The sequence below is a fragment of the Dactylosporangium sp. NBC_01737 genome, assembly GCF_035963215.1.
In the GTDB taxonomy this organism is placed as follows: Bacteria; Actinomycetota; Actinomycetes; order Mycobacteriales; family Micromonosporaceae; genus Dactylosporangium.
Map to the genome: position 1 here is coordinate 574234 of NZ_CP109153.1, position 56445 is coordinate 630678.

Here is a 56445-nt window from a genome sequence, read left to right on the forward strand (position 1 = left end):
CGTCGGGCTGGCCCCCGGGCCGCACAGCCTGGAGGAGATGATCGCCTCGACCGCCGACGGCGTGCTGATGGACTTCAACCGGTCCTGGTCGATCGACGACAAACGGCTCAACTTCCAGTTCGGCTGCGAGATCGGCTGGGAGATCAAGGACGGCAAGCTGGGCCGGATGCTGCGCAACCCGACCTACACGGGCATCGGGCCACGGTTCTGGGGGTCGATGGACATGCTGGGCTCCGAGATCACGGCGTGGGGCACGCCCAACTGCGGCAAGGGCCAGCCCGGCCAGATCGGGCACACCGGCCACCCGGCCGCCGCGGCCCGCTTCCAGAACGTGCGGGTGGGGGTCCGAGGATGACCGCCCTGGACCGTATCGGAGGTGGCGGCATGAGCGGCCCGCAGCGCAGCGCAGGGACCGCTCATCAGGGGCGCAGTGTTGGCTCAGGCCGACGCCGGAGCGAAGCGGAGGGGGCGGCATGAGCGGCCCGCAGCGCAGCGCAGGGACCGCTCATCAGGGGCGCAGTGTTGGCTCAGGCCGACGCCGGAGCGAAGCGGAGGGGGCGGCATGAGCGGCCCGCAGCGCAGCGCAGGGACCGCTCATCAGGGGCACAGTGTTGGCTCAGGCCGACGCCGGAGCGAAGCGGAGGGGCGGCATGAGCGGCCCGCAGCGCAGCGCAGGGACCGCTCATCAGGGGCACAGTGTTGGCTCAGGCCGACGCCGGAGCGAAGCGGAGGGGCGGCATGAGCGGCCCGCAGCCAGCGCAGGGACCGCTCATCAGGGGCACAGTGTTGGCTCAGGCCGACGCCGGAGCGAAGCGGAGGGGCGGCATGAGCGGCCCGCAGCGCAGCGCAGGGACCGCTCATCAGGGGCACAGTGTTGGCTCAGGCCGACGCCGGAGCGAAGCGGAGGGGGCGGCATGAGCGGCCCGCAGCGCAGCGCAGGGACCGCTCATCAGGGGCACAGTGTTGGCTCAGGCCGACGCCGGAGCGAAGCGGAGGGGGCGGCATGAGCGGGACCGATCTCGCGGCGCAGGTGTTGAAGCTGGTCGACGACGGGGTCGAGGCGGAGGTGGTGGTCGAGCGGGCGGCGCTGTCGCTGACGCGGTTCGCCAACTCCTACATCCACCAGAACGTCGCCGACGAGACCACCACCGTGCGGCTGCGGCTGCACGCCGACGGCAGGACCGCGACCGCGTCCACCACCGTGACCGACGGGGTGGAGGAGTTCGTGCGCCGCACGGTGGCCTCGATGCGCCTCGCGCCGGCCGACCCGACGTGGCCGGGGCTGGCGCCGAAGGCGCCCATGTCGTTCGAGGGCAACGCCGACGAGGCGACCGCGGCGGCGGCACCCGACGAACGGGCCGCCAGGGTGCGGGCGTTCGTCGAGCAGGCGGCGGGGCTGGAGGTCGCGGGCTACTGCCGGACCTCGGCGACCCGGGTCGTCTACCTCAACTCCGCCGGCCAGCAGGTGCGCGGGGTCCGGACCGCCGCGGCGATGGACGGCATCGCGCGCACCGCCACGTCCGACGGCCTCGCGAGGCTGGCCTCGACACGGCTCGCGGACATCGACGGCGCGGTGCTGGGGGCGCGGGCGGCGGCGAAGGCGCGGGCCGGGGCCGATCCGGTGGAGCTGCCGCCGGGGCGCTATGAGGTGGTCCTGGAGCCGACCGCGGTCGCGGACGTGCTGCAGATGCTCGCCGTCTACGGCTTCAACGCCAAGATGGTGCAGGACCGGCAGTCGTTCCTGGAGCTGGGCGCGGCGCAGTTCGACCCGGCGGTGACGCTGGTCGAGGACGCCACCGCGGCGGACTCGACGGCGCTGCCGTTCGACGTTGAGGGCACCCCGCGGCAGCGGGTGGTGCTGGTCGACGCGGGCGTGTCCAGCGCGGTGGTGCACGACCGCCGGACCGCGGCGAAGGCACAGGCGGCCTCGACGGGGCACGCGATCGCGGGCGGGGCGAGCTTCGGCGCGGTGCCGGCCAGCCTGCGGCTGCTCGCGCACGACGGGCCGGCGCCGGTCGAGGTCGACGGCCCGGCCGCCGACTCGGGGGTGGCGGCGCTGGTCGCCGGGGTCGAGCGGGGCCTGCTGGTGACCGACAACCACTACACCCGGGTCCTGGACCCGCGCACGCTGGTCGTGACCGGGCTGACCCGCAACGGGGTGTGGCTCATCGAGGACGGCGTGGTGACCACGCCGGTGCGCAATTTCCGCTTCACCCAGTCGTATCCGCAGGCCCTGGCACCTGGCGCGGTGCTCGGTGTCGGACCGCGTGCCGTCGAGCTGCCAGGTCCCTGGGCGGAGTCCGGCACATGCGCCCCGGCACTGCGTCTCGCCTCGTGGAACTACACGGGTGGCGCGTCTGGGTGAGGGCGATCACCGGGCGGGCCGGGGCCGCGCGTAACGTGTGCACCGACCACAGATCGGTACATCGGCCCGTCCCTCAGCGCCAACAGGGAGCAATCACCATGACGACCACGCCGGCCCGGCTTCGGTCAGCCTCGGGCGCGGGGCCCCGCGCAGCGATCAGCGAGAAAACGTTGCGGACGGACAGGTGGTGGCTGCAGCCACTGCTGGTGTTCCTCGGTCTCGGGGCCTTCGTGGTCTACGGCCTGGTCCGCGCCATCATGAACAAGTACTACTGGGCCGACGCCGAGCACTATCTGGCGCCGTTCTACTCCCCATGTCTGACGAAGAGCTGCGTCGAGGGGTCGAGCCACTTCCTCGGCCAGCCGATCCCGCAGCTGCCGTCCTGGCTGTCACCGGCGATGATCATCCTGGTGCTGCCCGGCGGGTTCCGTCTGACCTGCTACTACTACCGCAAGGCGTACTACCGCTCGTTCTGGCTGTCGCCGCCGGCGTGCGCGGTCCCGGACGGTCACAAGACCTACTCCGGTGAGACCCGCTTCCCGCTGATCTTCCAGAACATCCACCGGTACTTCTTCTACGCCGCGATCCTGGTCGGCTCGGTCCTGACGTATGACGCGGTCCTCGCCTGGCACGGCAAGGACGGCGGCATCGGCATGGGGCTCGGCACGCTGATCCTCGCCGTCAACGCGGTGCTGATCTGGGCGTACACGCTGGGCTGCCACTCCTGCCGCAACATCGTCGGCGGGCGGCTCAAGCACTTCTCGAAGCACCCGGTGCGCTACCGCGCGTGGGGGCTGGTGTCGAAGCTCAACGCCAAGCACCAGCAGTACGCGTGGGCATCACTCTTCTCGGTGATCATCGCTGACGCCTATGTCATGGCGGTCTCGGCCGAATGGATCACCGACTTCCGGTTCTTCAACTAGGGACACATCCGATGACGAACATCGAGCGACACACCTACGACGTCGTGGTCATCGGCGCCGGCGGCGCCGGGCTGCGCGCCGCGATCGAGGCTCGGCTCGCCGGCAAGAAGACCGCCATCATCTCCAAGTCCCTGTTCGGCAAGGCGCACACCGTCATGGCCGAGGGCGGCGCCGCCGCGGCGATGGGCAACGTCAACTCGAAGGACAACTGGCAGGTCCACTTCCGCGACACGATGCGCGGCGGGAAGTTCCTCAACAACTTCCGGATGGCGGAGCTGCACGCCAAGGAGGCCCCGGACCGCATCTGGGAGCTGGAGACCTACGGCGCGCTGTTCGACCGCACCAAGGACGGCAAGATCAGCCAGCGCAACTTCGGCGGGCACGAGTACCCGCGGCTCGCGCACGTCGGCGACCGCACCGGCCTGGAGCTGATCCGCACGCTGCAGCAGAAGATCGTGTCGCTGCAGCAGGAGGACTTCGCCACGCACGGCGACTACGAGGCGCGGATCCGGGTCTTCCAGGAGTGCACGATCACGGAGCTGTTCGTCGAGGACGGCGCGGTGTCCGGCGCGTTCGGCTACTACCGCGAGTCGGGCGACTTCGTGCTCTTCGAGAGCGCCGCGATCGTGCTCGCGACGGGTGGCGTCGGCAAGTCCTACAAGGTGACCTCCAACTCCTGGGAGTACACCGGCGACGGCCACGCCCTCGCCCTGCGCACCGGCGCGACGCTGATCAACATGGAGTTCCTGCAGTTCCACCCCACGGGCATGGTCTGGCCGCCGTCGGTCAAGGGCATCCTGGTCACCGAGTCGGTCCGCGGTGACGGCGGCGTGCTGCGCAACACCGAGGGCAAGCGGTTCATGTTCGACTATGTCCCCGACGTCTTCCGCAAGCAGTACGCGGAGACCGAGGAGGAGGCCGACCGCTGGTACTCCGACCCGGACAACAACCGGCGCCCCCCGGAGCTGCTGCCCCGCGACGAGGTCGCCCGCGCGATCAACAGCGAGGTCAAGGCGGGCCGGGGCACGAAGGCGGGCGGCGTGCTGCTCGACATCGCCAGCCGGCTGCCGGCCGAGCAGATCCGCAAGCGGCTGCCGTCGATGTACCACCAGTTCAAGGAGCTGGCGGACGTCGACATCACCGCCGCTCCGATGGAGGTCGGGCCGACCTGCCACTACGTGATGGGTGGCATCGAGGTCGACGCCGACACGACCGCCGCCGCGGTCGCCGGGCTGTTCGCGGCCGGTGAGGTCTCCGGCGGCATGCACGGCTCCAACCGGCTCGGCGGCAACTCGCTGTCGGACCTGCTGGTGTTCGGCAAGCGGGCCGGCGAGCACGCGGCCGCGCACGCCGAGCGGATCGGCCGGCGCAAGCCGACCGCCGCGGCCGTCGACGCGGCCGTCGAGACGGCCCTCGCGCCGCTGGCCCGTGCGGACGCCGGGGAGAACCCGTACACCCTGCACCACGAGCTGCAGGAGATCATGGGCGTCCTGGTCGGCATCATCCGGCGCGACGGCGAGCTGCGGGAGTCGATCACGCGGCTGGCCGAGCTCAAGGAGCGGATCAAGAAGGTCGGCGTGGGCGGCGGGCGCAAGTACAACCCGGGCTGGCACCTCGCACTGGACCTGCGCAACATGCTCGTCGTGTCCGAGTGCACCGCGAAGGCGGCACTGGAGCGCACCGAGTCGCGCGGCGGGCACACCCGCGAGGACTTCCCGAAGATGGACCCGAAGTGGCGCAAGGTCAACCTGGTCTGCTCGCTGGACGGTGAGGACGTCCGCCTGGAGCACAAGCCGCTGCCGGTCATGCGTCCGGAGCTGCAGGGCCTGTTCGACCAGAGCGAGCTCGCCAAGTACATGACCGACGAGGAGCTGTGATGGGCACCAAACGCCACTTCCGCGTCTGGCGCGGCGACGACACCGGTGGCTCGCTGGAGGACTTCCAGGTGGAGGTCAACGAGGGCGAGGTCGTGCTCGACGTCATCCACCGGCTGCAGGCCACGCAGACCCCGGACCTGGCCGTGCGGTGGAACTGCAAGGCCGGCAAGTGCGGCTCCTGCTCGATGGAGATCAACGGCAAGCCGCGGCTGGGCTGCATGACCCGGATGTCGACGTTCGAGGAGACGGAGACCGTGACGGTCACGCCGCTGCGGACGTTCCCGGTGATCCGTGACCTGGTCACCAACGTCAACTTCAACTACCAGAAGGCCCGCGAGCTGCCCGCGTTCGCACCGCCGCCCGGCGTGGCACCCGGTGAGTACCGGATGCAGCAGGTCGACGTGGAGCGCTCGCAGGAGTTCCGCAAGTGCATCGAGTGCTTCCTGTGCCAGAACGTGTGCCACGTGATCCGTGACCACGACGAGAACAAGGCCGCGTTCTCCGGTCCCCGGTTCTTCATCCGGGCCGCCGAGCTGGACATGCACCCCCTCGACGCCCGCGACGACCGCAAGGAGCTCGCGCAGGCGGAGCAGGGTCTGGGCTACTGCAACATCACCAAGTGCTGCACCGAGGTCTGCCCCGAACACATCAAAATCACAGACAATGCGATCATCCCGATGAAGGAACGTGTTGTCGATCGGAGGTACGACCCGGTGACCTGGCTCGGACGCAAGATCTTCCGTCGTGACCAGCTGGACGAGCCGGTTCCGGCGCACGCCACGGCCACGGCAAAGGGTGACCTGGCGGTCGCGGACACCAGCAGCAACTGGCACCAGGAGGGCCCCGTGCCGCAGGAGGCGCCCGTCGGCACCGACGGCAAGCTCGTGGTGGCCGAGCTCACCCTGGACCGGGCGGCGGCAGGCTCGCCGTTCGGCGACGACCAGGTGTTCCCGCTGCCGCCGGAGCAGCTGCGTTACCAGCACCCGTCGGACCCGCACGGCGACGGCCACTAGGACCGGCCTCGGCCGGCAACGGCCACCAGGACCACCCAGAACCAGGAAAGCACCAGAAGGCGCCCCGGCTACGGCAGGGGCGCCTTCTGCATGGCCCTGGCGTAGCGGTCGGTGACCCGCGCCTGCACCAGCTTCGCGACCGGGTTGCCCAGGCGCACCCACCAGGTCGCCGGACGGCTGAACGCCCTGATGTCGAACCACACCTCGCCGCCCGGCTCGACGGTCAGCAGGAACGACTCCTCGCCCGTCTCCACGTGCCCGGGCAGCGTGCCGAAGCCGAACCCGTACCGCTCCGGCTCGTCGACGACCCACACGATCAGGCACGGCACCCACAGCCGCAGCGGCCCGACGCCGATCCCGGTCGAGAACCGCCCGCCGAGCGTGACCGTGTCGGCGTCGCTGCGCAGCCGCAGTCCCGCGCCGCGCTGCGGGTGCCAGCGGGCCAGGGCGGCCGCTGCGGCCGCGAACGCCTCGTGCCCTTGCCCGACCCTCACCCTGCGCGTCACGTGCAGGTAGCCGGGCGGCAGGGGGCCTTCGCGGGTCGCCCCGACCTCGGGGTAGGTGACCGTCACGCCGTCGAAGGTAGCAACGGCATGAGCGCCACCACGATCGGCGCGTCGGCCGGCAGCCAGGGGACGGTGTCGAGCTCGTCACCGGCGAGCCATCTGATGTCGCTGTGTTCCAGGGGTACGGGCATCGCCCCGTTCACCAGTCGCGCAAGGTAGACCTTGAGAATCGCGGCGCCGTCGAGCATCGTGATGTCGTCACCGACACGGACACCCACCTCGACGTCGACGCCGAGCTCCTCCTGGCACTCACGGATCAGCGCCTGCTCCTCGGTCTCCCCTGGGTCCACCTTCCCCCCAGGAAACTCCCATCTACCGGCCATTTCGGGCGGCAACGCGCGCTCACAGGCCAGCACGCGACCATCCGAGATGATCGCGGCGCCGACGATGATCCTTGGCATCAACCGTTCGGTCTGCACGGGCAACCAGGGTGCCAGATCGAAATGAAGTTCCGGTGGCGGGCTCTGCCCTGTTGTTCACCAGACGAGGGAAATGTGGCCGTGGACAGATCCACCAGTCGCACAGGAGACTTGCAGTCACCGTTGATGACGGGCAGGCTTCGAAACGGCCACAAGCCGGCAACGATGCCGCGGGAGGGTAGGTCGTTATGCGGGCCCGGCGGAGCGAACAGCACCGTGATTATCTCAGCGATGCGCTGGCCTTATTGCAAGGCTGGACGCACGACGGCGAAGAAATTCGCCGGACGCTGCATCTGGACGATTCCCAGCATGCGGCACTCACCGAGCGTATGAAGATCGTCGCCGACGCGCTCCAGGTGCGTCCGGACGTGCGCCGCCTCGACGGCCGCACCCAGATCCGCCTGAGAGTGCCCGGCATGTCGGACCTGTCCCCTGGCGAGGTCACCTTGGCCGCCCGGATCGAGGACCTCTACCGCACCATCATCGCCGGCGCCGCTTAGCCCCCACCCGCGAGCGGCGCACAGTCCGCGCTTACGGCTCATTGGTTTTCAGAACCGCACAAATCACCCAAATCGGCACGGCGTCACCCTCCCGCACCAAGACCGCACTCGATCAAAGGACGATCGCTGCCCGGGACGTGGTGCTCCCCGGTCCAGCGATCGACCTGGACGGGCCGCTGCGCGCCTAGACGTTGAAGCGGAACTCGACGACGTCGCCGTCCTGCATGACGTAGTCCTTGCCCTCGATGCGGACCTTGCCCGCGGCCTTCGCGGCGTTCTGCGAGCCGGCGGCCATCAGGTCGTCGAAGCTGACCACCTCGGCCTTGATGAAGCCGCGCTGGAAGTCCGAGTGGATGACGCCCGCGGCCTCCGGGGCGGTCGCGCCGGTCGGGATCGTCCAGGCCCTGGTCTCCTTCGGGCCGGCGGTGAGGTAGGTCTGCAGGCCCAGGGTGCGGAACCCGACCCGGATCAGCTGGTGCAGGCCCGGCTCCGGCTGCCCGATCGAGGCCAGGAGCTCCAGGGCCTCCTCCTCGTCCAGGTCGGTGAGCTCGGACTCGATCTTCGCGTCGAGGAAGATCGCCTCGGCGGGGGCGACCAGGGCGCGCAGCTCGTCCAGGAACGCCGGGTCGGCGAGGCCGGCCTCGTCGACGTTGAAGACGTACAGGAAGGGCTTCGCGGTGAGCAGGTGCAGCTCCTGCAGCTCCGCGACGTCGATGCCGGCCTTGGCGGCGCCGGCGTAGAGGGTGGTGCCGCCGTTGAGCAGCTCGGCGGCGGCCTTCGCGGCGGCCGCGGCACCGGCGCGGTCCTTGCGGACCTTCGCCTCCTTCTCCAGGCGGGGCAGGGCCTTCTCGATCGTCTGGAGGTCGGCGAGCAGCAGCTCGGTGTTGATGGTCTCGATGTCGTCGGCCGGGGAGATCTTGCCGTCGACGTGGACCACGTTGGGGTCGGCGAAGGCGCGCACGACCTGGCAGATCGCGGAGGCGTCGCGGATGTTGGCGAGGAACGCGTTGCCGCGGCCCTGGCCCTTGGACGCGCCGCGCACCAGGCCCGCGATGTCGACGAAGGACACCGGCGCCGGGAGGATCTTCTGCGAGCCGTGCAGCTCGGCGAGCTTGCCGAGGCGCTGGTCGGGGAGGCCGACGACGCCGACGTTGGGCTCGATCGTCGCGAACGGGTAGTTCGCGGCGAGCGCGTCGCCCTTGGTGAGCGCGTTGAACAGGGTGCTCTTGCCGACGTTGGGCAGGCCGACGATCCCGATGCTGAGTGCCACGCGTAAAAGCTACAGGTCAACCTCGACCCAGACCGCACCGTGGTCGGACGCGGCGTGCCGGGCGCTGGTGATCTCGGGGTACGCGTCCCACAGCTTCGGCCGTCTGACGTTGGACGGTGTGCCCCACAGGCCGCGCCGGAAGACCCCGCCGTCGGTGACCCGCCCGGCCAGCTCGGGTGAGAGCAGGATGTAGTCGAGGCGGTTGCCGATCGTGCACGACTGGAAGCTGCCGGGGCGCTCGCGGTCGTGGTCGAGCGGGTCGAACAGGCCGGAGAACGCGTCCAGGGAGTAGGCGTCGACCAGCGGCGAGTCCGGGCCGAGCAGCGGCCGCAGGGAGGGGTGGTCGGGGCGCTTGTTGAAGTCGCCGACGACCGCGACGAACTCGGCGCCGGCGGCGCGCAGCCGGTCGTAGACGGCGCGGACCTCGGTGGCCTGGCGGGTCCGCAGCGGGTCCGGGTCGCCGCTGGTGAAGGACTGGCTCTTCAGGTGGTTCAGCACCATGTACAGCTCTGCGCCGCCGGGCAGGAGCAGCCGGTACACGGGGCAGTCGCGGCTGAACAGGCGCTTGCCGTCGATCAGCGGGTCGGGCACGTCGACGTGGCTGCGGACCCAGTCGATCTCGATACCGGCGACGCAGAAGAGGCCCACGTCGATGCCGCGGGGGTCGTTGCCGTCCACGAGCATGGCATGGTCGTACCGGCGGCCGAGCAGTTCGTCGTTGAACTTGACCAATGACGGGCGGCTCTCGGCCTCCACGACGCAGAGCACGTCGGCGCCGACGTCGGCGACGACCCGGGCGGTCATGCGGGTGGACAGCTCGTCGACGGGGTCGACGATGAGGTCGACCCAGCCGTTCCAGGACGCCCGCCCGGTGGCGACGATGCGGGGCTCGGCGTCGGCGGGCACGGCCAGGAAGTCGCCCTTGTTCTCCCGGAGCACCGCGAACGCGTCGCCGAACAGGTCGGGGTTGGCCCGCCGGCCGGCGGGGGTCCGGACGAACACCCGCAGGGTCTCCAGCGCCGCCAGCATCGTGGCCTTGTCCTCATCGGAGTAGACCGGGTGGGCCGCGATCCGGTTGAACTCCTCGTACGCGGACAGCGCCGGCTGTCCCTTCGCCGGGTCGACCGGGTCGAGGGCCCGGGCCCGGGCGAACAGGTTCTCCACGTTGTATGTCGCCAGCCGCATGACTACGGACCGTAGCAACGACCTTGCAGGCCCGCAGTCGGCTAACCGCCAGTGGGCAACCCGCGACGCCTTCTTCGTCGTCGTCCTGGATATGGAGGCCGAGTTCCGTGCGTTCGTCGCCGCGCAAGGCGACCAGCTGCGCCGGACCGCGTATCTGCTGTGCCGCGACTGGCACGCCGCCGACGACCTCGTGTCGATCACGCTGACGAAGCTGTTCCGGCACTGGCGGCGGGTGAGCGCGGCGGACAACCCGGCCGCCTACGCCCGCGGGGTGCTGACCAACGCCTGGCTCGACGAGCGGCGGCGGCCGTGGCACCGCGAGGACCCGTTCGACGTGCTGCCGGACGGGGTCCACGTCGACACGTCCGGGGTCGAGGACCGGCAGGACCTCATCGACCTGCTGCAGCGCCTGCCGGCGGGGCGACGCGCGGTCGTGGTGCTGCGGTACTACTGCGACCTGTCCGTGGAGCAGACCGCGGAACTGCTCGGCATCACCACCGTGCCGGTGGTGATGCCGAGCAGTTCCGCGGTCTGCTCCGGCATCACCACCGGCACGGTGAAGAGCCAGGCCGCCAAGGGCCTGACGGCACTGCGCGCGGTGAAGGAGGAGGCATGAGCGGTCCGGAGCGCGGCGGAGGTGACGGCGTGAGCATGCGGGCGCGGTTCGACGCGGCGATCGACGCCGAGACCGGCCCGCCGTCAGGGCTCGACGTCGACCGGATCGTGCGTGGCGGACAGGCCAGGCGCCGGCTGGTCACGGCGGGCGCGGGGCTGGCCGTCGCGGCGGCGCTGACCGTGGTCGCGATCCTGGTGGGCACGGCACCGCCGAACCGGGCCGGCATCCCCGACCCGCCGGCCAGCCGGAAGCCACCGCTCGGCACGGCGACGGCGGCACCGAGCGTCGTGGAGATGTCGCCGATGCCGGGCTACGGCACCACCGCGACCCCCGGCGTCCCGGCCGAGACGTGGAACGCCGTGCAGATCGCCAGGCTCAGCGCCGCGTTCGAGCAGCACCTGCGGTCGGTCGCGCCGAAGGGCAGCACGTACCTCGACACGCCGGTCAACGGCACGGTCACCGGCCCCTTCCAGTTCAACGTGTCGCCCGGGCCGGACAGCCGGTACTCCGGCTACTTCTCCGTCGGGCCGGACCTGCAGGACGCCCAGGGCGTCAGCAGCATCGTCATCAGCGTGGGAAAGCCGGTCGGCACCGTCGACGTGAACGGCCTGCCGTTGCGGGCCGGCTCCGGCATCGGCCAGTTCCAGGAGTGTCCCGGCGAGGCCGTCGACAAGGCCGAGTGCGAGACCCGGACCGGGCCTCACGGGGAGAAGATCGTCGCCATGCCGCGCTTCCAGGTCGACGGTGCCAAGAAGATCGCCCGGATCGACGTCACCACGGCCGACGGCACGGGCATGACCATCGAGGTGCGCAACTTCAGCGTCTTCCGCTCGGGCAGCCGTGCCGAGCTGCCGATCACGGTCGAGCAGATGATCCAGATCGCGGTGGACCCGGACTTCGTCATCAGCACAACGTGACGCCCGCGCGGGCGGTCAGGGCCGCGAACGCCCGCGCGGCCCGGCCGAAGCCCGCGGGGCCGGTCCTGGCCGGGTCGGTGGGGTCGGCGAGGTGCGGTTCGAGCGACGCGTACCCGGTCCAGCCGTCCTCGCGCAGCGCCGTCACCGTCTGGAGCAGCTCGCCGTCGCCCTCCCCGGCCGGCACGACCGCACCGTCGGCGAACCTGGCGTCCTTGACCTGGAGGTACTCCAGGTGCGGCCGCAGCATCGCGTAGCCGTCGCTGAACGGGCGGACGCCGACCTGGACGAAGTTGGCGTTGTCCCAGGCGACCCGCAGCGCCGGCGAGCCGACGGACTCGATCAGGTCCAGCACGCGGGCGGGCACGTCGCCGTAGATGTCCTTCTCGTTCTCGTGGACCAGCACCACCTGCTCGCGTTCGGCGAGATCGGCGAACGCCCGCAGGCGCCGCAACACCGTGTCGCGGGTCGCCGCCACGTCCACGCCCGGCGGCCGGTAGAAGGAGAAGATCCGCACGTAGCGGCTGTTCAGCCGCTGCGCGAGCGTGACGACCGCGCGCAGCCGGGCCAGCTCGGCGTCCGCGTCGCCGTAGACGTCGGTCTTGCCGATCGGGGACGCGACCGCCGACACCGCCATGCCACGGTCGGTGAGCACCGTGGCCAGGCGAGTGGTCAGGTCCGCGTCGAAGTCGGCCACGTTGACGCCCCAGGCGCTGCGGACCTCGACGTGCGAGGCGCCGAGCGCCCGCAGCACCGCCAGCTGCACCCGTGGATCATCGTCGATCTCGTCGCCGAACCCGGACAGTACCCACTCAACCATGGCGAACAGTATTCACCGGCTAGAGTTTCCGGTTGTGGAGAAGGACGCCGTCGCCAGGGCGGCCGTGCCGGGCACCGTCCGCGGCATGGTCGCGCAGCTGGCCACCCTCGGCCTGCCGACCGGCGCGACCGTCATCGTCCACGCGTCGCTGTCGCGGCTCGGCTGGGTCGCCGGTGGCGCGCAGGCGGTCGTGACCGCGCTGCTGGAGGCGGTCGGCCCGGCCGGCACGCTGGTCATGCCGACGCACTCGCGGCAGCTCACCGAGCCGTCCGACTGGGGCAACCCGGCGGTGCCGCAGTCGTGGTGGGACGTCATCCGTGCCGAGACACCGGCCTTCGACCCACGGACCACGCCGACCTATTTCATGGGTGCCGTCGTCGAGTGTTTCCGCGATTTTCCAGGTGTACGGCGCAGCCTGCACCCGACGGTGTCGTTCGCCGCGTGCGGGCCGGACGCCGAGCGCATCATCGCGGGTCACACCCTCGACGACGGGCTCGGCGAGGGTTCACCGCTGGCGCGGCTCTACGAGGCGGACGCCTGGGTGCTGCTGCTGGGCGTCGGGCACGACAACAACACGTCGCTGCACCTGGCGGAGTACCGCGCCGACGGGCCGAAGACGCAGCTGCGGCAGGGCTCGCCGATGCTGGTCGACGGCGTGCGGCGCTGGGTCGAATACGTGGAGCTGGCCGACGACACGTCGCTGTTCGAGCCGCTCGGCAAGGACTTCGCGGCGATCACGGGGCTGGAGCGGGTCGGGCCGGTCGGGTCGGGCACGGCGCGGCTGATGCGCCAGCGCGCGCTGGTCGACTTCGGCGCGGCCTGGCTGTCCCGCCGCCACCAGCACTGATGCCGCTCGCACCGACGCCCGGCCCATGACAGGCGCGGGCCCGGCGGCCCTCGGTGAGGGCGGCCGGGCCCGGTCCGTGCGGTGCGGCGCGGGTCAGGCCTGCGCGAGCGGGTTGGTGGTCGGGTCGTCGTAGCGGACCGTCTCGAACGTGCCGTCGCCGTCGGTGTCGGTGACGGTCACGTCGCTGTCGCCGTCCGCGTCCGTGTCCTGGGAGACGGAGTCCGCGACGCCGTCGAAGTTCGCGTCCCGCACGTCGGTGTCGATGATGCCGTCGCCGTCGGTGTCGGCGACCACGCGGTCGATGATGCCGTCGCCGTTGGCGTCCAGGGCGGCGACGTCGGTGACGCCGTCGCCGTCGGTGTCGGTGAGCACGGCGTCGAACGTGCCGTCGCCGTCCAGGTCGACCATCCTGGTCTCGAGGGTGCCGTCGTTGTCGGTGTCCAGCGCGATCTCCTCGAGCTGGCCGTCGTTGTCCTTGTCGTACCCGGCGGCCTCGGCGTCACCGTCGTGGTCGACGTCGACGGCGTAGATCGTCGAGCCGTCCTGGCCCTGCAGCGTGATGATCTCGGACTCGCCGTAGCCGGCGTCGGCGCCCTGGTCGGCGTAGTCGGCTTCGCTGGTGCCGGCGGTCGCGTCGGTGTCGTACTCACTCATGGTGCTATCTCCATCTCGGCTGGGGGCCGTTTGTTTCTCGCTGGCATGACCAACTTAGACAACCCCCCGATCGGCTGAATCCCGCAAACGTGCCAGTGGCCGGTCCGGAACCGGACACCGCCGCCACCGCGCCGACACCGAGGTCCGAAAGCCGCCAGCCGAGGGGCGGACCTGCGAGGCAGGATAGGTGGCATGGAACTGGACTTCGATACCTGCCGCAGGGCGGCGACCAGCCGCGACGCGCGGTTCGACGGGGTCTTCGTCACCGCGGTCAGGTCGACGAGGATCTATTGCCGGCCGTCGTGCCCGGCGATCGTGCCGAAGGCGGAGAACGTGCGCTTCCTGCCGACTGCGGCCGCGGCGCAGCGGGAGGGCTTCCGGGCCTGCCTGCGCTGCCGGCCCGACGCGGCGCCGGGCTCGCCGGCGTGGGACGTGCGCGGTGACGTGGTCGGCCGTGCGATGCGGCTGATCGCCGACGGGGTCGTCGACCGCGACGGCGTTCCGGGGCTGGCCGGGCGGCTCGGGTACACCGAACGCCACCTGCACCGCATGCTCACCGCGGAGGTCGGCGCCGGCCCCCTTGCCCTGGCGAGGGCGCAGCGCGCGCAGACGGCCCGGGTGCTGATCGAGACGACCCGCCTCGGGCTCGCCGAGATCGCGTTCGCGGCCGGGTTCGGCAGCGTCCGCCAGTTCAACGACACGATCCGGGAGATCTACGCCCGCACGCCGTCGGACCTGCGGATCCGGCGCACGCAACCGGAGCAGGACCCCGGGGTGGTGTCGGTGCGGCTGCCGTTCCGCGCGCCGCTGCACGCCGAGGCGCTGCTGTCGTTCCTCGGTGATCGGGCGATCGAGGGCATCGACGGGCGCGACGGCGACTCGTACCACCGCAACCTCCGCCTGCCACACGGTGCCGGGACGGTCGTCCTGCGCCCCGGTGACGGTCACGTCGCGGCCACCCTGCGCCTGGCGGACCTGCGCGACCTGGCGCCCGCGGTGGCCCGCTGCCGGCGGCTGTTCGATCTCGACGCGGACCCCGCCGCCGTGGACGCCGTGCTGGGCGAGGACACGTTCCTGGCTCCAGTGGTGTTGAAGGAGGCCGGGGTACGGGTGCCGCGCGCCACCGACGGCTTCGAGATCGCCGTCCGGGCGGTGGTCGGGCAGCAGATCTCCGTCGCCGCCGCCCGGACCGTGCTGCGCAGGCTGGTCGTCGGCGCGACGTTCCCGACCGCCGAGGAGCTGCTCGAACTGCCGGATGAGGCGTTCGCGATGCCGGTCGCGCGGCGGCGCACGTTGCGCGCGCTGGCCTCCGCCGTCGCCTCCGGCGAGCTGTACCTGGACGGCGGCGGCGACCGCGACGAGACGACCGCCCGGCTCAAGGAGGTGCCCGGCATCGGCGACTGGACGGCCCAGTACACGGCGATGCGCGCCCTCGGCGACCCCGACGCGTTCCTGCCCACCGACCTGGGGGTGCTGCGCGGCGCGCGCGCCCTCGGCCTGCCCGACGACCCTAGATCCCTGGCCGCGCACGCCGAGCGCTGGCGGCCCTGGCGTTCCTACGCCGTGATCCGACTCTGGAGGATTTCCTGATGTTGTACTCGACCACTTCCACCCCGGCCGGCCCCCTGACGATCGTCGTGGACGGCGACGGCGCGGTGCTCGCCAGCGGGTTCTGTGATGTCGCCGGGTTGGCGCCCTTCGTTGACGTGGCCTTGTTGCGGCAGCGCGACGACGTCGGCGACGCGAGCAAGGCGGCACTGTCCTACCTGGACGGTGACCTGCACGCGATCGACGCGGTGCCGGTGCGCCAGCGCGGCGGCGGGGTGTTCCTCACCCACGCCTGGGACGTGCTGCGCACGGTGCCCGCCGGCGAGCCGGTGACGTACCGCGAGTTCGCGGCGCTCGCCGGACGGGCACCCGCGATCCGGGCCGCCGCACAGGCCTGCGCCCGCAACGCGGCCGCCCTGTTCGTGCCCTGCCACCGGGTGCTGCGCACCGACGGGACGCTCGGCGGATTCCGCTGGGGACTGCCCGTGAAGCGCTGGCTGCTCGACCACGAACAATCTGTCAGGTAATTGACAGTTTTGTATTCCGAACTGCGTGAATGGCGGGGTTCACGTAAGCGATCTACCGTGGACTGGTTCATTCGTGGGAAGATTCTCGTCACGCTACGGATCTTTTCCATTGCTGCAAGCGTTGATCGCTTAGAAGAGGGCGGATGACTGGCGGACGATGGAGTAGCCAGACCCGATTCAGCGTCGTGCTCGTCGGGCTGGCACTGGTCGCGCTGGGCGTGCTCACCACGATGCAGTTCCGCAGCACCGCAGGCGCCGCCGCCCTCGTGGCGGCCGGCGTCCTGGTGGGGCTCGCGGGCCTGTCCGGCGGCACGATCGTGGTCCGCTCCGCCGACCGCGAGGAGCGGCTCGCCTCCGCCGGCAAGGCCCAGCTCGACGGCGACGCCGAGGGTGCCTACGACCGCTTCGTGCAGCTCATCCGCGGGCACGCCCCGCAGGCGATCGCCTATCACGAGGCGGCCAACGCCGCGCTGTATGAGGCGGCCGGGCGCGAAGGGCAGAAGCTCCAGCCCGTCTTCGGCTACTTCCTCGGCCCGATCGCCATGTCCGAGTCGCACATCATCGTCGACATCCGGGCCGGCACCGGGTTCTCCATCGCCCGCATGCAGAGCACCTACCAGGCGCTGCTGGTCGGCCAGACCGCCGCGTTCCAGGCCGCGCTGGTCATCGTCAACGCCTCGCCCGACGACTCGATCCTGAGCTCGGTGCGGCAGCTGAGCATCGCCCTGGACCGGCCGGTGATCGCGGTCGCGTGGCGCATCGGCGACCACAGCGACGGCATCTCCGACGCGATCGTCTCGCTGAAGCGGGAGCTGCGCCGCCGCGGCCTCGAATCGCCGATCGAGGTGCCCGAGGTCGTGCTCTCCTCCGCCGGCAACGGGTCCGCCGCGAACGCACCGGCGGACCGGTTCGTGCCCGAACGGTTCTCGCCGGACTCCTTCGAGCCGGAGCCCGACCCGTACGTCGACGACGAGTACTTCGAACCGCAGCAGTCCGTGCGCATCCCGACGCGTCCCGAGCCGCCCCGCCAGCCCGCGCCGCCGCGCCCGCCGGTGATGCGGCCGCCGGCACCCGAGCCTGCCTTCGGTGCCGCCGCCGCGGCGCCCGTCTTCGGACCCGCTGCCGCCACGTCCTCGATCCCGGTCCAGCGCGAGCTGCACGCCAGGCCCGAGCCGGAGCCGGAGCCCGACCCGATCGAGTGGCCGAACCCGGAGCCGCGCCGGCGCCCCTCCCCCGCCCCGCGCGTCTACGACGACTCGGCGACCTGGCAGCGGGCGACCGACCTGCACTGGCGCGGTCAGTTGCAGGAGGCCAAGGACGCCTACGGCGAGATCGTCGACGCCCGCGCGCACGCCCTCGGCTGGGACCACCCCGACACCCTCACGGCCCGCGACCAGCACGCCACGGTGCTGCGCGACCTCGACCGGCTGGCCGAGGCGCTCGTGGAGTGCGACGAGGTCCTCACCGCCCGGATGCGCATCCTCGGCGAGGACCACCCGGACACGCTGACCAGCCGCAGCCACCTCGCCACGATCTACCACCAGCTCGGCGACCTGACCCGCTCCGAGGGTGAGCACCAGCGGGTCCTGGAGGCCCGGACCCGGGTCCTGGGCAGCAACCACCAGGAGACGCTGATCAGCCGGAGCAACCTCGCCAAGGTGTACCAGGACATGGGCGAGCTCGACCGGGCCATCGACGAGCACAGCACGGTCATGCGGGCCCGGGCCCGGCTGCTCGGCCCCGAGCACCGCGACACGCTGATGAGCCGCAGCCTCCTCGCCTCCGCGCTGCACCACGCGGGGCGGCTGCCGGAGGCGGAGTCGGAGCACCGGGCGGTGCTGGGCAGCCGGCTGCACCTGCTGGGCCCGGTTCACCTGGACACCGCCGTGTCGCGGCACCGGCTCGCGAGCGTGCTGCACGACCTGGGGCGCCTCGACGAGGCCGTCACCGAGTACCGGGCGGCGCAGTCGGTGTACGCGCAGCTGCTGGGGGCGAGCAGCCCGTTCGCGCGGGCGGCGGCGTCGGACCTGGCGCTCGCGGAGCGGGCGGCGCGGGGGACGCAGGGTAGTCGGTACTGACGCCTCGATGCGTCGGTTCGGCGTCGGTTTAGAAGTCGCCCCCGAAGTCGCCCCCGAAGTCGCCGCCTCCGAAATCGTCTCCGCCGAAGTCGCCGAATCCTGCGTCGCCTGTGTCCCCCGGGTCGCCGCCGTCGCCGGGATCTCCGCCGTCGCCGCTCTGGTCCGCGTCGGTGCCGGCGTCGTAGCCCTGGTCGAAGCCGGCGTTGTAGCCCGCGTCGTAGCCGGAGTCGCCCCACGACGGGCTGAACAGCGCGTCGAACACCAGCAGCGAGCCGACCCCCCACGCACCGGCGACCAGCGCCGTCTTCCACCACGGCTCCGAATACCAGCCGGCCGGCACGCCCCGCCCGGCGACCTGGCCACCCGGGTAGTAGTACGGCGTGGCGTCCGCCGGGTTCGGCCCGGCCCGGAAGCGGTGCCCCTGCACGTCGACCTCGCGCTCCCTGGTGAGCCGCCCGGCGCGGGCACCGGCGAGCGGCGGCAGGTCAGGCCCCGGATCGATGCCGAGCGCCACCCGGGCCGCCCGCGCGTACGCGAGGCCTTCCAGCGCGGTCTCACGGACCAGCTCGTACTGCCTCACCGACGTCGAGCGCTCCAGCTGCGCGCCGGCGGCGGTGTAGCGCTCCCCGGCGTCGGCGAGCGCCTGCCGGACCGCGGGTGCGTCGCCTGCGAGGTTCATCACCTGGCCGCCGAGGCGCTCGTACCAGCGCAGCGCGTCCTCGCGGGCGTCGGCGAGCTCGCGCTTCCTGCGTGCCGAGACGACCACTGCTCCGACTGCCACCACGGCCACCACGAGCACGATGAGGAAGATCCAGGTTCCCATGGCTTCGACGGTACCCATTTCTGTCACACCCCTCATGCATGCTGATACCCGTGGAACTCCTCCTGATCCTCGGCCTCCTCATCGGCCTCGCCGCCGGCACCGCGCTCGGCTGGTTCGCCGCGCGGTCGCGTGCGGCCGTCGATGTGGCCAAGCTGGAGGCGACCCTGCAGGCGACCCGCGACGGTGAGGCCCGGCTCGAGTCGTCGCTGCGCTCACTCACCTATGAGGCCCGTGCCCAGACCCAGGACGCGGTGGCCGACGCCGTCGCCCCGCTGCACGACGCGCTGCTGCGCTATGAGCGCCGCGTCGCCGACCTGGAGCGCGACCGGGTCGGCGCCTATGAGCAGCTGCGCGAGCAGGTCCGCGCCATGCACGACGTCTCCGGCGAGCTGCGCACCGAGACCCGCCAGCTGGTCTCCGCCCTGCGCGCCCCCCAGATCCGCGGCCGCTGGGGCGAGCACCAGCTGCGCCGCATCGTCGAGGCCGCCGGCATGCTGGAGCACTGCGACTTCGACGAGCAGGTCACCGCCACCACTGACAACGGGATCGTCCGCCCCGACCTCGTCGTCCGCCTGCACGGCGGCCGGCAGGTGGTCGTCGACGCGAAGGCCCCGTTCGAGGGCTATCTCAGCGCGATGGAGGCCCGCGACGAGGCCGGCCGCACCGCCCACCTGACCCAGCACGCGAAGCACCTCCGCGGCCACGTCGACGCCCTCGCCGCCAAGTCCTACTGGGCAGCGTTCGAGCCGGCGCCCGAGTTCGTCGTGCTCTTCATGCCCGCCGACACATTCCTGGACGCCGCCCTCCAGCACGACCCGACCCTGCTCGAGCACGCCTTCACCCGCAACGTCGTCCTCGCCACTCCGGCCACCCTCGTCGCCCTGCTGCGCACCATCGCCTACGCCTGGCGCCAGGAGTCCCTCGCCCACAACGCCCTCGCCGTCCACCAGACCGGCCGCGAGCTCTACGCCCGCCTCACCACCATGGGCGACCACTTCGCCAAGGTCGGCACCGCCCTGGGCACTGCGGTCTCGTCGTACAACAGGGCCGTCGGCTCCCTCGAGGCCCGCGTCCTGGTCAGCGCCCGCCGCCTGGCCGAACTCGGCATCAGCGCCGACCCCCTCCCCACCCCACCCCAGGTCGAACTGACCCCCCGCCACCTGCAGTCCCAGGAACCCCTCGAGTCCGAGTACGAGGTCCTGTTGGCCGCCCTCCGCGAAGACCCACCCTCCTGACGCCCCACCCCTCGCTCCCCACCATCCCCTGCCCCACACCCTTTGCCGCCACCCCCGTCCCCTGACGCCCCAGTCCCTGATCCCACCCCAAGGCCTCTCACGCCCGCTCCGCTCCGCCCCGCTCCGCCCCGCTCCGCCCCGCTCTGCTCCGCCCCGCTCTGCCCCGCTCCGCTCTGCCCCGCCCCGCCCCGCACCGTGAGCCGATCCTCCGACCGTAACTACCCGCACCGCACCGCACCGTGGGCCGACCCTCCGACCGCAGCCACCCGCGACCCGCGCTCTTGACCGGCCCACTCGAAGCCCCACCCTGGCCAGCCCGGCGGGTGGGTCTCCGCGCCGTGGTCCGCGCCGTCGCCTGGCCGGCCCCCGCCGGCGAGCCTCCGCCCAGCCATCCCCGCCGCTTGGCCAGTCCCCGCCCGGTCAGTCCCCACCTGGCCAGGCTCCGCCGCCTTGCCAACACCTAGCCGAGCCCGGCATAAGCGTCGACCACCAACCCACCCAGGTCGGGAACGCCCGCGACCCGCAATCGACAACCCGCAATCCGCAACGGCGACCAGCGCATTCCGCGGAGCCACATCCCGCCCGGCACCCGCCGCCAACCGACCTCACATCAACACCGACACCGACAAAACGCCCACGACTCGACGCTTGAACAGTTCCCACGAAACTCACGACCCGGCCAGCACCCGCCGGACTGTCAACCTCGACATCAGCACTGGCACCCCTCACCAACTCAGGTTGAGGCCGCCAATAGGGCTCCACAGCCCTACGGGCTCTTCGAACCGGATTTTTGATCATGGGGCGCTGATCGAAGTCGTCCCGTGGTCGTCCGGGCGGCCCGTACGCGGCTTCGATCATGGCGGCGCCGTGGGCGGCACCCTCAAGCGGTGGTCGTGCGCCGGGTTTCCGGATCAGCAGCCGTAGGTTTGCGGCGAGATGGGGGGCTTCTCGGCATCTTCCTGCGTGGTGGTGGCGCCTGAGCAGTCACGGGGGCAGGCCCCTGGGGGCGGGTCGGGCGGGTGAGGGGAAGGGCGGGTGGAGGGCAGTGTCGGGCAGATGATCGCGCAACGGTGGGCTGGGGGCTAGCGTGCCGGGCATGTTCGGATTCGGCCGGAAGCCCGGCGCTCATGCGGTCACCGCTCGCGGTGAGATCGCCCACGTCGACTTCGGGCTGCAGAGCGTCGGGCGGGACGGGCAGACGCGGGCGGCGAACTACACGGTGGGGGTGCAGGTGTTTCCCGATGGGGCGGCGCCGTTTCTGGCTTCGATCAAGGTGAAGCTGCGGGGGACGGCGGGGCCGATGATCGGGGAGGAGACGTGGGTGCGGTATCAGGCGGACGACAGGCAGCGCATCGACTTTGACCGGGACCGGATCAAGGTGCGGGCCTACGACCGGGTCAGGACGAACCCGGGGTTGAAGATCGTCGTGGACATGCTCTACACGCACGGCGACCCGCCGGTCAGCGTGATCGCAACCGCCCGCTGAGCACGGCAGCCGGCCGCTGAGCACGGCAGCCGGCCGCTGAGCACGGCAGCCGGCCGCTGAGCACGGCAGCCGGCCGCTGAGCACGGCAGCTGCTCGCCGAGCGTGGAACAGGCCGCTGGGGCACGCGACTGCCGGTGAAGGCGCAACGGCAGGCGGCGGCGGGGAAGGTTACGACAGGGACTTGGCGACCTCGGCGGCGCGGGCGGCGGCGCCGGCCTTCATGTCGCGCTTGAGCTCCTGGGGCAGGGAGAAGACGAGCTTCTCCTGGGCTGTGGTGATCTCGGCGACGTCGGTGAAGTCGCGGGCGGCGAGGAAGTCGAGGACCTCCATGACCAGCTCCTCGGGGACCGAGGCGCCGGAGGTGACGCCGACGGTGGTGGCGCCGGTGAGCCACTCGTCCTGGATCTCGCTGGCGTAGTCGATGAGATAGCCGGCGTTGGCGCCCGCGTCGACGGCGACCTCGCGGAGGCGCTGCGAGTTGGACGAGTTCTGTGAGCCGACGACGAGAACGACGTCGCACTCGGGGGCCATGGCCTTGACGGCGTCCTGGCGGTTGGACGTGGCATAGCAGATGTCGTCGCTGGGCGGGGACATCAGCAGGGGCAGCCGGGTCTTGAGGCGGGCGACCGTCTCCAGGGTCTCGTCGACCGAGAGCGTGGTCTGGGAGAGCCAGACCACCTTGGACGGGTCGCGGACGGTGACCTTGTCGACGCCGGCGGGGCCGTCGACCAGCTGGATGTGGGCGGGGGCCTCGCCGGCCGTGCCGATGACCTCTTCGTGCCCTTCGTGACCGATGAGCAGGATGTCGTAGTCCTCGGCGGCGAACCGGCGGGCCTCCTGGTGGACCTTGGTGACCAGCGGGCAGGTCGCGTCGATGGCCTTCAGCGAGCGGGCGGCGGCCTGCTCGTGGACCTCGGGGGCGACGCCGTGGGCGGAGAAGACCACGGTGGCGCCCTCGGGCACCTCCTCGTTCTCCTCGACGAAAATCGCGCCCTTGGACTGCAGCGTGCCGACGACGTGCTTGTTGTGCACGATCTCCTTGCGGACATAGATCGGCGCACCGTAGAGCTTCAGCGCCTCCTCGACCGTCTGGACCGCACGGTCGACGCCGGCGCAGTAGCCGCGGGGCTTGGCAAGCAGGACGCGCTTCGAACCAGTCACCCCGCCATGGTACGTGCACCCCCCGACAACATCCTCCGCCGCAGAAACGGCAGCAACGAGGCAAAGGCCGCGAGCAGCGCGCAGATGCCCGCCACGAGAGCCAGCGTCGACCAGGGCATGACGAGGGTCACAGAGGCGCCGATCTCGTCCTGCAGGCCTGCCCTGGCCTCGAACAGGGCGGGTACCGCCACCGCCAGCCCCAGCAGCGTGCCGAGCGCGACCGCGAGGAGTGACTCGACGACCACCACCCGCATGGCCTGCGCGGGGGTCGCGCCGGTGCGGTGCAGGGTGATCAGCTCCTGCCGGCGGCCGTACGTCGCCATGAGCACCGTGTTGGCCACGGCCAGGGCCGTGTAGCCGACGGAGATGCCGAGCAGCACCGCCAGGAACAGGTCGACCAGGTCGTTCTCGGAGGCGGCCTCCCGTTCGACGTACGCGCGGGCGGTCATCGACGTGGCACCGGGCGACGGCACGAACGCGCCCGAGAGGTGCACGACGGGCGTCAGCGCGGTGGGGTCGTGCAGCCGCACCAGCTCGCGCGGGATGGACAGCACGGACGAAACGGCAGAAACGGTCAGCGGGACCACGACGCCGTCGGCGAACCGCAGCGGCACCACCTCCCCCACCCGGAACCCGAGCACCGCGGGGACAGAGAACGCAGCGCCACTGACAGCGTCGAGCGGCTCACCGGACGGCAGGTAGACCACCGTCGGCAGCGACGACGAGCCCTGCTGGGCCTGCACGGCGGCCTCGGACAGCCCCGGTACCGCTGAGGAACCGGCCGCCACGGACACCGCCGGGATCGCCGCGGCGTCCTCGATGTTCACGGCGAGGGAGGCGGTCTGGAACGTGCCGACCAGCAGGACGGCGAACCCGACCGCGGCGAGCACCGGCGCCGCGATCGACGCCAGCCGCCGCGCCGCGACCGCCGCCGCGCCCCGCACCAGCAGGCCGGTCGCGCCCCGGCCGGCCGGCATCAGGCGGACCAGCGGCACGACCAGGACCGGCGCGAGCAGCGCGGCCGCGACCAGCAGGATCATCGCTGAGAGCAGGACGATCGTCGGCTTGTCCTGCGCGGTCGCGCCGGGCAGGAGCAGCGCGAGGCCGCCGCCGGCGAGGACGCAGAGGACCCCGGTCGCCCACCGGGTGCGGGTCATCGGCCGCCGCTCGACGGCCGCGTCGCGCAGCGCGGCGAGGGCGACACCCGGCCGGCGCGGCGCGCGGACAGCCACACCCCAGCCGCGCCGACGACCAGGCCGGTCAGCACGGAGACGCCGAGCGCCCACCAGGACACGCCGACTGTGAACCCGGCCGGCTCCAGCCCGACGGCGACGAACGGGCCGGCCAGCAGCGGCGCGGCGAGGGCGCCGAGCAGCGCGCCCGGCACGCCGGCGAGCAGCGCGACCAGGACGATCTCGGTGAGCAGCAGCCGCCGCACCTGGCCGGGGGTGGCGCCGACGGCGCGGAGCAGGCCCAGCTCGCGGCGGCGGGACGTGACGGCGAACGCGCACGTGGAGGACACCACGAACACCGCGACGAACCCGCCGACGAAGACCGTGGCGATGATGAGCTGCGCACCGATCCACCGGGTCCGGGTGTCCTGCTCCGGCTCGGCCGCCGACCGCGCGTCGCCGGTCAGGACCGTGCCCAGCGGCCCCGCGTCGAGCCGCGGCGAAGCGCCCGGAGCGAAGCGGACGCCGATCACCCGTACACCACCCGCCAGCGCCGAGGCGGTCGCCTCGTCGACGAAGAAGCCCGGGCCGTCGGACACGCCGGTGACCGTCCAGCTCGTGGGGCCGGCGGCGGTGAGCACCGGCAGCGACGCGCCGACCGGGACGCCGGCCGAGGACGGCACCACAACCTGGCCCGGGCCGCTGGGTGGGTTCCCGTTGCGGATGGTGTACCCCCCGAGCCCGGCCGACGACCACGCCGATCCACTGTGGACCGCGTCGGAGGGGTCACCGACCGGTTGCCCGTCGATCAGCCGCTGCACGTAGAACGTGCGGACCGGGACGGCGGACAGCACGCCCGGCGTGGCGGAGATCCGGGTGACCAGCGAGGTGACCTCGTCCGGCGACCAGGGGCGGTACACCGGGAAGCCGCCGTCGCCGGGCTGGAACGCGGGCGAGGCGATCACCGCGTCGGCCGCGGCGAGGGCGTCGGGGACCCGCGGCTGCGCGGCGGCCCACAGGGTGAGGCTGCCGGAGATGACGGCGACGCCGAGCAGCAGCGCCACGAAGGTGCCGAGGAACCCGGCCCACCGGTGCCGGATGGACGCCCAGGTCATGCCGCCACCTCCGCTGCGCTCCGGACCGCTCATGACAGCGCCGCCATCCGGGTCGCGATCTGCTCGGCGCCGCGCGGCTCGTGCAGGTCCTCGACGATCGCGCCGTCGGCCAGGAACAGGACCCGGTCGGCGTACGCGGCCGCCAGGGGGTCGTGGGTGACCAGGACGACGGTCTGGGCGTGCCGGTCGACGGCGGCCCGCAGCAGCCGCAGCACCTCCCGCGACGCGGACGCGTCCAGTGCGCCGGTCGGCTCGTCGGCGAAGACCACCACGGGCCTGGTCGCCAGGGCCCGGGCGATCGCGACCCGCTGCTGCTGGCCGCCGGACAGCTCGCTCGGGCGGTGCCCGGCCCGGTCGGCGAGGCCGACCTCGGCGAGCATCGCGTCGACCTGCCCGGCCGCGGCCCGGCGCCCGGCGAGGCGCAGCGGCAGCTCCACGTTCTGCGCCGCGGTGAGCGACCCGACGAGGTTGAACGCCTGGAACACGAAGCCGATCCGGTCGCGCCGCAGCCGCGTGCGGGCCTTCTCCCGCAGCGGGCCGAGCTCGACCCCGTCGATCAGGACGCGGCCGTCGCTGACCCGGTCGAGGCCAGCCGCGCAGTGCAGCAGGGTGGACTTGCCGGAGCCGGACGGCCCCATCACGGCGGTGAAGCTGGCCGGGGCGAACCCGACGGAGACCCGGTCGAGGGCGGTCACGGCCTGCTCGCCGGTGCCGTACCGGCGGGTGACCCCGTGCAGCTCGACGGCCTGGCGGGTGTGCAATGTCGTCGTCACACCGTCGAGCCAACCGCCTCACGGCGTCCGGCACAGTCGCGCTGCGCTGACAGTCGAAGGTAACGCCAGCCTTACCGTGCCCGGGCGGCCGGGTCGGTAGCCTCACCGTGGTGCAGGTCCGATCCGCACTGGAGTCGCTGACGCTGCCACCGGCGAAGTTCCTGACCTCGTCGTGGCCGTGGCGGTCGCTGCTGTACCTGGGCAGCGGCGCGATCCTGGGCGTCGTCACCGGCGCGGTGCTGGCCGGCCTGATGGTGTTCGGCGTGCTGTTCACCCTGGCCGTGGTCGGCGTCGCGGCACTGCTGGCGTTCGCGCTGTCCGGGGTCGCGGTCGCGCGGATCGAGCGGTGGCGGCTGCGGCTCGTCGACACGGTCGCGCTGCCCGACCACCACCGTCCCGTGACCGAGCCGGGCCTGCGGGCGTGGGTGCGGACCCGGCTGCGGGAGCAGGCGACGTGGCGGGAGCTGGGCTACACGATCGTGCTCACGTCGATCCTGGCGTGGCTGGACCTGATCGTGGTGGCCGGAGCGACGTGGGCGGTGACCGCGCTGCTGTGCGGGCCGATCTACATCCAGGACGAGTCGCTGTCGCTCGCGCTGACCGGCAGCGTCGCCGGGCTCGTCCTCGGCGTCGTCGCGCTGTACCCGGTGACGGCGTGGGCGGCGGCCCGCGCGGCGATGACCCGCTCGATCCTGGCGCCGCGCGCCGACGACGACCCGCAGCTGGTCGAGCTGACCCGGTCCCGGGCCCGCCTGGTCGACGCGTTCGAGGTCGAGCGCCGCCGGATCGAACGCGACCTGCACGACGGCGCGCAGCAGCGGCTCGTCGCGCTGAGCATGCAGCTGGGCCTGGCCCGCCTGGAGCTGCCGGACGGCTCGCCGGCCGCCGACCCGGTCCGCCGCGCGCACGAGCTCGCCAAGGAGGCACTGGCGGAGCTGCGGGAACTGATCCGCGGCGTACACCCGAAGATCCTGACCGACCGGGGACTCGCCGCGGCGGTCCGGGAGGTGTCGGACCGGGCCCCGCTGCCCGTCGACGTCGACATCGCCCTCCCGGCGCGGCTGCCGCAGGCCGTGGAGGTGACCGCGTACTTCGTCGTCGTCGAGGCCCTCGCCAACGTCGCCAAGCACAGCGGCGCCGGGCGGGCCAGGGTCGTCGCGTCGGTCGCGTTCGACCGGCTCACCGTGCAGGTCCGCGACGACGGTCGGGGCGGCGCCGACCCGGCCCGTGGCACCGGCCTGGCGGGCCTGGTCGACCGGGTCGCCGCGGTCGGCGGGACGGTGGCGCTCGCCAGCCCGCACGGAGGGCCTACGGTGGTCCACGTGGAGCTGCCGTGCGGGTCGTGATCGCCGAGGACGGGATTCTCATCCGGGAGGGGATCGCGGGCCTGCTGCGACGCTTCGGCCACGAGGTGGTCGCCGCGGTCGGCACCGCACAGGAGCTCGTCGACGCGGTGCACGCGTCCCGGCCCGACTTCATCGTCACCGACGTGCGGATGCCGCCGGCGTTCACCGACGAGGGGCTGCAGGCGGCGATCGCGCTGCGGGCCGAGAACCCCGCGCTGCCGGTGCTGGTGCTCAGCCAGTACGTGGAGCAGACGTACGCCGCCGAGCTGCTGGACTCCGGGCGTAACGGATATGTCGGGTATCTGCTGAAGGATCGCATCGGCGACGTGACGGAGTTCGTCGACGCCGTCGACCGGGTCGCGGCCGGGCACACCGTCGTCGACCCGGAGGTGGTGATGCAGCTGCTGGGCCGCCGCCGGGACCCGTTGCGGCGGCTGACGCCCCGGGAGCGCGAGGTGCTGGCCCTGATGGCCGAGGGGCGCTCCAACGCCGCAGTGGCCCGGACGCTGGTGGTGTCGGAGGCGGCGGTGTCCAAGCACATCAACAGCCTGCTGTCGAAGCTGGACCTTCCCCCGGACGAGGACGACCACCGCCGGGTGCGGGCGGTTCTCGCATACCTGCGCGGCTAGGGTGTTGCGGGTGACCACTCCTGCGCCGTCGTCTTCGTCCGAAGAGCCGTGGCCCGTCCGGGTGGTCTCGCAGAAGATCGGCGCCTGGATCGGCAAGCTCGGCTGGATCTGGGTCGACGGCCAGGTCGCGCAGATCACCCGCCGCCCCGGCACCAACACCGTCTTCCTCACGCTGCGCGACCCGTCGGCCGACCTGAGCCTGACCGTCACCACCAGCCGTGACGTCGTCGACCTCGGCGCGCCCAACCTCAACGACGGCGCCCGCATTGTCGTGCACGCCAAGCCCGAGTTCTACGCCGCCCGCGGCTCGCTGAGCCTGCGCGCCGACGAGATCCGCCAGGTCGGCCTCGGTGAGCTGCTCGCCCGCCTCGAACAGCTCAAGAAGCTCCTCGCCGCCGAGGGCCTGTTCGACCGGGCCCGCAAGCGGCGGCTGCCGTTCCTGCCGACGAAGGTGGGTCTGATCACCGGCCGGGCCAGCGCCGCCGAGCGCGACGTGCTGACCAACGCCCGGCGGCGCTGGCCGACGGTGGAGTTCCGGGTCATCAACGTCGCGGTGCAGGGCACGTCGGCGGTGCCGCAGATCATCGACGCCCTCAACGTCCTGGACCGCGACGAGACGGTCGACGTCATCGTCCTGGCCCGCGGCGGCGGCTCGACCGAGGACCTGCTGCCGTTCTCCGACGAGGCGCTGTGCCGGGCCGTGTTCGCCTGCCGGACCCCGGTCGTGTCCGCCGTCGGCCACGAGACCGACATCCCGCTGGTCGACTTCGTTGCCGACGTGCGCGCCTCCACCCCCACCGACGCCGCGAAGCGCATCGTGCCCGACCTCGGCGACGAGTTCCGCCTCATCGGCCAGGCCAAGCAGCGCCTGGACCGCGCGCTGCGGGGCATGCTCGACCGCGAGCAGCACCGCCTCGACGCGATCCGCTCCCGGCCCGTCTTCTCCAGACCGCTGAGCATGATCGACAATCGTTCGTCGGACGTGACGCAGCTGCGCGACCGGGCCGCCCGCAACCTGAGCCACCGCCTCGACCGCGCCGGCACCGAGCTCGCGCACACCCTCGCCCGGCTGCGCACCCTCTCCCCCGCGGCGACCCTGCAGCGCGGCTACGCGATCGTCCAGCGCGCCGACGGCGCCGTGGTCCGGGCCGCCGGCGACGTCTCCGCCGGCGACCCGCTCCGCATCCGGCTCGCCGAGGAGAGGTGGCCGCCACCGTCGACCCGGCCGCCACCGACCCCTCCGCCGACGGCGGCGCCGGCCCCGCCGCCGGGCCGGCGCCGAAGAAGGCCACCCGCAAGCGATCCACCACCCCAGCCGCCGTCTCCCAGGAGTGACGTGTCTCAGCGCATCCAGGACTACATGCTCGCCAGCGCCAGCCGTGGCCGGGAGGTGGTGCAGGCGGGCCCGTTCACGGTGACCATCAGCGCCCACGACCCGCTCGTCTACATCAACTACGCGATCCCGGCCGCCGGCGCCGACCCGACCCCGGAGGACATCGCCGCGCTGGAGGCCGCGTTCACCAGCCGGTCGCGCACGCCCCGCCTGGAGTACCTGCCCGGCCTCGCCCCGCTCGTCGAACCGGCGCTCGTCGCCGCCGGCTTCACGGTCACCGACCGGCTCCCGCTGATGGAGTGCCCGCCCGGCGCCGACGTCGACCAGCCCCTCCCCGACGGCATCGAGCTCATCACCCCCACCACCGACGAGCACCTGCTCGGCCTGCTGTCCGCGCAGCACGAGGCGTTCGGCGAGGCGCCGCCCACCGACGAGCACCTGGCCAAGGCCCGCGGCGGCGACAACATCCAGGTCCTGGCCCGCACCCTCGACGGCGAGCCCGTCGGCGGCGGCGCCGCCATCGCGGTCAAGGACGGCATCAGCGAGGTCGCCGGCATCGCCGTGCGCCCCAAGTTCGAGCGGCGCGGCATCGGCGGCGCCATCACCCTGCACCTGACCCGGGCCGCGCACGCCGCCGGCGCCGGTCTGGTCTTCCTGACCCCGGCCGGCGACGCCCAGGAGCGCGTCTACGCCCGCGTCGGCTACCGGCGCACCGACTCGGTGCTCTTCCTCACGAAGGAGACGTCGTGACCGACCTGTCCTACGAGCAGGCCAGGGCGGAGCTCGCCACGGTCGTGGAGAAGCTCGAGTCCGGCGGCACCACGCTGGAAGAGTCCCTCGCCCTGTGGGAGCGCGGCGAGGAACTCGCCGTCGTCTGCCAGCGCTGGCTCGACAACGCCCGCGCCCGCCTCACCGCCGACCGCACCTGACGCAGGCCCCGCCAGAGGGCGGGGTGGTCAGCGCAGCGAGCTTGCCAGGCGCTGGAGCTGGGAGTCGGTGGCGCGGCCGAAGATGATGACGGTGCGGCCGGTCGCGGACTGGATCAGGGCGCGCTCGCCGGGGCGGCCGTCGTCGTGACGCTGCCACTCGGTGCCGTTGATCGAGACCGGCGCGCCCGCGGCGCCGCCCGTGCCGACGATCGACGGGATCAGGGTGGCGGAGGGCTGGGCGCTCTCCACGACCTGCATCGCGCCGTCGGAGGGGGCGGTCACGCCGATGCGCAGGACGCCGCCGGTGAACGTCGCGGAGGCGATCCGCCAGCCCTGCGGCAGGTCGGTGGGCTTGAGCGGGGTGAACTGGCCGGCGCGCTGGACGGAGCCGTACACCTCGGTCGTGTCGACGGCCGGCGGGTCCTCGTGGCCGAGGAAGCGGTAGAAGCCGACGAGCAGGAACACCGGCACCAGCAGGACCAGCATCGACAGCGCCATGTCCCGGGGGCGACGACCGGCACGTTCAACAGCGGGTGCGGGGGCAGCGGTTTCCACCCCACCATCGTGAACCATCGGATGGAAGATGCCACAACCGCCCGGACCGTAGCGACGCGGAACACGACGGCCTGCCACGATGACAGGTGGCCCGCCCGCCCACGCAACGCCGCGCGAGGAGAGCACACATGAGTCGTGAGATGGACCGGAATCTGGCCCTCGACCTGGTACGAGTCACAGAGGCGGCGGCGATGGCCGCCGGGCGGTGGGTCGGCCGGGGCGACAAGAACGGCGGCGACGGTGCGGCCGTCGACGCGATGCGCCTGCTGATCAACTCGGTGCCGATGCAGGGCGTCGTGGTGATCGGCGAGGGCGAGAAGGACAACGCGCCGATGCTGTACAACGGCGAGCGGGTTGGTGACGGCACCGGGCCGGAGGTCGACGTGGCCGTCGACCCGGTCGACGGGACCACGCTCATGAGCAAGGGGATGCCCAACGCCGTCGCGGTGCTGGCCGTCGCGGAGCGCGGGGCGATGTTCGACCCGAGCGCCGTGTTCTACATGGAGAAGCTGGCCGTTGGGCCGGACTACGCGGACGTGATCAACATCGACGCCGGCGTGGAGGAGAACCTGCGCAGGATCGCGCGGGTCAAGCGGTCCAGCGTGTCCGACGTCACGGTCTGCATCCTGGACCGGCCCCGGCACAAGCAGCTCATCCAGGAGGTGCGGCGGACCGGGGCCCGGATCCGGTTCATCTCCGACGGCGACATCGCCGGCGCGATCAGCGCGGCCCGCGAGGGGTCGGAGACCGACGTGCTGATGGGTGTCGGCGGTACGCCGGAAGGCATCGTCGCCGCGGTGGCGCTCAAATGCATGGGCGGGGCGATCCAGGCGAAGCTGTGGCCGCAGGATGACGCCGAGCAGGACAAGGCCGTCGCCGCCGGCCACGATCTCGGTCGCGTGCTGCACACCGACGACCTGGTCAGCGGTGACAACATGTTCTTCTGTGCGACCGGCGTGACCAGCGGCGACCTGTTGAAGGGCGTCCGGTACCGCAGGGGCGGCGCGGACACGCAGTCGATCGTGATGCGGTCCCGGTCGGGCACGATCCGGGTGATCGACTCGTTCCACCGCCTGGAGAAGCTGCGCGCCTACTCGCTGGTCGACTTCGACGGCACGCTACCGCCCCTGGCGATCGAGCCCGAGGGGTCGCTGCCGAGCACCGACTGAACGGCCTCGTCGACCGGCGTGTGGGTCAGGCCGAACGTCGCGGTGACCCGCGAGGAGTCCAGCACGAACGGCTTGACGTGCTGGTAGCGGACCTCGCGGAACTCCTTGGCGAACCGGTCGGAGAGTCCGGCGGCCCACACGGCGGCCAGCGGGTAGGAGCGCAGGCGCGGGGCCGGCAGGCCACCGACGCGGGCCACCGTGCCGAGCAGCGACCGGGCCGTCATCGGGGGCGGCGAGGGCACATGCCACGCCCGTCCCCACGCCCGCTCGTCGGCGGCGAGGGTGATCAGGGTCTGGGCGACGTCGCCGATGTACGTGTAGCTGTGCGGCGCGTCGAGCGCCCCGGGCAGCCACGCGGTCCTGCCGGCCCGCAGCGCCGGCAGCGCCATCTCGATGATCGACGACGTGGGGCTGATGTAGTCCGACGCGCGGGCCTCGAACGTGCGGATGCCCGCGGCCAGGGCCTCCTGCCACATCGCCACCCGGACGCGTCCCTTGCGGCTGGTCGCCGCGAGGGGCATGTCCTCGGTCATCGGACGGTCCGGGCCGAAGGGACCGGGGCCGTAGCCGTACAGGTTGCCGGTGATCGCGAGGACCGCGTCGTTCGCCGCGGCGGCGCCGATCAGCGCCCGGTTGATCGGCGGCCAGTCGGTGGGCCACGCGTAGTACTGCGGGTTGACGCAGTTGTAGATGACGCTCGCGCCGGCGGCGACGCTGCGCAGGGCGACCGCGTCGGACGCGTCGGCGCAGACCCGCTCGATCAGCGGGTGGACCGGCCCGCCGCCGGAGCGGCTGACGAGCTTGACGTGCTCACCGGCCGCCGCGAGCCGTCCGGCGATGATGGTGCCGACCGAGCCGGCGCCGACGATGACCTGCATGACTGCCTCCTGAGCCGTGAATGTGAGAGCACTGCTCTCTCAGTAGAGCATGAGTCGCGTGCACAATCAAGAGCAGTGCTCTCGCATGTGAGCATGCGACTATGTACGGCATGAAGGCGACCAACATCCGCGCCCGCGTCCGCGCCGAGATGACCGAAGAGATCAAGACGATCGCCCGGCAGCACCTGGCCACCGACGGGGCCAACCTGTCGCTGCGGGCGGTGGCCCGCGACCTCGGGGTCGTCTCGTCGGCGATCTACCGATACTTCGCCAGCCGCGACGACCTGCTCACGGCGCTGATCCTCGACGCGTACAACTCCCTGGGCCAGACGGTCGAGGACCGGGAGCGGGCGGTGGGCCGGGACGACTTCGCCGGTCGCTGGATGGCGGTCTGCGACGCGGTGCGCGGGTGGGCCCTGCAGCGGCCGCACGAGTACGCGCTGATCTACGGCAGCCCGGTCCCCGGCTACCAGGCGCCGCCGGACACCGTGGCCGCGGCCACCAGGGCGGTCACCGTGCTGGGCACGATCATCCAGGACGCGGCCGTGGCGCACCGGGTCCGGCACGACCCGGCGGAGGTGCTGCCTGCCGAGGTGGTCGAGGACGTGCGGCGGGCCGGCTCCGTGATCGCGCCGGACGTGCCCGACGCCGTGACCGCCCGCGCGCTGTCGGCCTGGGTCACACTGTTCGGCCTGGTCAGCTTCGAGCTGTTCGGGCAGCTCAACAACGTCGTGCAGCACCGCGACGAGTTCTTCGCCCACCAGATGCGGGCCCAGGGCAGGTTCGTGGGGATCTGACCGCGCGTCCTTGTCATGCTGGTTGACTGGTGTTCTACTCTACCAACACAATCGTGTGACGGAGAGGAGGACGCCGGACGTGATCAACTTCCATGTGGACAAGTCCAGCAGTGTCCCCGCGTACGCACAGCTGATCCGGCAGGTGCGCGAAGGACTGCGGATGGGCCTGCTGCATCCCGGGGACCAGCTGCCCACGGTGCGCAGCGTCGTGACGTCGTGCACGGTCAACCCGAGCACGGTGCTGAAGGCCTACCGGGAGCTGGAGCTGTCCGGCCTGGTGGAGGCGCGGCAGGGGGCCGGCACCTTCGTCAGCGGCACGCTCGGCGGCGCCGACCCGCACGTCATGGCGCGGCTGCGCAACGGCCTGTCCCGCTGGCTCGACCAGGCCCGCGAGGCGGGGCTGGAGACCGAGGACGTCGAGGCGCTGTTCGCCTCCGTGATCGTGGAGAACGCGACCCGCCGGACGCAGGAGGGTGTGGCATGACCTCCGTCGAAGCTCATGCCGTGAGCAAGCGCTACGGCTCCGTGTGGGCGCTGCGGGACTGCTCCTTCCAGCTGCCGGCCAACCGGATCATCGCGCTGGTCGGCGCCAACGGCGCGGGCAAGTCGACGCTCATGAGCATCATCAGCGGCATGCTGCCTGCGACCTCCGGCTCCGTGCTGGTCAACGGCCGGCCCGTGGAGAAGGGCGACCGCGGCGGCGACGACACCCGGGTGGCGATCCTGGCCCAGGACAAGCCGCTGTACCGCGACTTCAGCGTGGCGGACATGCTGCGCTTCGGCCGGTCCACCAACCGGGTGTGGGACCAGCGGCGGGCGCTGTCCTGGCTGGAGCGTTTCCGCATCCCCCTGGACCGCCGCTGCGGCAGGCTGTCCGGCGGGCAGCGGGCGCAGGTCGCGCTCGCGGTCGCCCTCGGCTCGCGCCCGGCGGTGCTGCTGCTGGACGAGCCCCTCGCCAACCTCGACCCGGTGGCCCGCACCGAGGTGACCGGCGAGCTCATGGCCGAGGCCGCCGACAGCGACATGACCGTGATGCTGTCGACCCACATCATCGCCGAGCTCAGCGGCGTCGGCGACCACCTGCTGCTGCTCGACGCGGGCCGGCCCGTGCTCACCGGCGACGTCGACGAGCTGCTCGAAGGCCACCTGCGGCTCACCGGACCCCGCGCGGACCAGCCGCCCGGCCCCGACGCGATCGTCCAGGCGCAGCACACCGACCGCCAGTCGACGTTCGTCGTCCGGCAGCCCGCCGGACCGCCCCCGCAGATCGTCGCGCCCGGCTGGACCGCCCAGCCCGTCACCCTGGACGAGCTGATCCTGACCTACCTCAAGGCTTCGGCCGAGACCCACCGGCACCTGGAGGCGGCGGCATGAGCGGGCCGGAGCGCTGCGGAGGAGCCGCGAATCAGGGGCTCAGTGATAGCTCAGGCCGACGCCGGAGCGCAGCGGAGGTGGCGGCATGAGCGGGCCGGAGCGCAGCGGAGGAGCCGCGAATCAGGGGCTCAGTGATAGCTCAGGCCGACGCCGGAGCGCAGCGGAGGCGGCGGCATGAGCGGGCCGGAGCGCAGCGGAGGAGCCGCGAATCAGGAGCGCAGTGTCAGCTCAGGCCGACGCCGGAGCGCAGCGGAGGAGGCGGCATGAGCCTGGTCACCGACGCGCCGGTCACCGCGAACCGCCCGGACGGGCCCGGCCCCGCCGGGGGCCTGCTCTGGCTGACCTGGCGGCAGCACCGCTGGGCCCTCGTCAGCACGCTCGTCCTGGCCACCCTGCTGGTGGGCTGGATGACGTACCTGTCGGTCGAGATGACGGATCTCTGGCACCAGTGCCACAACGCGCGGTGCCCGGACGGCTCCTCGCAGGACCTGCGGCTCGGCGCGCGGCCCTTCGGCCTGTTCCGGCAGGCCAGCTACGTCGAGCGGCTGGTGCAGTACATGCCGCTGCTGATCGGCATGTTCATCGGCGTCCCGGTGCTGTCCCGGGAGCACGAGCAGCGGACCCTGCTGCTGGCCTGGAGCCAGGACGTCTCCCCGGCGCGCTGGCTGTGGACCCGGCTCGGCCTGCTCGGCCTCTTCGTGGTCGCCGTGACCACGGTCGTCGCCGCCGCCAGCGACCACCTGGAGCACGTGGGGACCAGGGTCGGCCAGGAGGACCTGTTCCGGTACGAGGCGGTCCTGGCCACCGGCATCCTCCCGGTCGTGATCAGCGTCTGCTGGTTCACGGTCGGCGTCGCGCTCGGCGCCGTCGTCAGGCGGACGCTGCCCGCCGTGTTCGGTGTCATCGGCGGCTTCATCGGCGTGATGCTGCTCGTGCAGTTCAAGTTTCCGACCCTCATGCCGCCGCTGGGCGTCTACCGGCAGGTCGACGCGCCCGTCGACGACCTGCTGCGCGACAACGCCCTGCTCGTCTCCGGCGGCATCATCCGCACCGGCGGCGGCGACGAGCTGTCCGGGTTGTTCGACGCCTCCGGGCACCAGTTCACCAGCGGCGAGCTGGAGCGCCTCTGCCCGCCCCGCCTCGATCCCGAGGCGGAGCTGTCCTGCTTCGCCGGTCAGCATCTCCAGCGCTACCTGGAGTATCAGCCGGGCAGCCGGATCCCCGAGTTCCACCTCATCATCGGCGCCGGCTACCTTGCGCTCGCCGCGGCAGCGCTGCTCACGGTCTGGCTGAGCGTGCGCCGTACCAAGTTGAGCGCCGGATAGCACAAGGACTACGGCGTGGGGACGCCGAAGCCCACGGTGGTGCCGCTGCCCTCGATGGATTCCAGGGCGATCCAGCCGCCGTGCGCCTCGACGATCGCCTTGCTGATCGCCAGGCCCAGGCCGCTGCCCTTGATCGCCCGCTTCTGGGCGTCGGCGGTGCGGAAGAAGCGGGTGAACAGCATGCCCTGCTCGTGCTCCGGGATGCCGACGCCGGTGTCCCGGATCCACACGACGACCTCGCCGTCGCGTTCCCGGCCGGTGACGGTGATCGAGCCGCCGGGGTCGGAGAACTTGACGGCGTTGGTCAGCAGGTTGAGCACGACCCGTTCGAGCTGGTCGCTGTCGCCCTGCACGACCGGGATGTGCTCGTCGATGTCGGTGGTGACGGTCAGCCCGGCCGTCTCGACCGACGGGCGGATCGCCTCGCACGCCGCGTCGATGATGTGCTTGACCTTCACCGGGCCGACGGTGAGCGTCAGGGTGCCCGACTCGATCCGGGAGAACGTGAGCAGGTCCTCGATGAGGTCGAGCAGGCGGCGGCCGTTGCGGTCGATGATGCCGACGATCTTGCGTTCGGTCGCGCCGAGGGAGCTGGCGTGCGCGTCGGCGAGGATCTCCGTGTAGCCGCGGATGCTGGTCAGCGGGGTGCGCAGCTCGTGGGAGACGGTGGCGACGAACTCGCTCTTGAGCCGGTCGAGCTCCTGCAGGTCGCTGTTGGTGCGGGCGAGCTTCGCCGCCTGCCGCTGGAGGGCCTCCTCGGCGCGGCGGCGGTCGGTGACATCGGCGATCTGGTGCACGACGTGGTGCGCGCCCTGGTGCCCTCCCCGGCCGCCCGCGCCGATGAGCGACGCCGAGTACTGCCCCCACAGCGGCGCGCCGTCGGAGCGGCACAGCCGCAGCTCCTTGCTGACCTTCTCCGCCTCGCCGGCGACGAGGCGCTTCATCTTGTCCGCGACGATCGGCCGGTCCTCCTCGATGACCATGTCCAGCAGCAGCTGCGCGGGCTGCAGGCCGGTCATGCGGGCCAGCTCCTGGTTGACCTCCAGCACGTGGCCGTCGAGGTCCGTGACGGCCATGCCGACCGGGGCGTGGTCGAACGCGGCGCGGAACGTCTCCTCCGCGCGGCGCTGGTCGGCGGCGAGCCGCTGCTGCGACAGGGCGTGCTGCACCGCCGAGCCGAGCCGGCTCAGCCGGTCCTTGAGCAGGTAGTCCACGGCGCCGTGGCGCAGGGCGTCGACGCACGACTCCTCGCTCATGGCGCCGCTGACCACGATCGCCGGGATGTCGTAGCCGCCGGCACGCAGCATGTGCAGCGCCTCCAGGGCGTTGAACTGCGGCAGCGAGTAGTCGACGAGGATCACCTTGGGCGGGCCCGCAGGATCCTCGAGTGCGGCCTGGAAGTCCACGCGGGACTCGACCCGCTGCCACACGGGCGCGAACCCGGCCCGCCGCAGCTCGAACACGAGCATCTCGGCGTCGTCGGGGTTGTCCTCCAGGAGCAGGATCCTCATGAGTGCGAGTCGGTCAGGTTCAGGCCCAGCCAGTACAGGCCGATGCTGTTGACGGCGGACATGAACTGCTCCATGTCGACGGGCTTGACGATGTAGCTGTTCGCCCCGAGCTCGTAGCAGGCGTGCAGGTCACGGTCCTGCGCCGATGAGGTGAGCATGACGACCGGGATGTGCCGGGTGCGCCGGTCGGCCTTGACCCGGCGCAGCACGTCGATGCCGTCGACCAGCGGGAGCTTGATGTCCAGCAGCACGACCTGCGGCGGGTCGGCGGCGGCGGGCCCGAACAGGTGGTCGAGGGCCTCGGCGCCGTCGCGGGCGACGTCGACGTTGCGGGCGAACCGGCCCCGCTCGAACGCGAGCCGGGCGAGCTCCAGGTCGTCGGGGTTGTCCTCGACGAGCAGGACCCGATTGGACAGCGGTTTCACCCGCCCACCTCCAACAGCGAGTGTCCAGTGTGTTCGAAGGCCGGAAGGGTGAAGGAGAACGTGGCGCCCTCGCCGGGGACGGCGTCGGCCCAGATCTGGCCGCCGTGCCGCATCACGATGCGGTGGGTGAGGGCGAGCCCGATGCCGGTGCCCTCGTAGTCCTCGGCCCGGTGCAGCCGCTGGAAGACCTTGAACAGCTTGTCGGCGTAGCGCATGTCGAAGCCGGCGCCGTTGTCCTTGACGTAGTACATGACCTCGCCGCTGAGCGGCCCGACCCGGTGCCCGATCTCGATGCGGGCCGGGGAGGCGTCGCGGGTGTACTTCACCGCGTTGCCGACCAGGTTGGCCACCACGTGCCGGACGAGCCGCGGGTCGCCCTGGGCGTCGGGCAGGTCCCCGACGGTGAGGACGATGTCGCGGGTGCCGCGTTCGACGCTCAGCTCGTCCCAGACGTCCTCGACGAGCTGGCCGACGTGGACCCGCAGGCTCGCCATCTCCTGCCGCTGGAGCCGGGAGAAGGCCAGCAGCCCGTCGATCAGGTCGCCCATGTTCTGGGCGCCCGCGCGGATGCGGCCGAGGTACCGCCGGCCCTGCTCGTCGAGCGCGTCGCCGTGGTCCAGGGCGAGTATCTTGGCGAAGCCGTCGACGGCCCGCAGCGGCGCCCGCAGGTCGTGGGAGACGCTGTAGGAGAAGGACTCCAGCTCCGCGTTGGCCTCGCGCAGGTCGGCGGTGCGCTCCGCGACGCGCGCCTCCAGCTCGGCGTTGAGCTGCTCGACCGCCCGCTCGGCCGTCTTGCGCTCGGTGACGTCCTGGCTGACCTTGACGAAGCCGCGGATCGACCCGTCGGGGTCGCGCACGGCGGTGAGCAGCCCGTGCGCCCAGTAGCGGCTGCCGTTGCGGCGCACGCGCGGGCCGTCGATCTCGATCCGGCCATGCTCCGCCGCCTCGTCGAGGATGCGCCGCGGCACCCCCGCGGCGGCCTCCTCCGCGGTGAAGAACATCGCGTAGGAGCGACCGAGGACCTCCCCGGTGCGGTACCCCGCGAGCCGCTCGGCGTTGTCGGACCAGCTCACGACGGCGCCCTGCCAGTCGAGCATGTAGATGGCGTAGTCGCGGGCGCCGTCCAGCAGCAGCTGGAGCAGCTCCTCCGAGGCGCGCACCTTCTCGTCCGCCTCGTGCAGGTCGGTGATGTCGCGCAGCACGGCGACCGCGCCGTCGGCGCCCTCCTGCCGGATCAGGTTCCGCAGCCGCACGTCCAGCCTGCGCCCCCGCACGACCAGCTCGACCTGCGACTCCCGGTGCTGCCGGACCAGGTCGCGGAACTGGTACGGGGTGGCGCCGTCCGCCTCGTACGCCTCCAGCAGCTCGGGCCACTCGGCCGGCGGGTGGCGGTCGATGTCGTGGCCGAGCAGCTCGCGGGCCATCGGGTTGACCCACACGGCCGCGCCGTCCGGGCCGAAGACGACCACGCCGTCGCCGATCGTGTTCATCACCGCGGACAGCAGGGTCGCCTGGTGCCGCAGGTCGGCGGTGGCCTGCACGACCCGGTCCTCGGCCCGGCGGCGCGACGTCGCGAGCGTATAGACCAGCAGCGCCGTGACCAGGGTGAGCGCCAGGCCGCTGAACACCATGCCCTCGTCGAGGTGGCCGTCGGCGCCGACCAGGGCGGAGCCGGCGGTGCCGACCGTCAGCTGCCACTGCTGGTCGGCGACCTGCACGATGGCGCTGCGGTGCAGGTCGCCCGCGCCGACGTCCTGCCGCTCGATGTGGGCCATCGAGCGCCACGCGTTGTCCTCCAGCGCGGACAGCCTCACGTCCAGCTCACGGGACGGCTGGAGCATCGTGTCGGTGAAGAAGTCCTGCATCCGCACCGCCATCTCGACGAAGCCCCACAGCTCGCCGGTACCGCGGTCCAGGACCCGCTGCAGGAACACCACCGATTGCTGCTGCGACTGCGGCGGCAGACCGGCGTCGCGCAGCAGCACGTACGGGTCGGAGATGGCGGGCAGGCCGATGCGCTGGGCCCGGGCCAGCGCCGAGGACGCCTCCGGCGACGCGGTCAGGTCCTGCCCGACGCCATCGGTGCCGCCGCCCTCGGCGAGGATGCGTTGCAGCACGGTGAAGTAGTGCCTGGCGACGCCGGTGGTGGGTTGCAGCGTCAGCCCGGGCGCGCCGCGCGCCCGCCAGTCGGCCTGCACGGCCGCGACGGCGGCGTCCTGCACCGGGACGATGAGGTCGATGGAGGTGGCCCCCGGCAGCCACAGCTGCCCGAGCGGGGCGGTGGCGGTCGTGAACGAGGCGGCGTCGATCTCCGGCAGGGCCTCGAGGCTGCCGGCGGTCAGTTGTACGGCGTCGACGTAGCGCTGCGCGGTGGACGCCACCGACTCCTGCGCCGCGGCGACCCGCCGGTCGAGGGCCTGCCCGGCGTTATCCAGCTCGACGCGGTGCATCAGCAGCCCCGCCCCGCCGGAGACCAGCAGGCCGAGGAGCACCACCCCGAACACCTGGAGACGGACGCCCACCACGTATCTCAGATCGGCGGTGCTTTCAGGTTATTGAGGAGTTGCTCATCCGTTGTCCGACGAGTGTCCGGGGAAGAGATGCGCGGCCGGGTCGATGATCACGGCGGCGTTGTTGACGGCGGTCGCGGCCTCCCCGAAACCGACCGCGATCAGCCGGACCTTGCCCGGATACTCGCTGATGTCGCCGGCGGCGAACACCCGGGGCAGGTTCGTCGCGGTGGTCGAGTCGACCTTGATGTGGCGCTTGTCCAGCTCGAGGCCCCAGTCGGCCAGGGGGCCGAGGTCGGCGGTGAAGCCCAGCGCGGCCACGATCGAGTCGGCGGGCAGCGTGCGCGGACCGCCGCCCCGGACGGCGACCTCGACGCCGGTGCAGTGCCCGTCGCCGTGGATCCTCGTGACCTCGGCGTTGACGATGATCTCGATCGGCAACGCCTGCGCGCGGGCGACGGTCGAGGCGTGCGCGCGGAACTTCTCGCGGCGGTGCACGAGGGTCACCGACTTCGCGAGGGGCTGCAGGGCGAGGGCCCAGTCGAAGGCGGAGTCGCCGCCGCCGACGATGACCACGTCGTGCCCGGCGAGGTCGGCCAGGTGCGGCACGAAGAAGACCAGGCCGGAGCCGGTGAACCCGGCGGCGGCCGGCAGCGGGCGGGCGGTGAAGCTGCCCAGGCCGCCGGTGATGAGGATGGCCCCGCAGTGCAGGACGGTGCCGTCGGACAGGGTCAGCACGGGCCGCTCGTCCTCGTAGGCGAGGCCGTCGGCCCGCACGCCGAGCAGGTACTGGGGGTGGAACTGGTCGGCCTGCTCGACCAGGTTGGCGACCAGGTCCCGGCCGCGGATGCCCGGGAAACCCGCGACATCGAAGATCATCTTCTCGGGGTACATGGCCGTGACCTGCCCGCCGGGCTCCGGCAGGGCGTCGATCACCGCCGTGCTGAGCCCCCGGAAGCCGGCGTAGTACGCACCGAAGAGGCCGGCCGGTCCCGCGCCGACGATGGCCAGATCGACTTCCCGCATACGGGCACGCTATGCGGCATCGGTGCCGATGGCCAGTGGGCCGTCGGTGCGTCGCGGGCGCCTGCGCCGGAACAGCACCGCCGCCACGAGGCCGCCGATGAACCCGCACAGATGCCCCTGCCAGGAGACACCCTCCTCGCCGGGAAGGACACCGAAGAGCTGCCAGCCGTACAGCAGGCCGATGAGCACCCCGACGGCGATGTGCCACCAGCTGTGCTCGACGACGCCACGCATCAGGATCACGCCGAGGTAGCCGAAGATGACGCCGCTGGCGCCGACGACCACGGTGTCCGGGTCACCGATGAACCACACCCCGACCCCGGCGACGATCGCGATGAAGGCGGTCGTGAGCAGGAACCGGGTCGTCCCGGCGGCGAGGACGAACGTGCCGAGCAGGATCAGCGGGATGCTGTTGGCCAGCACGTGGGCGAAACCGGCGTGCAGGAACGGCGAGAAGACGATGCCGTCGAGCCCGTCGAGGTGGTGCGGCTTGATGCCGCCGTCCTGGTCGAGCCGCTCGCCGGTGAGCCGGTCGAGGAACTCGATCGCGAACAGCACCGGCACGAACGCACACATGGCGACGAAGGCCCGGCCCACGGCGGCGTAGAACGCCTCGGTGCCGAAGCGCGTGGGGTCGGCCTGCCGGGTCTCGTCGAGAGTCACGCCACTGTGGTAACAGGTCCACGGGAAACCCGCCACCCGTGTTCAGCGAGGTGGCGGGTTTCCTCCGGGTATGCCGTTCTTTTAGTACCAGCCGCTGGACTGGCTCTGCGCCCAGGCGGCGCAGGGCGTCTTGTAGCGGCCCTTGATGTAGCCCAGGCCCCACTTGATCTGGGTCTCGGGGTTCCACGACCAGTCACTGGCGACCGAGGCCATCTTCGACCCCGGGAGCGCCTGGGCGATGCCGTACGCCCCGGAGCTCTTGTTCTTCGCGGTCGTGGTCCAGTGGCTTTCCTTGTCCCAGAGCTTCTCCAGGCAGGGACCCATCTGGTCCATCCCGAAGCCGGCGACGTGCAGCAGCCCGCAGCCGCGCCACTTGTTGTCGCTCTTGGTCTTGTACACGTCGCACTCGGCGGGGATCGGGTAGGTCGGCGGGCCCAGGGTGCGTACGACGGACCGGCTCGCCTCCTCTTCCTTCTTCTTGCGTGCGGCGTCCTCGGCGGCCTTGGCCTGCGCGGCGGCGGCCGACGCGGCGTCCTGCGCCTTGCTCTGCGCGGACGCCTGCTCGGATGCCTGCCCGGCGCTCGGGCTGCCCGACGGGCCGCCGGAGGCATGTGGGAGCGCGACGTCGGCGGCGGTGTTGACCGGGTCGGCCTGCTTGCCGCTGTCCCAGTTGGCGACGACCAGGCCGCCCACCAGCGCCGCGACCAGCGCAAGGGCCGCGATGGCCCGCACCTTGCCGACCCGGCGCCACAACAGAGTCACAACATCCATGGCTAGTACCAACCCGAACTCTGGCTGTGCGCCCACGCACCGCACGGCGTCTTGTAGCGGCGCTTGATGTAGCTCAGGCCCCACTTGATCTGGGTCTTCGCGTCCGTCTCCCACTCGGACCCGTAGGCGGCCATCTGGTCACCGGGCAACGCCTGGGGGATGCCGTGGGCGCCACTGCTCTTGTTGTGGGCCTTCGGGTTCCACCCGCTCTCCTTGGTCCAGAGCTTGTCCAGGCAGGGCATCTGGTCGAGCGCGAAGCCGGCGGCGACCATCTCGGTGCAGCCGATGTTCCTGTTACCCGTGTACACGCCGCACGAGGCGGGAGCGGGATACGGCGCGCGCGTGTTGGACCGGCTCGCCTCTTCTTCCTTCTTCTTGCGTGCGGCGTCCTCGGCGGCCTTGGCCTGCGCGGCGGCGGCCGACGCGGCGTCCTGCGCCTTGCTCTGCGCGGAGGCCTGCTCCGACGCCTGCCCGGCGCTCGGCGAGCCCGAGGTTCGCGGAAGCGAAGCGGCGTCGGCGGCCTTGACCGGCTCTGCCGTCGCGTTGTGCTGGGTCTGTCGGTTGGCAATGAGCAGACCACCGGCGAGTCCCGCAACCAGCACGAGAACCGCGAAGGCCCTGACCTTGCCGACCCGCTGCCACAGCCGGATCACGAAGGTATCCATTCGTCGGGGACATGGTCGGTGCACGGCCCGGACGGGCGCCCGCTGCGCTGAGCGGACACTCGTCCGGGCCGGTGACGCACCGTGAGCGCCTGATGCCGAGGTGCCTGGAAGCTCGTCGGCGTCACGCGCTCGTTCCCCACCATCGCCTAGTGCATTCGCGGGTGAGAACCCAAACGGTACCTTCTGTGATTTTAATCACGTGACAATTGGGACTCTTTTGCTCAAGTCACCGCTCGAACGGGAGGTCCTCCAGGAGGTCCGTGACGACCTCGGCAATCGGTGAACGCTCCGAGCGGGTCAAGGTCACGTGCGCGAAGATCGGATGGCCCTTGAGCGCCTCGATCACCGCCGCGATGCCGTCGTGCCGGCCGACCCGCAGGTTGTCACGCTGAGCGACGTCGTGGGTCAGCACGACCCGCGAGTTGCTGCCGATGCGGGACAGTACGGTGAGCAGGACGCCGCGCTCCAGCGACTGGGCCTCGTCGACGATCACGAACGCGTCGTGCAGGCTGCGGCCCCGGATGTGGGTCAGCGGCAGGACCTCGAGCATGCCGCGGGCCGCCACCTCCTCCATCACGTTGTCGTGCACCAGCGAGCCGAGGGTGTCGAAGACCGCCTGCGCCCAGGGCGACATCTTCTCCGCGGCGTCGCCGGGCAGGTAGCCCAGCTCCTGGCCGCCGACCGCGTACAGCGGCCGGAAGACGATCACCTTCTTGTGCTTGCGCCGCTCCATGACCTGCTCCAGGCCCGCGCAGAGCGCCAGCGCCGACTTGCCGGTGCCGGCCCGGCCGCCCATCGACACGATGCCGATCGACTCGTCCAGCAACAGGTCCAGCGCGATGCGCTGCTCCGCGGAGCGGCCCCGCACCCCGAACGCCTCGCGGTCGCCGCGGACCAGCCGCACCGACTTGTCCACGCAGACCCGCCCCAGGGCGGAGCCGTTCTGCGAGGTGAGGACCAGGCCGGTGTGCACGGGCAGGTCGCCGGCGCCGTCGAGGTCGATCGCCTCGCCCGCGTACAGCCGCTTCACGTCGTCCTCGGCGATGCCGAGCTCGACCATGCCCGTGTAGCTCTGGTTCGTCGCCGGGCCGGGCTGGTACTCGTCCGCTGCCAGGCCGACCGAGCCGGCCTTGACCCGCAGCGGCATGTCCTTGGTGACCAGCAGGACGTCCTTGCCCTCGGCGGCCAGTGCCAGCGCCACGGCGAGGATGCGGGCGTCGTCGGTGTCGGCCCGGAACCCGGCCGGCAGCACGTTCTGATTGGCGTGGTTGAGCTCCACCCACAGGGTGCCGCCCGCGTCGGTCAGGGGCAGCGGCTGGTCGAGCCGCCCGTGCTTGGCCCGCAGGTCGTCAAGGAACCGCAGCGAACGCCGCGCGAAGTAGCCGAGCTCTGGATGGTGCCGCTTGCCCTCCAATTCGGAGATGACGACCAGGGGCAGAACCACGTCGTGCTCCCCGAAGCGCAGGAACGCGCCCGGGTCGGCCAGCAGCACCGAGGTGTCCAGCACGAACGTGCGGCGCGCGACCTCGGGCTCGGCCTTCTTCCGGGTGCGCCGGACCGGCTTGACCGGCTCGGCGGCGTCCGCAGGGGCGGCGCCCGCCGGCTGGGCCTTCGCGGCACGACTGCGAGGAGCGGGACTGGAATCAGAGGGACTGCGGCGAACGGTCACGGGATCTCCGGGGACGGGCACCTCGCCGCCCGCACTCGCGTCCTCCGACGCCCGCACGGGGTCGGGTGCTTGGCCCCGTGGCTTCACATGGATCGCTCGGTCCGGGCCTCGGATGGCCGGGAAAACCCCTAGCCACAGCACAGACGCTAACCGCTGCAAGCAAAATCCACTAGATCGAGTCGTTGATTGCCGGCGAACGCCCGCCTTGTGAGGTACGCCCCGCCACCCACACGTTGCGCGAAATCTTCAGTACGCTGAGGATATGGCGGCCCCTGACACTGCACGCTCCCGCGCGGCCATCCTCCAGCTGACCGCGGAGCGAGCCGGGCACTGCGCCTTCTTCTTCGATTTCGACGGCACCCTCGCACCGATCCAGGAAGATCCCGACACGGTCCATCCGGCCGACGGCATCGTCGAGATCCTCGGCGAGCTCAACCGGCGCCTCGGCAAGGTCGTCATCGTCTCCGCCAGGCCCGCGGACTTCCTGCGCCAGCGCTTCGCCGCGCTGCCCGACGTGGCCGTCTTCGGCCTCTACGGCCTGGAGGTCCAGCGCCCCGGCGGCCTGGTCGAGACCGACCCGAGCGCCGCGCCGTTCGTGCAGGTCATGAGCGACCTGGCCGACCGCGCACGGATGGAGCTGCCGGCGGGCACCCGGGTGGAGTACAAGCGGCTGTCCGTCGCCGTGCACTACCGCAACGCGCCGCACCTCGGCCCCGAAGTCGAGCAGTGGGGCAAGGAGCGGGCCAGCGAGCTGGGCCTGCGCCTGCAGGCGGGCCGCATGGTCGTGGAGCTCAAGCCCCCCGGCCAGCGCGACAAGGGCAGCGTCCTGCGCGAGGAGACCGAGGGGCACAGCTGCGCCTGGTATTTCGGCGACGACGTCGCCGACCTGCGGGCGTTCGACGCCCTGACGGCCCGCGAGGAGGCCGATCCCGACTTCGTGGGGGTCCGGGTGGCGGTCGCCAACGCCGAGAGCGGCCACGCCCTCATCGAGGCCGCCGACATCCACGTCGACTCCCCCGAGGACGTCCCGGCGCTGCTGCGCTCCATTCTCGACCAGCTGCCGTAACACCCGCCGCCTTCGCGTTGCGGTTCGCGTGGGTGGTGGTCATGCCCGTAATAGAAGATCCATCACGGCTGCGGCCTTCGTGGTTCCGCGCAACCTCCGGCGGCGCAACTGGGTAGCGCGGTCACCGTCCGTGCCGTGCCTGGGGTGATGCCAAGCCAGGTCCGTCGAGGTCGTCATTCGGTGCTACAACACCGTCGCCGGATTCAAGAACAAGGACAAATCACCCATACCGCAGCACCGACGTCGCCCCGTGCCAAGATCTACGATCTTGGGCGCTTGATCGAAGGATCCGGGTGGCCGTCCGGACGACCACAGGGCGCCTTCGATCATGAGCGGGGACAGAAGATCGCCGCCCAAGCGCTGGTACTCCCCAGTCCAGTGATCGCTGGTTTTCGCTTTTCTGACCAGCGACGGTGTTGTAGCACCGAATGACGCGCCCGACGGCGCTGGATCATGTGAGTTCGGACCTGGCTTGGTAGAACCCCAGGCACGGCACGGACGGTGACCGCGCTACCTGTCCGCGCCGCCGAAGGCTGCGCGAAACCACCGAGCCCCGAGGACCGACACCAGGAACCACTCCAAGCGGCGTACCCCCAAGCGGACGCTCAACAGAAAGACGAAAACGCGATCTTGGGGGAGTACCGATCAAGCCCCATAACGACGCTGGCGGTTGGCGTAGGAGCGCAGGGCGCGCAGGAAGTCGACGCGGCGGAAGCTGGGCCAGTGCACGTCGCAGAAGTAGAACTCCGAGTGGGCGCTCTGCCACAGCAGGAAGCCTGACAGCCGCTGCTCGCCGCTGGTGCGGATGACCAGGTCGGGGTCGGGCAGGCCGCGCGTGTACAGGTGGTCGGAGATGTGGTCGACGTCGAGGATCTCGGCGAGCTCCTCGATGGAGGTGCCCGCCTTCGCGTGCTCGTGCAGCAGGGAGCGGACCGCGTCGGCGATCTCGCGGCGGCCGCCGTAGCCGACGGCGAGGCTGACCTGCGCCCCGCCGGTGCGGCTGACGGTGCGCTCCTCGGCGGCCTTCAGCGACTGCGCGCTGGCGGTCGGGAGCAGGTCCAGGGCACCGACCATGCGCAGCTGCCAGGGGTTGCCGTCGGCGGCGAGCTCGGCGGCGAGGTTCTCGATGATCTGCAGCAGCGGGTCGAGCTCGGCGGAGGGCCGGGACAGGTTGTCGGTCGACAGCAGCCACAGCGTGACGTGCGAGACGGTCGCCCCGTCGCACCAGCGCAGCAGCTCCTTGATCCGCTCGGCGCCGACGCGATGGCCGTCGTTGGGGTCGACGTAGCCCATCTCGCGCGCCCAGCGCCGGTTGCCGTCGACGATCACCCCGACGTGTCGCGGCTGAGGTTTGCCGTGCAGCCGTCGGGCGAGACGCTTCTCGTACAACGAATACACCACGTCACGCAGGCCCACGGTCGAGAAGAGTAGCGACCTACCGGGCAAAACAACACCGTCAGCCGTGCACCGGACACTGCTGAACGGCGGGTGGGAGGGCGGCCGATCTCCCGACTGACCGGCCGCCGACCAGGGTCTATACGGCGTCTGCGGCGTCCAGTCGGGCCTTCAGCGCGTCCAGCTCGGCCCAGAGCACGCCGGGCAGTTTGTCACCGAACCGCTCGAACCACTCGACCACCTGGGGGACCTCGGCGCGCCATTCGTCGGCATCGACCCGCAGGACCAGCGACAGGTCCTCGGCCGTCAGGTCCAGCCCGTCGACGTCGAGCGAGCCGGGCGCCGGCACCCGGCCGATCGGGGTCTCCACCGCCGCCGCGGTGCCCTCGATGCGCTCGACGACCCACTTCAGCACGCGGGCGTTCTCGCCGAAGCCGGGCCACAGGAAGCGGCCGTCGTCGCCGCGGCGGAACCAGTTGACGTAGAAGATCCGGGGCAGCTTCGTGGCGTCGCCGTCGACGCCCTTGCCCATCTCGATCCAGTGCGCGAAGTAGTCGCCGGCGTTGTAGCCGATGAACGGCAGCATGGCCATCGGGTCGCGGCGGACCACGCCGACCTTGCCGGCGGCCGCGGCCGTGGTCTCGCTGGACAGGGTCGCGCCGAGGTAGACGCCGTGCACCCAGTCGCGGGCCTCCGTGACCAGCGGGATCGTGGTCTTGCGCCGGCCGCCGAAGAGGATCGCGTCGATCGGCACGCCGCGCGGGTCGGCGTACTCGTCGGCGAGAATCGGGCACTGCTCGATCGGGGTGCAGAAGCGCGAGTTCGGGTGCGACGACGGCTCGTCGGAGTCCGGCGTCCAGTCGCGGCCCTTCCAGTCGGTGAGGTGCGCGGGCGGCTCGCCCATGCCCTCCCACCAGATGTCGCCGTCGTCGGTCATCGCCACGTTGGTGAAGACCGAGTTGCCCTTCGCCAGGGTGCGCATCGCGTTGGGGTTGGTCTTCCAGTCGGTGCCGGGCGCGACGCCGAACAGGCCGAACTCGGGGTTGACGGCGTAGAGGCGGCCGTCCTCGCCGAAGCGCATCCAGGCGATGTCGTCGCCGAGCGTCTCGACCTTCCAGCCGGGGATGGTCGGCTCCAGCATCGCCAGGTTGGTCTTGCCGCAGGCGCTGGGGAACGCGGCCGCGACGTACTTGACCTGCTTGCTCGGGCCGGTCAGCTTCAGGATCAGCATGTGCTCGGCGAGCCAGCCCTCGTCGCGGCCCATGACGCTGGCGATGCGCAGCGAGAAGCACTTCTTGCCCAGCAGCGAGTTGCCGCCGTAGCCGGAGCCGTAGCTCCAGATCTCGCGGCTCTCGGGGAAGTGGGAGATGTACTTGGTGTCGCTGCACGGCCAGGCGACGTCGTCCTGCCCGGGGGCGAGCGGTGCGCCCACCGAGTGCAGGCAGGGCACGAACGTGGCGTCGGAGCCCATCCGGTCGAGCACGTCGGCGCCCATCCGCGTCATGATGCGCATGGAGGCCACCACGTACGGCGAGTCGGTCAGTTCGACGCCGAACATCGGCTGCTCCGCGGTGAGCGGGCCCATGCAGAACGGCACGACGTACATCGTGCGACCGCGCATCGAGCCGTCGTAGAGCTCCGTCATGACCCGCTTCATCTCCGCGGGGGCCATCCAGTTGTTCGTCGGGCCGGCGTCCGCCTCGTCGGCGGAGCAGATGAAGGTGCGCTCCTCGACCCGGGCGACGTCGGACGGGTCGGTGCGGGCCCAGAAGGAGTTGGGCTTCTGCCGCAGCCGCACCAGCACCTGCTTGTCGACCAGCTCGTCGGTGATGCGGCGCCACTCCCCCTCGGAGCCGTCGCACCAGACGACGCGGTCGGGTCTGGTGAGCTCGGCGACCTCGCGAACCCACGCGAGCAGCTTGGGGTGGGCGGTGGGTGCCTGGTCGAGGCCGGGGACGGTGACCGGTGCGGACATGTTCGAGATCTCCTCGTGGTCGGCGTTGACCTGGGCTTTCAGGGGCTTCGCGCATATGCCGAAGCACGGCGCGCGATGCTGCGAGCGGCCGTGGAAACGTTCAACTGATTTCCCTCAGCGTAAACCGGCCGCGGGTGGCGGGCAGTGTGAGAGCTTGTGAAACCTTGCACAAGGGCCGGAGAATCTCGCACCCGTTCGCAGAATCACGCGTGAACTTTTCGTCAACCGCGCACCAACGCGCAAAGCATGCGGTCTGCGGTCGGTGTGTCCGCTGAGGTCATCGGTGCCGTACCCTCTGCGACGTGACGGAACTGCAGTCGGTGGCGACCGAGCCGGGCCCGGGCGGCCTGCGTGGACTGTTCGCCCGCTTCGAGCACCTGGTCCGCGAGCTGGGCAAGTTCGGCACGGTCGGGATCGTGGCGTTCGTGGTGGACGTGGCCATCTTCAACGTGCTGCTCTTCAGCGGCACGCCCACGCTGGTGGCCAAGACGATCTCCACCGTGGTCGCCGCGACGGTCGCCTTCATCGGCAACCGGTTCTGGACCTGGCGCGACCGGGAGCGGACCAACCTGCGCCGTGAATACAGCCTGTACTTCCTGTTCAACCTGGTCGGCCTGATCATCGGCCTGGCGTGCCTGTGGGCGAGCCACTACGGCCTGGGCTCGATCTGGCCGTTCTTCCAGGGCAAACTCGCCGACAACATCGCGGCCAACGTGGTCGGCATGGCGTTCGGCACGCTGTTCCGCTTCTGGTCCTACCGGAACATTGTTTTCCGCAAGACCGCCGAACCGGCCTGACGCCGCTTAAACTCGGCAGCAGGTAACAGCCCGGTTGCGCAGTGGTCAAGATGCGGGTGAGCTGCCCCGCAGTCTGCGGTGTATCCGGGGCGATGCTTGGCGACCTACCGTAAGGTTGCACGGTGCGCCTAGCCAGCAACCTCCGCGACCGGTTCGTCCCCGAGCGGCACCGCTCGCTCGTCACCGAACTGTTCAAGTTCCTGGCGGTCGGTGGGATCAACACGATCATCGACTTCGCGGTGCTCAACCTGCTGCTGTCGATCGGCCCGCTCAAGGCGAAGATCGTCGCTGCGGTGGTCGCGACGACCGCGTCCTACATCCTGAACCGGCAGTGGACCTACCAGCGCAGCGACCGCAAGAGCCTGCGCCGGGAATACACGCTGTTCTTCGCGCTCAACGGCGTCGGCCTGCTGATCCAGAGCTCGGTGCTCGCCGTGGCCAAGTACGGGCTGGGCTTCAGCGAGACCAACAGCGACGACCGGCTCGCGTTCAACATCGCCAGCGCGGTCGGTATCGGCATCGCGATGGTGTTCCGCTTCTGGGCATACCGGACGTTCGTGTTCCACACGCCGGTCGTCTCGGACGACCCGCAGGTGATCGCGGACGCCGAGCTGGAGGCCGAAGTGGAGGCCCTGGAGGTCGCGCTGACCGAGGTCGCGGTCGCGCCCGGCCCGCGCCACTCGCACGACGACGACGAGCTGACCCTCGACGAGCTGGAGTCACCCGCCGGTCACCGCTGAGCCCGGCCGGGCCATCGCTGCGCCGGCTCTGCCCGAGCCGGCGCAGCGATCACGGGCGCACCGTCAGTCGTTCTTGATCTCGTCGACGAGGGCCTGACGGTCGTCGTCGCCGAAGGTGTGCTTCTGCCGGTCGGCGTCGACCAGCTCGTAGAGCATGCTCTGGGTCTTCTCCACCTGCGGGATGTCGGTGAGCTGGACCTGGCCCCGCTCGCCGGCCGACTCGATCGTCAGCGTGCCGCAGCCGAGCATCCGCTCGAACAGCGAGTGCGAGAACGACACGTCGTTGACCCGGCCCAGCGGGATGTCGCGGCCGCTGCGCGAGAACACGCCGCTGCGCATGATCACCCGCTCGTTGGTGAAGACGTAGTGCGTGGTCTTCCACTTGATCCATGGCCACACGGTGACCACGAGCACCACCACCAGGCCGACTCCGGCCGTGATCAGCGTGCCGATCGTGCCCACACCCGTGAACAGGGAAATGGCCACGACCGCGGCGGCGGTGAGGACGAACCACAGCACCGGCAGGAACAGTGCCTTCCAGTGGGGGTGCAGGTGCAGCACCACCTGCTCGTCCTTGGTCAGGACGCTTTCCGGGAACCCCACGCCAACCTCCTCGTTCATGAATGTCGAGGTGAGGCTAGACCCTTCGCGGCGCGCCCGACATTGGCCTACCCGGTCGTCATCCGGTCATCTCAGGGCGCACGTGCACCACGTCGCCGGCCGCGACCGTGTGCACCAGCTCCGCAGGGTCCGTGACCTGCAGCCGGCCGTCGAGGTCGATGCCGGTGGCGACGCCGGTCAGGGCCGTCCCGCCGGGCAGTTCGACCCGCACCCGGCGGCCGATCGTGCCGCAGTGGAAGAGGTACGCCTCCCGGATCCCGTCGTCGTCGCCGGACTGCCATCGCGCGTACACCTCCTCGAAGCTGCGCAGCAGCGCGCGCAGCAGCGGGTCACGGTCGGCGCTCGCGGCACCGGCCAGGGCGAGGGACGTCGCGTCGGGGCGGGGCAGCTCGTGCACGCGCAGCGTGGTGTTGAGCCCGATCCCCACCACCACGGCGCCGCCGCCGACGCCCTCGGCGAGGATCCCGGCGGTCTTGCGGTCGCCCTGCAGCAACAGGTCGTTGGGCCATTTCAGGTACGCGTCGAGGCGGGCCACCCGCCGCACCGACTCGGCGAGCGCCACCCCGGCCAGCAACGGCAGCCAGCCCCAGCGGGCCGACGGCACCACGGGGCGCAGCAGGATGCTCAGCGCCAGCCCGGCCCGCGGCGGCGACTGCCACTGCCGGCCCAGCCGGCCACGCCCCGCGGTCTGCCGCTCGGCGACGATCACCAGACCCTCGGCGGCGCCGTCCCGGGCGGCGGCGGCCACATCGGCGTTGGTCGAGCCGGTCTCCTCGACCAGGCGCAGGTCCGTCCAGAACCCGCCCGGGACGACCAGCGCGCGCCGGAGCGCGGCCGCGTGCAGCGGGGGGCGCTCGAGATCGCTGTAGCCGGTGGAAATGTTCACAGGTCGACCGTATCCCCGCGCGATTACGATGCCGAACGTGACGATTGAGCAGGTTGGTGTCGGCGCGGACATCCACACGACCGCCGGGAAGCTGGCCGACCTGGGCCGGCGCACCGACGAGGCGGTCCACGCGGGCTCGGCCCGGGCGGTGGAGAAGCAGCACGCCAGGGGCAAGAAGACCGCCCGGGAGCGCATCGATCTGCTGCTGGACCCGGGCTCGTTCGTGGAGCTCGACGAGCTCGCCCGGCACCGGTCGACCAACTTCGGCATGGAGCAGTCCCGGCCGTACGGCGACGGGGTGGTCACCGGCTACGGCACCGTCGACGGGCGCCAGATCTGCGTGTTCGCGCAGGACTTCACGATCTTCGGTGGCAGCCTCGGCGAGGTTTTCGGCGAGAAGATCGTGAAGGTCATGGACCTGGCGATGAAGATCGGCTGCCCGGTCGTGGGGATCAACGACTCCGGTGGCGCCCGCATCCAGGAGGGCGTCGTCTCGCTCGGCCTGTACGGGGAGATCTTCTTCCGCAACGTGCGGGCGTCCGGCGTGATCCCGCAGATCTCGCTGATCATGGGCCCGTGCGCAGGCGGCGCGGTCTACTCCCCCGCCGTCACCGACTTCACCGTGATGGTCGACCAGACCTCGCACATGTTCATCACCGGCCCCGACGTGATCAAGACGGTGACCGGCGAGGACGTCGAGTTCGAGGAGCTGGGCGGGGCGCGGACGCACAACACGAAGTCCGGCAACGCGCACTACCTCGCCTCCGACGAGGACGACGCGATCGAGTACGTGAAGGCGCTGCTGTCCTACCTGCCGTCCAACAACATGGACGACGTGCCGGTCGTGCCGCTGCCGGCGTCCCTGGAGGTCTCCGAGGACGACCTGGCGCTGGACACCGTCATCCCGGACTCGGCGAACCAGCCGTACGACATGCACACCGTCATCGAGTCGGTGGTCGAGGACTTCCTCGAGGTGCAGCCGCTGTTCGCGCAGAACATCCTGATCGGCTTCGGCCGGGTCGAGGGCCACCCGGTCGGCGTCGTGGCCAACCAGCCGATGCACTTCGCCGGCTGCCTGGACATCGACGCGTCGGAGAAGGCCGCGCGGTTCGTGCGGACCTGCGACGCGTTCAACATCCCGATCATCACCTTCGTCGACGTGCCGGGCTTCCTGCCCGGCGCCAGCCAGGAGTGGGACGGCATCATCCGGCGCGGTGCGAAGCTCATCTACGCCTACGCCGAGGCCACCGTCCCCAAGGTCACCGTCATCACCCGCAAGGCGTACGGCGGCGCGTATGACGTCATGGGCTCCAAGCACCTGGGCGCCGACCTCAACTTCGCCTGGCCGACGGCGCAGATCGCGGTCATGGGCGCGCAGGGCGCGGTCAACATCCTGTACCGCCAGGAGCTGCGCGACGCGAAGGACCCCGCCGCCCTGCGCGCCGAGCTGATCCAGGAGTACGAGGACACCCTCGCGAACCCGTACGTGGCGGCGGAGCGCGGCTACATCGACGGGGTCATCCCGCCCTCGACCACTCGGGTGGAGATCGTGCGGGCGCTGCGGCTGCTGCGGACCAAACGGGAGACCCTGCCCCCGAAGAAGCACGGCAACATCCCGCTGTGACACCGCGTCAGGCGGCGTCACAGCGTCAGGCAGTGACGCCGCGTCAGGCAATGATTCTGAAGGACGCCTGGACGATGTTGAACTTGTTCACGGTGGCGAAGTCGTCCCACAACCCGTCCGGGGTCTGCCAGTAGATGGCGTGACCCCGGCCGGGGTTGACCCGGCAGCCGATGTTGGAGATGTGCAGGCGCCCGCTCGGTGCCGTGTACCGCCACTGCCAGTCCGCGCAGGCCCAGTCGTCGCGGAAGGTGAACGGCTGGATGTGGACCCGCTCGTAGTCGGCGTAGAGCCTGTCCCTGAGCCGCGCCGCCTCCTGGTCGGTCCAGTCGGCGACCGGGTCTCCCTGCGGCGGCTTGAACGACGTGTCGATCGCCATCTCCCACCGCCCGTCGAGCGGGTCGGTGAAGGAGATCATCGACGGGTAGTTGGGCTTCTTGACCGAGCGCACCCAGCCGTTGGGGACGGCGACCGCCCAGCCGTACTTGTCGTCGGTCTCGTAGTGGAACCCTGGCGGCAGGTCCATCACGGTCGCCCCGATGCTGCCGCGGACCTGCGGTGACACGCTCGGGGTCGGGCTCGCCGAGCCGGGTGTGGCCGGCCCGGCCGGCAGACCGGTGGCCTGCGCGCCGGTCGGCTGGGTCTGCCGCGGGTCGTCGTCGCCGGAGTCGGCGACGACGACGCTGACCCCGACGAACAGGGTCAGCGCGACGAGGACGCCCACGATCCAGCGGCCGCGGTGCTGCCCGGGCGGGACGGTGTCGAAGGCACCGCTGTCGTCGCCGGCCCCGACCACCTCGGGTGCCGCACCGGGCCGCGGGTTGCGCGAGTAGAGACCGGCGCCGACGGGCGGCGGCACCGTCGCGCTGCCCCTCGCCTTGCCGGGGAACTCGATCGGCGGCGCCTGGCCCTGGTGCATGGCCCCGGCCTCGGACGGCGCGGGGCTCGCCTGCTCCAGGCCCGCCGGCGGCGAGCTGACGGGTGCCTCGAACGGCGACGCCCCGCCGAGCGGGTGCGAGGAGTTGCGTCCGGAGCCGCGCGATGCGCCGCTGGAGGCGCTGCGCAGCCCGGTTGAGTGCCCCTCCCGGGACCGGCGCGGCCGCGGCAGTGTCCACGACCAGGCCCGGCCTTCACCGGAGACGGCGCGCTGCAGCAGCCGCTCCGTCTCGGCCACGCCGGCGCGGGCCTTCGGGTCCTTGCGCAGCAGCGCGTTGAGGACCGGCTTGAGCACGCCCGCGCGGGTCGCCGGGTCCGGGTCCTCGGTCGCCAGGGCGGTCAGCGTCGCATAGGTGGTGGAGCGCGCATACGGTGAGCGGCCCTCGACGGCGGCGTAGAGCGTGGCGCCGAGCGACCACAGGTCGGACTCCGGCCCGGAGATGCCCTCCCGGGCGCGCTCCGGCGAGATGTACTGCGGCGAGCCCAGGATCAGCCCGGGGCGGGTGACCGCGCCGTCGCCGCCCTCGAAGACGGCGAGGCCGAAGTCGGTGAGCACCACCCGGCCGGTGTCGGCGAGCAGCACGTTGCCGGGTTTGACGTCGCGGTGCAGCACCCCGGCAGCATGCGCGGCCTTCAGCGCGTTGAGCACGGCGAGGCCGATCTGCGCGGCCCGCTCCGGCGGCAGCGGCCCGTCGTCGGTGATCACCTGGTGCAGCGAGCGCGACGGCACGTATTCCATCACGATCCACGGCGCCTGCTCGGACTGCACGACGTCGTAGATCCGCACCACGTTGGCGTCGTTGAGCCGGGCCGCGGCGCGGGCCTCGCGCAGGGTGCGCAGCCGCAGCTCCTCGCGCTCCTGCTCGGTCAGCCCCTCGGGCGGGATGACCTCCTTGATCGCCACGTCCCGGCGGAGCATCTCGTCGCGGGCCAGCCACACCCGGCC

General features: G+C 71.6%; 53 protein-coding genes and 1 pseudogene (2 of these 54 cut by a window edge). 28 read left to right on the forward strand and 26 right to left on the reverse strand.

The window, feature by feature from the left end; genetic code table 11:
• From OHA72_RS02610 to OHA72_RS02630, 5 genes are all read left to right on the forward strand, one after another.
• Window positions 1-355: the end of a TldD/PmbA family protein gene (locus OHA72_RS02610; RefSeq protein WP_327006261.1), read on the forward strand. 1082 nt of this gene lie to the left of the window's left edge; the window shows 355 of its 1437 coding nt (coding positions 1083-1437); its start codon lies beyond the left edge, outside the window; the stop codon is at window positions 353-355.
• Window positions 356-1003: 648 nt separating this feature from the next.
• Window positions 1004-2365 (forward strand): TldD/PmbA family protein, encoded by a 1362-nt coding sequence (locus OHA72_RS02615; RefSeq protein ID WP_327006262.1) that lies wholly within the window; start codon window positions 1004-1006, stop codon window positions 2363-2365.
• Window positions 2366-2463: 98 nt separating this feature from the next.
• Window positions 2464-3288, forward strand: a complete 825-nt coding sequence (locus OHA72_RS02620) for a succinate dehydrogenase subunit SdhC (RefSeq protein ID WP_327006263.1) — start codon at window positions 2464-2466, stop codon at window positions 3286-3288.
• 11 nt (window positions 3289-3299) lie between these two features.
• Entirely contained in the window at window positions 3300-5165 is a 1866-nt protein-coding gene (locus OHA72_RS02625; RefSeq protein WP_327006264.1) for a fumarate reductase/succinate dehydrogenase flavoprotein subunit, read from the forward strand.
• Window positions 5165-6178 carry a succinate dehydrogenase/fumarate reductase iron-sulfur subunit gene (locus tag OHA72_RS02630; protein WP_327006265.1) on the forward strand — a complete coding sequence of 338 codons (1014 nt, stop codon included), beginning with the start codon at window positions 5165-5167 and terminating at the stop codon, window positions 6176-6178. The genes OHA72_RS02625 and OHA72_RS02630 overlap by 1 nt, the downstream gene beginning before the upstream one ends.
• Window positions 6179-6246: 68 nt before the next feature.
• Here OHA72_RS02630 and OHA72_RS02635 read toward each other — a convergent pair whose 3' ends face one another.
• Together OHA72_RS02635 and OHA72_RS02640 are read right to left on the reverse strand one after the other, a co-directional pair.
• A complete protein-coding gene (locus OHA72_RS02635; protein WP_327006266.1) occupies window positions 6247-6750 on the reverse strand; it encodes a DUF1990 domain-containing protein in 504 nt (167 codons plus the stop codon).
• Window positions 6747-7145 (reverse strand): (deoxy)nucleoside triphosphate pyrophosphohydrolase, encoded by a 399-nt coding sequence (locus OHA72_RS02640; protein ID WP_327011427.1) that lies wholly within the window; start codon window positions 7143-7145, stop codon window positions 6747-6749. The genes OHA72_RS02635 and OHA72_RS02640 overlap by 4 nt, the downstream gene beginning before the upstream one ends.
• Window positions 7146-7351: 206 nt before the next feature.
• On the opposite strand from OHA72_RS02640, the gene OHA72_RS02645 reads away from it, so the two are divergent.
• On the forward strand, window positions 7352-7663 hold the full coding sequence (locus OHA72_RS02645) for a 4a-hydroxytetrahydrobiopterin dehydratase (protein WP_327006267.1): 312 nt from the start codon (window positions 7352-7354) through the stop codon (window positions 7661-7663).
• Window positions 7664-7847: 184 nt separating this feature from the next.
• Here OHA72_RS02645 and ychF read toward each other — a convergent pair whose 3' ends face one another.
• On the reverse strand, window positions 7848-8933 hold the full coding sequence (gene ychF / locus OHA72_RS02650; RefSeq protein WP_327006268.1) for a redox-regulated ATPase YchF: 1086 nt from the start codon (window positions 8931-8933) through the stop codon (window positions 7848-7850).
• A 9-nt stretch (window positions 8934-8942) separates the two neighbouring features.
• Window positions 8943-10118, reverse strand: coding sequence for an endonuclease/exonuclease/phosphatase family protein (locus OHA72_RS02655; protein ID WP_327006269.1), 1176 nt, complete (start codon window positions 10116-10118; stop codon window positions 8943-8945).
• Between OHA72_RS02655 and OHA72_RS02660 the strand changes: the two genes are divergently transcribed.
• Window positions 10117-10734 (forward strand): SigE family RNA polymerase sigma factor, encoded by a 618-nt coding sequence (locus OHA72_RS02660; RefSeq protein ID WP_327006270.1) that lies wholly within the window; start codon window positions 10117-10119, stop codon window positions 10732-10734. The two genes, OHA72_RS02655 and OHA72_RS02660, sit on opposite strands and share 2 nt — an antisense overlap.
• The gene (locus OHA72_RS02665; protein WP_327006271.1) at window positions 10731-11651 is read left to right on the forward strand and encodes a hypothetical protein; all 921 of its coding nucleotides are present in this window, start codon (window positions 10731-10733) and stop codon (window positions 11649-11651) included. The genes OHA72_RS02660 and OHA72_RS02665 overlap by 4 nt, the downstream gene beginning before the upstream one ends.
• Here OHA72_RS02665 and OHA72_RS02670 read toward each other — a convergent pair.
• The gene (locus OHA72_RS02670; RefSeq protein WP_327006272.1) at window positions 11638-12468 is read right to left on the reverse strand and encodes a sugar phosphate isomerase/epimerase family protein; all 831 of its coding nucleotides are present in this window, start codon (window positions 12466-12468) and stop codon (window positions 11638-11640) included. The genes OHA72_RS02665 and OHA72_RS02670 overlap by 14 nt on opposite strands.
• A gap of 34 nt (window positions 12469-12502) precedes the next feature.
• Between OHA72_RS02670 and OHA72_RS02675 the strand changes: the two genes are divergently transcribed.
• The gene (locus tag OHA72_RS02675; protein ID WP_327006273.1) at window positions 12503-13315 is read left to right on the forward strand and encodes an AAC(3) family N-acetyltransferase; all 813 of its coding nucleotides are present in this window, start codon (window positions 12503-12505) and stop codon (window positions 13313-13315) included.
• 93 nt (window positions 13316-13408) lie between these two features.
• On the opposite strand, the gene OHA72_RS02680 is transcribed toward OHA72_RS02675, so the two are convergent.
• Window positions 13409-13969: a hypothetical protein gene (locus OHA72_RS02680; protein WP_327006274.1), complete on the reverse strand. Its 561-nt coding sequence runs from the start codon at window positions 13967-13969 to the stop codon at window positions 13409-13411.
• Window positions 13970-14161: 192 nt separating this feature from the next.
• Between OHA72_RS02680 and OHA72_RS02685 the strand changes: the two genes are divergently transcribed.
• From OHA72_RS02685 to OHA72_RS02695, 3 genes are all read left to right on the forward strand, one after another.
• Window positions 14162-15559: an AlkA N-terminal domain-containing protein gene (locus tag OHA72_RS02685; RefSeq protein ID WP_327006275.1), complete on the forward strand. Its 1398-nt coding sequence runs from the start codon at window positions 14162-14164 to the stop codon at window positions 15557-15559.
• Window positions 15559-16044, forward strand: coding sequence for a methylated-DNA--[protein]-cysteine S-methyltransferase (locus OHA72_RS02690; protein ID WP_327006276.1), 486 nt, complete (start codon window positions 15559-15561; stop codon window positions 16042-16044). The genes OHA72_RS02685 and OHA72_RS02690 overlap by 1 nt, the downstream gene beginning before the upstream one ends.
• A 143-nt stretch (window positions 16045-16187) precedes the next feature.
• The gene (locus tag OHA72_RS02695; protein WP_327006277.1) at window positions 16188-18122 is read left to right on the forward strand and encodes a tetratricopeptide repeat protein; all 1935 of its coding nucleotides are present in this window, start codon (window positions 16188-16190) and stop codon (window positions 18120-18122) included.
• Window positions 18123-18150: 28 nt separating this feature from the next.
• On the opposite strand, the gene OHA72_RS02700 is transcribed toward OHA72_RS02695, so the two are convergent.
• Window positions 18151-18945, reverse strand: a complete 795-nt coding sequence (locus OHA72_RS02700; RefSeq protein WP_327006278.1) for a hypothetical protein — start codon at window positions 18943-18945, stop codon at window positions 18151-18153.
• A 38-nt stretch (window positions 18946-18983) separates the two neighbouring features.
• Here OHA72_RS02700 and OHA72_RS02705 point away from each other — a divergent pair, with 38 nt between their 5' ends.
• Window positions 18984-20180, forward strand: a complete 1197-nt coding sequence (locus OHA72_RS02705) for a DNA recombination protein RmuC (RefSeq protein WP_327006279.1) — start codon at window positions 18984-18986, stop codon at window positions 20178-20180.
• Window positions 20181-21276: 1096 nt separating this feature from the next.
• The gene (locus tag OHA72_RS02710) at window positions 21277-21666 is read left to right on the forward strand and encodes a hypothetical protein (protein ID WP_327006280.1); all 390 of its coding nucleotides are present in this window, start codon (window positions 21277-21279) and stop codon (window positions 21664-21666) included.
• A gap of 168 nt (window positions 21667-21834) precedes the next feature.
• Here the strand turns inward: OHA72_RS02710 and OHA72_RS02715 are convergent, their stop codons facing one another.
• The 4 genes from OHA72_RS02715 to OHA72_RS02730 are packed head-to-tail and all read right to left on the reverse strand — an operon-like array spanning window position 21835 to window position 25887.
• Window positions 21835-22827 carry a 4-hydroxy-3-methylbut-2-enyl diphosphate reductase gene (locus OHA72_RS02715; RefSeq protein ID WP_327006281.1) on the reverse strand — a complete coding sequence of 331 codons (993 nt, stop codon included), beginning with the start codon at window positions 22825-22827 and terminating at the stop codon, window positions 21835-21837.
• Window positions 22824-24059, reverse strand: coding sequence for an FtsX-like permease family protein (locus tag OHA72_RS02720; RefSeq protein ID WP_327006282.1), 1236 nt, complete (start codon window positions 24057-24059; stop codon window positions 22824-22826). The genes OHA72_RS02715 and OHA72_RS02720 overlap by 4 nt, the downstream gene beginning before the upstream one ends.
• Window positions 23981-25114, reverse strand: a complete 1134-nt coding sequence (locus OHA72_RS02725; protein WP_327006283.1) for an ABC transporter permease — start codon at window positions 25112-25114, stop codon at window positions 23981-23983. Before OHA72_RS02725 ends, OHA72_RS02720 begins: the two co-directional genes overlap by 79 nt.
• A 29-nt stretch (window positions 25115-25143) precedes the next feature.
• Window positions 25144-25887: an ABC transporter ATP-binding protein gene (locus tag OHA72_RS02730; RefSeq protein ID WP_327006284.1), complete on the reverse strand. Its 744-nt coding sequence runs from the start codon at window positions 25885-25887 to the stop codon at window positions 25144-25146.
• A 110-nt stretch (window positions 25888-25997) separates the two neighbouring features.
• Between OHA72_RS02730 and OHA72_RS02735 the strand changes: the two genes are divergently transcribed.
• The 5 genes and pseudogenes from OHA72_RS02735 to OHA72_RS02755 all read left to right on the forward strand — a co-directional run bounded on the left by OHA72_RS02735 (window position 25998) and on the right by OHA72_RS02755 (window position 30124).
• Window positions 25998-27233, forward strand: coding sequence for a sensor histidine kinase (locus OHA72_RS02735; protein ID WP_327006285.1), 1236 nt, complete (start codon window positions 25998-26000; stop codon window positions 27231-27233).
• A complete protein-coding gene (locus OHA72_RS02740; RefSeq protein WP_327006286.1) occupies window positions 27221-27862 on the forward strand; it encodes a response regulator in 642 nt (213 codons plus the stop codon). Before OHA72_RS02735 ends, OHA72_RS02740 begins: the two co-directional genes overlap by 13 nt.
• A 4-nt stretch (window positions 27863-27866) precedes the next feature.
• Window positions 27867-29115, forward strand: a pseudogene (gene xseA / locus OHA72_RS02745) (exodeoxyribonuclease VII large subunit); the annotation flags it as partial.
• A 374-nt stretch (window positions 29116-29489) separates the two neighbouring features.
• Window positions 29490-29945 (forward strand): GNAT family N-acetyltransferase, encoded by a 456-nt coding sequence (locus OHA72_RS02750; RefSeq protein ID WP_327011428.1) that lies wholly within the window; start codon window positions 29490-29492, stop codon window positions 29943-29945.
• Window positions 29942-30124, forward strand: coding sequence for an exodeoxyribonuclease VII small subunit (locus OHA72_RS02755; RefSeq protein ID WP_327006287.1), 183 nt, complete (start codon window positions 29942-29944; stop codon window positions 30122-30124). Before OHA72_RS02750 ends, OHA72_RS02755 begins: the two co-directional genes overlap by 4 nt.
• Before the next feature lie 27 nt (window positions 30125-30151).
• Here the strand turns inward: OHA72_RS02755 and OHA72_RS02760 are convergent, their stop codons facing one another.
• Window positions 30152-30679 carry a DUF4245 domain-containing protein gene (locus tag OHA72_RS02760; RefSeq protein ID WP_327006288.1) on the reverse strand — a complete coding sequence of 176 codons (528 nt, stop codon included), beginning with the start codon at window positions 30677-30679 and terminating at the stop codon, window positions 30152-30154.
• A gap of 128 nt (window positions 30680-30807) precedes the next feature.
• Here OHA72_RS02760 and glpX point away from each other — a divergent pair, with 128 nt between their 5' ends.
• On the forward strand, window positions 30808-31848 hold the full coding sequence (glpX, locus tag OHA72_RS02765) for a class II fructose-bisphosphatase (protein ID WP_327006289.1): 1041 nt from the start codon (window positions 30808-30810) through the stop codon (window positions 31846-31848).
• On the opposite strand, the gene OHA72_RS02770 is transcribed toward glpX, so the two are convergent.
• Complete coding sequence (locus tag OHA72_RS02770; RefSeq protein WP_327006290.1) at window positions 31770-32726, reverse strand: Rossmann-fold NAD(P)-binding domain-containing protein; 957 nt, start codon at window positions 32724-32726, stop codon at window positions 31770-31772. The two genes, glpX and OHA72_RS02770, sit on opposite strands and share 79 nt — an antisense overlap.
• A 110-nt stretch (window positions 32727-32836) precedes the next feature.
• Between OHA72_RS02770 and OHA72_RS02775 the strand changes: the two genes are divergently transcribed.
• The 4 genes from OHA72_RS02775 to OHA72_RS02790 all read left to right on the forward strand — a co-directional run bounded on the left by OHA72_RS02775 (window position 32837) and on the right by OHA72_RS02790 (window position 36222).
• Window positions 32837-33523, forward strand: coding sequence for a TetR/AcrR family transcriptional regulator (locus OHA72_RS02775; protein ID WP_327006291.1), 687 nt, complete (start codon window positions 32837-32839; stop codon window positions 33521-33523).
• Window positions 33524-33602: 79 nt separating this feature from the next.
• Window positions 33603-34007: a GntR family transcriptional regulator gene (locus tag OHA72_RS02780; RefSeq protein WP_327006292.1), complete on the forward strand. Its 405-nt coding sequence runs from the start codon at window positions 33603-33605 to the stop codon at window positions 34005-34007.
• Window positions 34004-34897, forward strand: a complete 894-nt coding sequence (locus OHA72_RS02785; protein WP_327006293.1) for an ABC transporter ATP-binding protein — start codon at window positions 34004-34006, stop codon at window positions 34895-34897. The genes OHA72_RS02780 and OHA72_RS02785 overlap by 4 nt, the downstream gene beginning before the upstream one ends.
• 263 nt (window positions 34898-35160) lie before the next feature.
• The gene (locus OHA72_RS02790) at window positions 35161-36222 is read left to right on the forward strand and encodes an ABC-2 membrane transporter-related protein (protein ID WP_327006294.1); all 1062 of its coding nucleotides are present in this window, start codon (window positions 35161-35163) and stop codon (window positions 36220-36222) included.
• 8 nt (window positions 36223-36230) lie between these two features.
• Here OHA72_RS02790 and OHA72_RS02795 read toward each other — a convergent pair whose 3' ends face one another.
• From OHA72_RS02795 to OHA72_RS02830, 8 genes are all read right to left on the reverse strand, one after another.
• Window positions 36231-37733, reverse strand: coding sequence for a sensor histidine kinase (locus tag OHA72_RS02795; protein ID WP_327006295.1), 1503 nt, complete (start codon window positions 37731-37733; stop codon window positions 36231-36233).
• Window positions 37730-38158, reverse strand: coding sequence for a response regulator (locus OHA72_RS02800; RefSeq protein ID WP_327006296.1), 429 nt, complete (start codon window positions 38156-38158; stop codon window positions 37730-37732). The genes OHA72_RS02795 and OHA72_RS02800 overlap by 4 nt, the downstream gene beginning before the upstream one ends.
• On the reverse strand, window positions 38155-40680 hold the full coding sequence (locus tag OHA72_RS02805; protein ID WP_327006297.1) for a PAS domain S-box protein: 2526 nt from the start codon (window positions 40678-40680) through the stop codon (window positions 38155-38157). Before OHA72_RS02805 ends, OHA72_RS02800 begins: the two co-directional genes overlap by 4 nt.
• Window positions 40681-40725: 45 nt before the next feature.
• Window positions 40726-41694, reverse strand: a complete 969-nt coding sequence (locus OHA72_RS02810) for an NAD(P)/FAD-dependent oxidoreductase (protein ID WP_327006298.1) — start codon at window positions 41692-41694, stop codon at window positions 40726-40728.
• A gap of 9 nt (window positions 41695-41703) precedes the next feature.
• On the reverse strand, window positions 41704-42357 hold the full coding sequence (locus OHA72_RS02815; protein ID WP_327006299.1) for a rhomboid family intramembrane serine protease: 654 nt from the start codon (window positions 42355-42357) through the stop codon (window positions 41704-41706).
• A gap of 81 nt (window positions 42358-42438) precedes the next feature.
• Window positions 42439-43128: an aggregation-promoting factor C-terminal-like domain-containing protein gene (locus tag OHA72_RS02820; RefSeq protein ID WP_327006300.1), complete on the reverse strand. Its 690-nt coding sequence runs from the start codon at window positions 43126-43128 to the stop codon at window positions 42439-42441.
• Window positions 43129-43130: 2 nt separating this feature from the next.
• The gene (locus OHA72_RS02825; RefSeq protein WP_327006301.1) at window positions 43131-43793 is read right to left on the reverse strand and encodes an aggregation-promoting factor C-terminal-like domain-containing protein; all 663 of its coding nucleotides are present in this window, start codon (window positions 43791-43793) and stop codon (window positions 43131-43133) included.
• 226 nt (window positions 43794-44019) lie between these two features.
• On the reverse strand, window positions 44020-45462 hold the full coding sequence (locus tag OHA72_RS02830) for an RNA 5'-3' helicase PhoH2 (protein ID WP_442788495.1): 1443 nt from the start codon (window positions 45460-45462) through the stop codon (window positions 44020-44022).
• A gap of 262 nt (window positions 45463-45724) precedes the next feature.
• On the opposite strand from OHA72_RS02830, the gene otsB reads away from it, so the two are divergent.
• Window positions 45725-46528, forward strand: a complete 804-nt coding sequence (gene otsB, locus OHA72_RS02835) for a trehalose-phosphatase (protein ID WP_327006302.1) — start codon at window positions 45725-45727, stop codon at window positions 46526-46528.
• A 645-nt stretch (window positions 46529-47173) separates the two neighbouring features.
• Here the strand turns inward: otsB and OHA72_RS02840 are convergent.
• The gene (locus OHA72_RS02840; RefSeq protein ID WP_327006303.1) at window positions 47174-47944 is read right to left on the reverse strand and encodes an isoprenyl transferase; all 771 of its coding nucleotides are present in this window, start codon (window positions 47942-47944) and stop codon (window positions 47174-47176) included.
• 118 nt (window positions 47945-48062) lie between these two features.
• The gene (locus OHA72_RS02845; protein WP_327006304.1) at window positions 48063-49898 is read right to left on the reverse strand and encodes a phosphoenolpyruvate carboxykinase (GTP); all 1836 of its coding nucleotides are present in this window, start codon (window positions 49896-49898) and stop codon (window positions 48063-48065) included.
• A 302-nt stretch (window positions 49899-50200) separates the two neighbouring features.
• On the opposite strand from OHA72_RS02845, the gene OHA72_RS02850 reads away from it, so the two are divergent.
• Both OHA72_RS02850 and OHA72_RS02855 read left to right on the forward strand, forming a co-directional pair.
• The gene (locus tag OHA72_RS02850) at window positions 50201-50695 is read left to right on the forward strand and encodes a GtrA family protein (RefSeq protein WP_442788496.1); all 495 of its coding nucleotides are present in this window, start codon (window positions 50201-50203) and stop codon (window positions 50693-50695) included.
• 122 nt (window positions 50696-50817) lie between these two features.
• Window positions 50818-51435 (forward strand): GtrA family protein, encoded by a 618-nt coding sequence (locus tag OHA72_RS02855; RefSeq protein ID WP_327006305.1) that lies wholly within the window; start codon window positions 50818-50820, stop codon window positions 51433-51435.
• A 63-nt stretch (window positions 51436-51498) separates the two neighbouring features.
• On the opposite strand, the gene OHA72_RS02860 is transcribed toward OHA72_RS02855, so the two are convergent.
• Window positions 51499-52038: a PH domain-containing protein gene (locus OHA72_RS02860; RefSeq protein ID WP_327006306.1), complete on the reverse strand. Its 540-nt coding sequence runs from the start codon at window positions 52036-52038 to the stop codon at window positions 51499-51501.
• Window positions 52039-52114: 76 nt separating this feature from the next.
• On the reverse strand, window positions 52115-52936 hold the full coding sequence (locus tag OHA72_RS02865) for a biotin--[acetyl-CoA-carboxylase] ligase (RefSeq protein WP_327011431.1): 822 nt from the start codon (window positions 52934-52936) through the stop codon (window positions 52115-52117).
• 34 nt (window positions 52937-52970) lie between these two features.
• Between OHA72_RS02865 and OHA72_RS02870 the strand changes: the two genes are divergently transcribed.
• Window positions 52971-54566 (forward strand): acyl-CoA carboxylase subunit beta, encoded by a 1596-nt coding sequence (locus OHA72_RS02870; protein WP_442788497.1) that lies wholly within the window; start codon window positions 52971-52973, stop codon window positions 54564-54566.
• Between the two features lie 43 nt (window positions 54567-54609).
• Here the strand turns inward: OHA72_RS02870 and OHA72_RS02875 are convergent, their stop codons facing one another.
• Window positions 54610-56445 carry the 3' portion of a serine/threonine-protein kinase gene (locus tag OHA72_RS02875; RefSeq protein ID WP_327006307.1) on the reverse strand. Its footprint extends 69 nt past the window's final position, so only the last 1836 of its 1905 coding nucleotides appear in the window; its start codon lies beyond the right edge, outside the window; it ends in the stop codon at window positions 54610-54612.

Excerpts from the sequence above, each read along its gene's own strand:
- OHA72_RS02710 (WP_327006280.1), top strand. The coding sequence starts at position 21,277 with ATGTTCGGATTCGGCCGGAAGCCCGGCGCTCATGCGGTCACCGCTCGC.
- OHA72_RS02690 (WP_327006276.1), top strand. The coding sequence starts at position 15,559 with ATGTTGTACTCGACCACTTCCACCCCGGCCGGCCCCCTGACGATCGTC.
- OHA72_RS02665 (WP_327006271.1), top strand. The coding sequence starts at position 10,731 with ATGAGCGGTCCGGAGCGCGGCGGAGGTGACGGCGTGAGCATGCGGGCG.
- OHA72_RS02770 (WP_327006290.1), bottom strand. The coding sequence starts at position 32,726 with ATGCAGGTCATCGTCGGCGCCGGCTCGGTCGGCACCATCATCGCCGGA.
- OHA72_RS02685 (WP_327006275.1), top strand. The coding sequence starts at position 14,162 with ATGGAACTGGACTTCGATACCTGCCGCAGGGCGGCGACCAGCCGCGAC.
- OHA72_RS02670 (WP_327006272.1), bottom strand. The coding sequence starts at position 12,468 with ATGGTTGAGTGGGTACTGTCCGGGTTCGGCGACGAGATCGACGATGAT.
- OHA72_RS02705 (WP_327006279.1), top strand. The coding sequence starts at position 18,984 with ATGCTGATACCCGTGGAACTCCTCCTGATCCTCGGCCTCCTCATCGGC.
- OHA72_RS02810 (WP_327006298.1), bottom strand. The coding sequence starts at position 41,694 with ATGCGGGAAGTCGATCTGGCCATCGTCGGCGCGGGACCGGCCGGCCTC.
- OHA72_RS02775 (WP_327006291.1), top strand. The coding sequence starts at position 32,837 with ATGAAGGCGACCAACATCCGCGCCCGCGTCCGCGCCGAGATGACCGAA.
- OHA72_RS02750 (WP_327011428.1), top strand. The coding sequence starts at position 29,490 with ATGGAGTGCCCGCCCGGCGCCGACGTCGACCAGCCCCTCCCCGACGGC.
- glpX (WP_327006289.1), top strand. The coding sequence starts at position 30,808 with ATGAGTCGTGAGATGGACCGGAATCTGGCCCTCGACCTGGTACGAGTC.
- OHA72_RS02645 (WP_327006267.1), top strand. The coding sequence starts at position 7,352 with ATGCGGGCCCGGCGGAGCGAACAGCACCGTGATTATCTCAGCGATGCG.
- OHA72_RS02630 (WP_327006265.1), top strand. The coding sequence starts at position 5,165 with ATGGGCACCAAACGCCACTTCCGCGTCTGGCGCGGCGACGACACCGGT.
- OHA72_RS02680 (WP_327006274.1), bottom strand. The coding sequence starts at position 13,969 with ATGAGTGAGTACGACACCGACGCGACCGCCGGCACCAGCGAAGCCGAC.
- OHA72_RS02725 (WP_327006283.1), bottom strand. The coding sequence starts at position 25,114 with ATGACCTGGGCGTCCATCCGGCACCGGTGGGCCGGGTTCCTCGGCACC.
- OHA72_RS02660 (WP_327006270.1), top strand. The coding sequence starts at position 10,117 with ATGACTACGGACCGTAGCAACGACCTTGCAGGCCCGCAGTCGGCTAAC.
- otsB (WP_327006302.1), top strand. The coding sequence starts at position 45,725 with ATGGCGGCCCCTGACACTGCACGCTCCCGCGCGGCCATCCTCCAGCTG.
- OHA72_RS02790 (WP_327006294.1), top strand. The coding sequence starts at position 35,161 with ATGAGCCTGGTCACCGACGCGCCGGTCACCGCGAACCGCCCGGACGGG.
- OHA72_RS02785 (WP_327006293.1), top strand. The coding sequence starts at position 34,004 with ATGACCTCCGTCGAAGCTCATGCCGTGAGCAAGCGCTACGGCTCCGTG.
- OHA72_RS02795 (WP_327006295.1), bottom strand. The coding sequence starts at position 37,733 with ATGAGGATCCTGCTCCTGGAGGACAACCCCGACGACGCCGAGATGCTC.
- OHA72_RS02820 (WP_327006300.1), bottom strand. The coding sequence starts at position 43,128 with ATGGATGTTGTGACTCTGTTGTGGCGCCGGGTCGGCAAGGTGCGGGCC.
- OHA72_RS02825 (WP_327006301.1), bottom strand. The coding sequence starts at position 43,793 with ATGGATACCTTCGTGATCCGGCTGTGGCAGCGGGTCGGCAAGGTCAGG.
- OHA72_RS02695 (WP_327006277.1), top strand. The coding sequence starts at position 16,188 with ATGACTGGCGGACGATGGAGTAGCCAGACCCGATTCAGCGTCGTGCTC.
- OHA72_RS02655 (WP_327006269.1), bottom strand. The coding sequence starts at position 10,118 with ATGCGGCTGGCGACATACAACGTGGAGAACCTGTTCGCCCGGGCCCGG.
- OHA72_RS02615 (WP_327006262.1), top strand. The coding sequence starts at position 1,004 with ATGAGCGGGACCGATCTCGCGGCGCAGGTGTTGAAGCTGGTCGACGAC.
- OHA72_RS02625 (WP_327006264.1), top strand. The coding sequence starts at position 3,300 with ATGACGAACATCGAGCGACACACCTACGACGTCGTGGTCATCGGCGCC.
- OHA72_RS02640 (WP_327011427.1), bottom strand. The coding sequence starts at position 7,145 with ATGCCAAGGATCATCGTCGGCGCCGCGATCATCTCGGATGGTCGCGTG.
- OHA72_RS02620 (WP_327006263.1), top strand. The coding sequence starts at position 2,464 with ATGACGACCACGCCGGCCCGGCTTCGGTCAGCCTCGGGCGCGGGGCCC.
- OHA72_RS02845 (WP_327006304.1), bottom strand. The coding sequence starts at position 49,898 with ATGTCCGCACCGGTCACCGTCCCCGGCCTCGACCAGGCACCCACCGCC.
- OHA72_RS02700 (WP_327006278.1), bottom strand. The coding sequence starts at position 18,945 with ATGGGAACCTGGATCTTCCTCATCGTGCTCGTGGTGGCCGTGGTGGCA.
- OHA72_RS02870 (WP_442788497.1), top strand. The coding sequence starts at position 52,971 with ATGCCGAACGTGACGATTGAGCAGGTTGGTGTCGGCGCGGACATCCAC.